Origin of the sequence: Pontibacter roseus DSM 17521 (genome assembly GCF_000373265.1) — a bacterium.
Lineage (GTDB): Bacteria > Bacteroidota > Bacteroidia > Cytophagales > Hymenobacteraceae > Pontibacter > Pontibacter roseus.
This window is the reverse complement of sequence record NZ_KB890761.1, coordinates 346,030-402,843: the sequence shown is the minus strand read 5'-3', so window position 1 is coordinate 402,843 and position 56,814 is coordinate 346,030. Positions and strand designations below refer to the sequence as shown.

General features: G+C 53.4%; 54 protein-coding genes and 1 tRNA gene (1 of these 55 only partly in view). 20 read left to right on the top strand and 35 right to left on the bottom strand.

What is annotated here, in order from left to right; translation table 11 throughout:
* Positions 1-163: 163 nt before the first annotated feature.
* Positions 164-1,264: a Glu/Leu/Phe/Val family dehydrogenase gene (locus B051_RS0101815; RefSeq protein WP_018476466.1), complete on the bottom strand. Its 1,101-nt coding sequence runs from the start codon at positions 1,262-1,264 to the stop codon at positions 164-166.
* A gap of 149 nt (positions 1,265-1,413) precedes the next feature.
* Between B051_RS0101815 and B051_RS0101810 the strand changes: the two genes are divergently transcribed.
* Both B051_RS0101810 and B051_RS0101805 read left to right on the top strand, forming a co-directional pair.
* Positions 1,414-3,198 carry an ABC transporter ATP-binding protein gene (locus B051_RS0101810; protein WP_026236129.1) on the top strand — a complete coding sequence of 595 codons (1,785 nt, stop codon included), beginning with the start codon at positions 1,414-1,416 and terminating at the stop codon, positions 3,196-3,198.
* A gap of 134 nt (positions 3,199-3,332) precedes the next feature.
* Entirely contained in the window at positions 3,333-3,752 is a 420-nt protein-coding gene (locus B051_RS0101805) for a hypothetical protein (protein WP_018476464.1), read from the top strand.
* A 125-nt stretch (positions 3,753-3,877) separates the two neighbouring features.
* On the opposite strand, the gene B051_RS0101800 is transcribed toward B051_RS0101805, so the two are convergent.
* The 9 genes from B051_RS0101800 to B051_RS0101760 all read right to left on the bottom strand — a co-directional run bounded on the left by B051_RS0101800 (position 3,878) and on the right by B051_RS0101760 (position 12,278).
* On the bottom strand, positions 3,878-4,543 hold the full coding sequence (locus B051_RS0101800; protein WP_018476463.1) for a hypothetical protein: 666 nt from the start codon (positions 4,541-4,543) through the stop codon (positions 3,878-3,880).
* Positions 4,544-4,601: 58 nt separating this feature from the next.
* A complete protein-coding gene (locus tag B051_RS0101795) occupies positions 4,602-5,054 on the bottom strand; it encodes a hypothetical protein (RefSeq protein ID WP_018476462.1) in 453 nt (150 codons plus the stop codon).
* A 35-nt stretch (positions 5,055-5,089) separates the two neighbouring features.
* Positions 5,090-5,665 (bottom strand): TetR/AcrR family transcriptional regulator, encoded by a 576-nt coding sequence (locus B051_RS0101790; RefSeq protein WP_245539555.1) that lies wholly within the window; start codon positions 5,663-5,665, stop codon positions 5,090-5,092.
* A gap of 125 nt (positions 5,666-5,790) precedes the next feature.
* Positions 5,791-6,312 carry a hypothetical protein gene (locus B051_RS0101785; protein WP_018476460.1) on the bottom strand — a complete coding sequence of 174 codons (522 nt, stop codon included), beginning with the start codon at positions 6,310-6,312 and terminating at the stop codon, positions 5,791-5,793.
* Complete coding sequence (locus tag B051_RS0101780) at positions 6,309-8,078, bottom strand: ABC transporter ATP-binding protein (RefSeq protein WP_018476459.1); 1,770 nt, start codon at positions 8,076-8,078, stop codon at positions 6,309-6,311. Before B051_RS0101780 ends, B051_RS0101785 begins: the two co-directional genes overlap by 4 nt.
* A 222-nt stretch (positions 8,079-8,300) precedes the next feature.
* Positions 8,301-9,608, bottom strand: a complete 1,308-nt coding sequence (locus tag B051_RS0101775; protein ID WP_018476458.1) for a cystathionine gamma-synthase family protein — start codon at positions 9,606-9,608, stop codon at positions 8,301-8,303.
* 1 nt (position 9,609) lies between these two features.
* Positions 9,610-10,377 (bottom strand): tRNA pseudouridine(38-40) synthase TruA, encoded by a 768-nt coding sequence (gene truA, locus B051_RS0101770; RefSeq protein WP_018476457.1) that lies wholly within the window; start codon positions 10,375-10,377, stop codon positions 9,610-9,612.
* A gap of 120 nt (positions 10,378-10,497) precedes the next feature.
* Entirely contained in the window at positions 10,498-10,932 is a 435-nt protein-coding gene (locus B051_RS22660; RefSeq protein WP_026236128.1) for a hypothetical protein, read from the bottom strand.
* A 146-nt stretch (positions 10,933-11,078) separates the two neighbouring features.
* A complete protein-coding gene (locus tag B051_RS0101760) occupies positions 11,079-12,278 on the bottom strand; it encodes a thiolase family protein (protein ID WP_018476456.1) in 1,200 nt (399 codons plus the stop codon).
* 64 nt (positions 12,279-12,342) lie between these two features.
* On the opposite strand from B051_RS0101760, the gene B051_RS0101755 reads away from it, so the two are divergent.
* Positions 12,343-12,840, top strand: a complete 498-nt coding sequence (locus B051_RS0101755; protein WP_018476455.1) for a DUF4293 domain-containing protein — start codon at positions 12,343-12,345, stop codon at positions 12,838-12,840.
* Between the two features lie 125 nt (positions 12,841-12,965).
* Here the strand turns inward: B051_RS0101755 and B051_RS0101750 are convergent, their stop codons facing one another.
* The 3 genes from B051_RS0101750 to B051_RS0101740 form a co-directional block, all read right to left on the bottom strand.
* The gene (locus B051_RS0101750) at positions 12,966-14,285 is read right to left on the bottom strand and encodes a PepSY-associated TM helix domain-containing protein (RefSeq protein ID WP_018476454.1); all 1,320 of its coding nucleotides are present in this window, start codon (positions 14,283-14,285) and stop codon (positions 12,966-12,968) included.
* Positions 14,286-14,364: 79 nt separating this feature from the next.
* Positions 14,365-15,882: a SusD/RagB family nutrient-binding outer membrane lipoprotein gene (locus B051_RS0101745; protein WP_018476453.1), complete on the bottom strand. Its 1,518-nt coding sequence runs from the start codon at positions 15,880-15,882 to the stop codon at positions 14,365-14,367.
* Positions 15,883-15,907: 25 nt separating this feature from the next.
* A complete protein-coding gene (locus B051_RS0101740; protein WP_018476452.1) occupies positions 15,908-18,943 on the bottom strand; it encodes a SusC/RagA family TonB-linked outer membrane protein in 3,036 nt (1,011 codons plus the stop codon).
* Positions 18,944-19,114: 171 nt separating this feature from the next.
* Here B051_RS0101740 and B051_RS0101735 point away from each other — a divergent pair, with 171 nt between their 5' ends.
* Positions 19,115-20,098: a helix-turn-helix transcriptional regulator gene (locus tag B051_RS0101735; RefSeq protein ID WP_157578464.1), complete on the top strand. Its 984-nt coding sequence runs from the start codon at positions 19,115-19,117 to the stop codon at positions 20,096-20,098.
* A gap of 99 nt (positions 20,099-20,197) precedes the next feature.
* On the opposite strand, the gene B051_RS0101730 is transcribed toward B051_RS0101735, so the two are convergent.
* The 3 genes from B051_RS0101730 to B051_RS0101720 form a co-directional block, all read right to left on the bottom strand.
* On the bottom strand, positions 20,198-20,929 hold the full coding sequence (locus B051_RS0101730; RefSeq protein WP_018476450.1) for a DUF4476 domain-containing protein: 732 nt from the start codon (positions 20,927-20,929) through the stop codon (positions 20,198-20,200).
* A gap of 169 nt (positions 20,930-21,098) precedes the next feature.
* Positions 21,099-21,800 (bottom strand): outer membrane beta-barrel protein, encoded by a 702-nt coding sequence (locus B051_RS20720; protein WP_033316636.1) that lies wholly within the window; start codon positions 21,798-21,800, stop codon positions 21,099-21,101.
* Positions 21,801-21,964: 164 nt separating this feature from the next.
* Complete coding sequence (locus tag B051_RS0101720; RefSeq protein ID WP_026236127.1) at positions 21,965-23,134, bottom strand: AIR synthase related protein; 1,170 nt, start codon at positions 23,132-23,134, stop codon at positions 21,965-21,967.
* A gap of 208 nt (positions 23,135-23,342) precedes the next feature.
* Between B051_RS0101720 and B051_RS0101715 the strand changes: the two genes are divergently transcribed.
* Positions 23,343-23,879, top strand: a complete 537-nt coding sequence (locus tag B051_RS0101715; protein WP_018476447.1) for an outer membrane beta-barrel protein — start codon at positions 23,343-23,345, stop codon at positions 23,877-23,879.
* A 96-nt stretch (positions 23,880-23,975) separates the two neighbouring features.
* On the opposite strand, the gene B051_RS0101710 is transcribed toward B051_RS0101715, so the two are convergent.
* The 4 genes from B051_RS0101710 to B051_RS0101695 all read right to left on the bottom strand — a co-directional run bounded on the left by B051_RS0101710 (position 23,976) and on the right by B051_RS0101695 (position 28,904).
* Positions 23,976-25,922 carry an OmpA family protein gene (locus tag B051_RS0101710; RefSeq protein ID WP_018476446.1) on the bottom strand — a complete coding sequence of 649 codons (1,947 nt, stop codon included), beginning with the start codon at positions 25,920-25,922 and terminating at the stop codon, positions 23,976-23,978.
* 24 nt (positions 25,923-25,946) lie between these two features.
* Positions 25,947-26,429 carry a hypothetical protein gene (locus B051_RS0101705; RefSeq protein WP_018476445.1) on the bottom strand — a complete coding sequence of 161 codons (483 nt, stop codon included), beginning with the start codon at positions 26,427-26,429 and terminating at the stop codon, positions 25,947-25,949.
* A 176-nt stretch (positions 26,430-26,605) separates the two neighbouring features.
* Positions 26,606-27,424 carry a (Fe-S)-binding protein gene (locus B051_RS0101700; protein WP_018476444.1) on the bottom strand — a complete coding sequence of 273 codons (819 nt, stop codon included), beginning with the start codon at positions 27,422-27,424 and terminating at the stop codon, positions 26,606-26,608.
* 106 nt (positions 27,425-27,530) lie between these two features.
* Positions 27,531-28,904, bottom strand: a complete 1,374-nt coding sequence (locus tag B051_RS0101695) for a (Fe-S)-binding protein (protein WP_018476443.1) — start codon at positions 28,902-28,904, stop codon at positions 27,531-27,533.
* A gap of 168 nt (positions 28,905-29,072) precedes the next feature.
* Between B051_RS0101695 and B051_RS0101690 the strand changes: the two genes are divergently transcribed.
* A tRNA-Phe gene (locus tag B051_RS0101690) sits at positions 29,073-29,148 on the top strand.
* A gap of 238 nt (positions 29,149-29,386) precedes the next feature.
* Here the strand turns inward: B051_RS0101690 and B051_RS0101685 are convergent.
* Positions 29,387-30,484 carry a J domain-containing protein gene (locus B051_RS0101685; RefSeq protein ID WP_018476442.1) on the bottom strand — a complete coding sequence of 366 codons (1,098 nt, stop codon included), beginning with the start codon at positions 30,482-30,484 and terminating at the stop codon, positions 29,387-29,389.
* A gap of 149 nt (positions 30,485-30,633) precedes the next feature.
* Between B051_RS0101685 and B051_RS0101680 the strand changes: the two genes are divergently transcribed.
* The 3 genes from B051_RS0101680 to B051_RS0101670 are packed head-to-tail and all read left to right on the top strand — an operon-like array spanning position 30,634 to position 32,340.
* Entirely contained in the window at positions 30,634-31,014 is a 381-nt protein-coding gene (locus B051_RS0101680) for a phage holin family protein (protein ID WP_018476441.1), read from the top strand.
* Entirely contained in the window at positions 31,011-31,583 is a 573-nt protein-coding gene (locus B051_RS0101675) for a hypothetical protein (RefSeq protein ID WP_018476440.1), read from the top strand. The genes B051_RS0101680 and B051_RS0101675 overlap by 4 nt, the downstream gene beginning before the upstream one ends.
* Positions 31,573-32,340, top strand: coding sequence for a phosphoglycerol geranylgeranyltransferase (locus tag B051_RS0101670; RefSeq protein WP_018476439.1), 768 nt, complete (start codon positions 31,573-31,575; stop codon positions 32,338-32,340). The genes B051_RS0101675 and B051_RS0101670 overlap by 11 nt, the downstream gene beginning before the upstream one ends.
* On the opposite strand, the gene B051_RS0101665 is transcribed toward B051_RS0101670, so the two are convergent.
* The 7 genes from B051_RS0101665 to panC form a co-directional block, all read right to left on the bottom strand.
* Positions 32,323-33,246 (bottom strand): AraC family transcriptional regulator, encoded by a 924-nt coding sequence (locus B051_RS0101665; protein ID WP_018476438.1) that lies wholly within the window; start codon positions 33,244-33,246, stop codon positions 32,323-32,325. The two genes, B051_RS0101670 and B051_RS0101665, sit on opposite strands and share 18 nt — an antisense overlap.
* A 158-nt stretch (positions 33,247-33,404) precedes the next feature.
* Positions 33,405-34,544 carry an acyl-CoA dehydrogenase gene (locus tag B051_RS0101660; protein WP_018476437.1) on the bottom strand — a complete coding sequence of 380 codons (1,140 nt, stop codon included), beginning with the start codon at positions 34,542-34,544 and terminating at the stop codon, positions 33,405-33,407.
* Positions 34,545-34,773: 229 nt separating this feature from the next.
* Positions 34,774-35,454 carry a zinc metallopeptidase gene (locus tag B051_RS0101655; protein ID WP_018476436.1) on the bottom strand — a complete coding sequence of 227 codons (681 nt, stop codon included), beginning with the start codon at positions 35,452-35,454 and terminating at the stop codon, positions 34,774-34,776.
* Between the two features lie 14 nt (positions 35,455-35,468).
* Positions 35,469-35,957 carry a D-glycero-beta-D-manno-heptose 1-phosphate adenylyltransferase gene (rfaE2, locus tag B051_RS0101650; protein WP_018476435.1) on the bottom strand — a complete coding sequence of 163 codons (489 nt, stop codon included), beginning with the start codon at positions 35,955-35,957 and terminating at the stop codon, positions 35,469-35,471.
* On the bottom strand, positions 35,941-36,984 hold the full coding sequence (locus tag B051_RS20715; RefSeq protein ID WP_033316635.1) for a lysylphosphatidylglycerol synthase transmembrane domain-containing protein: 1,044 nt from the start codon (positions 36,982-36,984) through the stop codon (positions 35,941-35,943). Before B051_RS20715 ends, rfaE2 begins: the two co-directional genes overlap by 17 nt.
* Before the next feature lie 8 nt (positions 36,985-36,992).
* Positions 36,993-37,340, bottom strand: coding sequence for an aspartate 1-decarboxylase (gene panD, locus B051_RS0101640; protein WP_018476433.1), 348 nt, complete (start codon positions 37,338-37,340; stop codon positions 36,993-36,995).
* A gap of 99 nt (positions 37,341-37,439) precedes the next feature.
* Entirely contained in the window at positions 37,440-38,294 is an 855-nt protein-coding gene (panC, locus tag B051_RS0101635; protein ID WP_018476432.1) for a pantoate--beta-alanine ligase, read from the bottom strand.
* A 136-nt stretch (positions 38,295-38,430) separates the two neighbouring features.
* Between panC and B051_RS0101630 the strand changes: the two genes are divergently transcribed.
* The 3 genes from B051_RS0101630 to glmS all read left to right on the top strand — a co-directional run bounded on the left by B051_RS0101630 (position 38,431) and on the right by glmS (position 42,513).
* The gene (locus tag B051_RS0101630) at positions 38,431-39,246 is read left to right on the top strand and encodes a glycogen/starch synthase (protein WP_018476431.1); all 816 of its coding nucleotides are present in this window, start codon (positions 38,431-38,433) and stop codon (positions 39,244-39,246) included.
* A complete protein-coding gene (locus tag B051_RS0101625; protein ID WP_018476430.1) occupies positions 39,230-40,606 on the top strand; it encodes a DUF4270 family protein in 1,377 nt (458 codons plus the stop codon). The genes B051_RS0101630 and B051_RS0101625 overlap by 17 nt, the downstream gene beginning before the upstream one ends.
* Positions 40,607-40,677: 71 nt before the next feature.
* Complete coding sequence (gene glmS / locus B051_RS0101620) at positions 40,678-42,513, top strand: glutamine--fructose-6-phosphate transaminase (isomerizing) (RefSeq protein WP_026236125.1); 1,836 nt, start codon at positions 40,678-40,680, stop codon at positions 42,511-42,513.
* Positions 42,514-42,698: 185 nt separating this feature from the next.
* Here glmS and B051_RS0101615 read toward each other — a convergent pair whose 3' ends face one another.
* Entirely contained in the window at positions 42,699-43,382 is a 684-nt protein-coding gene (locus B051_RS0101615; RefSeq protein ID WP_018476428.1) for a 3-hydroxyacyl-CoA dehydrogenase family protein, read from the bottom strand.
* Positions 43,383-43,430: 48 nt separating this feature from the next.
* Between B051_RS0101615 and B051_RS0101610 the strand changes: the two genes are divergently transcribed.
* Positions 43,431-43,811: a RidA family protein gene (locus tag B051_RS0101610; RefSeq protein ID WP_018476427.1), complete on the top strand. Its 381-nt coding sequence runs from the start codon at positions 43,431-43,433 to the stop codon at positions 43,809-43,811.
* Between the two features lie 103 nt (positions 43,812-43,914).
* Positions 43,915-44,196, top strand: coding sequence for a hypothetical protein (locus B051_RS0101605; protein WP_018476426.1), 282 nt, complete (start codon positions 43,915-43,917; stop codon positions 44,194-44,196).
* 48 nt (positions 44,197-44,244) lie between these two features.
* On the opposite strand, the gene B051_RS0101600 is transcribed toward B051_RS0101605, so the two are convergent.
* Entirely contained in the window at positions 44,245-45,267 is a 1,023-nt protein-coding gene (locus tag B051_RS0101600; RefSeq protein WP_018476425.1) for a YihY/virulence factor BrkB family protein, read from the bottom strand.
* Between the two features lie 165 nt (positions 45,268-45,432).
* Between B051_RS0101600 and gltX the strand changes: the two genes are divergently transcribed.
* The 5 genes from gltX to B051_RS0101575 all read left to right on the top strand — a co-directional run bounded on the left by gltX (position 45,433) and on the right by B051_RS0101575 (position 49,070).
* Positions 45,433-46,974, top strand: a complete 1,542-nt coding sequence (gltX, locus tag B051_RS0101595; RefSeq protein ID WP_026236123.1) for a glutamate--tRNA ligase — start codon at positions 45,433-45,435, stop codon at positions 46,972-46,974.
* A 142-nt stretch (positions 46,975-47,116) separates the two neighbouring features.
* Positions 47,117-47,479 carry a hypothetical protein gene (locus B051_RS0101590; protein WP_033316674.1) on the top strand — a complete coding sequence of 121 codons (363 nt, stop codon included), beginning with the start codon at positions 47,117-47,119 and terminating at the stop codon, positions 47,477-47,479.
* Between the two features lie 44 nt (positions 47,480-47,523).
* A complete protein-coding gene (locus B051_RS0101585) occupies positions 47,524-48,291 on the top strand; it encodes a TIGR00266 family protein (protein WP_018476422.1) in 768 nt (255 codons plus the stop codon).
* Positions 48,292-48,350: 59 nt separating this feature from the next.
* Complete coding sequence (locus B051_RS0101580; RefSeq protein ID WP_018476421.1) at positions 48,351-48,725, top strand: hypothetical protein; 375 nt, start codon at positions 48,351-48,353, stop codon at positions 48,723-48,725.
* A gap of 138 nt (positions 48,726-48,863) precedes the next feature.
* Positions 48,864-49,070, top strand: a complete 207-nt coding sequence (locus B051_RS0101575; RefSeq protein ID WP_018476420.1) for a hypothetical protein — start codon at positions 48,864-48,866, stop codon at positions 49,068-49,070.
* Between the two features lie 123 nt (positions 49,071-49,193).
* Here the strand turns inward: B051_RS0101575 and B051_RS0101570 are convergent, their stop codons facing one another.
* Positions 49,194-50,693, bottom strand: coding sequence for a GH3 auxin-responsive promoter family protein (locus tag B051_RS0101570; protein ID WP_018476419.1), 1,500 nt, complete (start codon positions 50,691-50,693; stop codon positions 49,194-49,196).
* 77 nt (positions 50,694-50,770) lie between these two features.
* Positions 50,771-51,502, bottom strand: a complete 732-nt coding sequence (gene lptB, locus B051_RS0101565; protein WP_026236121.1) for an LPS export ABC transporter ATP-binding protein — start codon at positions 51,500-51,502, stop codon at positions 50,771-50,773.
* A 202-nt stretch (positions 51,503-51,704) separates the two neighbouring features.
* Between lptB and B051_RS0101560 the strand changes: the two genes are divergently transcribed.
* On the top strand, positions 51,705-52,541 hold the full coding sequence (locus B051_RS0101560; RefSeq protein ID WP_018476417.1) for a glycoside hydrolase family 25 protein: 837 nt from the start codon (positions 51,705-51,707) through the stop codon (positions 52,539-52,541).
* Positions 52,542-52,619: 78 nt separating this feature from the next.
* Here the strand turns inward: B051_RS0101560 and recJ are convergent, their stop codons facing one another.
* From recJ to B051_RS0101540, 3 genes are all read right to left on the bottom strand, one after another.
* Positions 52,620-54,326, bottom strand: a complete 1,707-nt coding sequence (gene recJ, locus B051_RS0101555; RefSeq protein WP_026236120.1) for a single-stranded-DNA-specific exonuclease RecJ — start codon at positions 54,324-54,326, stop codon at positions 52,620-52,622.
* 251 nt (positions 54,327-54,577) lie between these two features.
* Complete coding sequence (locus B051_RS0101545; protein ID WP_018476414.1) at positions 54,578-56,404, bottom strand: tetratricopeptide repeat protein; 1,827 nt, start codon at positions 56,402-56,404, stop codon at positions 54,578-54,580.
* A 141-nt stretch (positions 56,405-56,545) separates the two neighbouring features.
* Positions 56,546-56,814, bottom strand: the final stretch of a protein-coding gene (locus tag B051_RS0101540) for a peptidylprolyl isomerase (RefSeq protein WP_018476413.1). The gene runs 1,843 nt beyond the window's last position; 269 of the gene's 2,112 nt are visible here — the last part of the coding sequence; its start codon lies beyond the right edge, outside the window; its stop codon occupies positions 56,546-56,548.

Genomic DNA, 56,814 nt, shown 5'->3' with positions numbered 1-56,814 from the left:
GATGCCGGGGCACCGGGTGTGGCAATCGCCACTGGTTTAGCTTATACGCAGCAAGCTGGGCATGTTTGCCTATACCTGCCGGGCTTTGGTACTGGTGTAAAACAAAAGTGCCACAGGTTAATGCAGCACTTTTGTTCTCTTTTATGTCACTACTACAGGTCGATTAGTACGTGGACCTTACTTTGCCGATGCTGTTGATACGTTGCTCAGCCATCTTGGTAGCGGCCAGCTGCGTATGGATGCCTTCTTTTTCAGCCAGGTCGAAGATGTCGAGGGTATAGCCGTAGATGCGCTCAGTTTGGGCATAAGCGCTCTCGCGGTTGTAGCCCTGCAGCTCAGAGTATACGTTGATCAAACCACCTGCATTTATCAGGAAGTCTGGCGCATACAGCATGCCTTTCTTCACCAGCGCCGGTCCATGCACGGATTCCTCGCGAAGCTGGTTGTTGGCCGAGCCGGCGATGATTTGGCACTTCAGGCGGTTGATGGTGTCATCGTTCACCGTTCCACCCAATGCGCAAGGAGAATAGATGTCTACATCCAAATCGTAAATCTCGTCCATACCTACCACTTTGGCTTTGTACTTGGAGGAAATGTCGCGCAGGCGGTCTTCGTAAATATCTGTGATGAAAATCTGAGCGTTCTCCTTGGCAAGCAACTCTACCAGGTAACCACCTACGTGGCCTACGCCTTGCACAGAAATCTTCTTTCCCTCAAGTGAATCAGAACCGTAGGCTCTTTTGGCAGCTGCCTTCATACCCATGTAGGTACCGTAGGCAGTTACCGGAGATGGGTCCCCGCTGCCGCCCATTGCTTCAGGCAGACCAGCCACGTGGTCGGTTTCCATCTTAATGTACTCCATGTCCTTGGTGGTCGTTCCAACGTCCTCAGCGGTAATATAGGCACCGTTCAGGTTTTTCACGAAGCGGCCATAGCGGCGCATCAAAGCTTCGCTCTTGTCTTTTTTGGCATCGCCAATGATGACTGCCTTGCCACCGCCCAGGTTCAGACCGGAGATAGCTGCTTTGTAAGTCATACCTCTTGAAAGACGCAACACATCGTCTATCGCCTCCGCTTCAGAAGCGTACGCCCACATACGGGTACCGCCAAGGGCAGGACCTAGCACCGTGTTGTGGATGCCGATGATTGCTTTCAAGCCTGTCTCATGATCATGGCAGAAAACCACTTTTTCATGGTTGTACTCCGATATCTGACCAAAGACCGACTTGTCTTTCTTCAGTTCAACTTCTTTTAACTCGACCATTTATGATTTTGATTAAGGGTTATTCTATATTTGTGAGGCTGAGGCAGCTTATACCCCCGTTTCACGCTGCAAAATTAATTCTTTTTTTGATTTATTCAATTTGTACCTTGTAACTCTACGTAAAAGCCTCTGAGCTTCATCCCTTTGCTGTGAAATCACTCCGTTACCTTAACAAATATCTTCTCAAGTATAAATACCGACTCTTCTGGGGCGTGGTGTTTATCATCATCTCCAACTTCTTCCAGATTTTGCCGGCGCAGGTGGTGCGCCACGCCTTCAACCTCATCAAGGAGGGCATCAACCTGCACAACCTGTACGAAGGTATGGCGCAGCAGGAAACGGTGTACGATACCTTCGCCAGCAGCATACTCGTGTACGGCGTGGTGATTCTGGTGATGGCGCTGCTGCGGGGGCTGTTCCTGTTCTTTGTGCGGCAGACCATCATTGTGATGAGCCGCCTGGTAGAGAATGACCTGAAGAATGAGATTTACGAGCACTACCAGAGCCTGCCGCTCAGCTTTTACCGCAAGAACAACACCGGCGACCTGATGTCACGCATTTCCGAGGACGTGAGCCGGGTGCGTATGTACCTGGGGCCGGCCATCATGTACGGCATCAACCTGGTCATCCTGTTCCTGATGGTTATACCTTATATGCTGTCGGTGAACGTGAAGCTCACACTCTATACCTTGATTCCGCTGCCTATCCTGGCCATCAGCATCTACTACGTCAACAACATCATTGAGCGCAAGTCTGACGAGATTCAGCGCAGCCTCTCCAGCATCACCACCTTTGTGCAGGAGGCCTTCTCAGGTATAAGGGTGCTCAAATCATTCGTGCGGGAGGATGACTCGCACAACAACTTCACAAAAGCCAGCAACAACTACAAGGATAAGTCTTTGGAGCTCAACTTCGTGAATTCGCTCTTCTTTCCGCTGGTGCTGTTCCTGGTGGGTCTGAGCACCATCATCACGGTGTACATCGGCGGCCAGGAGGTCATCAACGGCAGCATCACGACGGGCAACATCGCGGAGTTCATCATCTACGTGAACATGCTTACCTGGCCAGTGACATCGCTGGGTTGGACGGCGAGCCTGGTGCAGCGGGCGGCGGCTTCGCAGGCCCGCATCAACGAGTTCCTACACACCAAGACCGATATCGTTTCCCGCAAGAACATTATACGGCCAATACAAGGCGACATCGTTTTTGAGAACGTGGACTTTGTATACCCGGACACGAACATCCATGCGCTGAAGAACATCTCGTTCCGCATCAACCACGGCGAGACGTTGGCGGTGATTGGTAACACCGGCTCGGGCAAGAGCACCATTGCCACGCTGCTGCCCCGCATGTACGATGTGACCGGCGGGCGAATCCTGATTGACGGCGTGGACGTGCGCGATTACAACCTGGAGAACCTCCGCAGTCAGATTGGTTACGTGCCTCAGGACGTGTTCCTTTTCTCCGACTCCATTCGCAATAACATCGGCTTTGGTTTGCCGAGCATCACGGAGGAGCAGATGGTGCAGTCGGCCAAGGACGCAGACGTGTACGAGAACATCATGCGCTTCCCGGAGCAGTTTGAGACCAAGTTGGGGGAGCGTGGCATCACTTTGTCTGGCGGGCAGAAGCAGCGGGTGTCCATTGCCAGGGCGCTGGTGCGGGAGCCCAGCATCTTGATTTTGGACGACTCGCTCTCGGCTGTGGACACGAAAACGGAGAACGCTATACTCAACAGCCTGCGCCGCATCATGGCAAACCGCACCTCCATCATCATCTCCCACCGGGTATCGTCGGTGAAACTGGCGGACAAGATTCTGGTGCTAGACGACGGCGCTATTGTGCAGCACGGCACGCATGAGGAGCTGATACAGCAGCAGGGTCTCTACAAGGTGCTTTACGAACGCCAGCTGCAGGCCGAAGACTCTCAATAGCCTTCTACAGAATCTTGTTTTAGCACTGAACCCAGCTATTTTTGCACCTCCTCTTATCCGCACGGGAATTTTTTGATACAGATTCTGTTATAAGTACGTATAGCACTTTTACATAACCTTATAACTATCATTCTATGGCTATTGACTTACAGCAAATCGGCAAGAGGTTTCGTTTCTACACAAACCTGAAGGAGTTGGAGATGCCACAGCTTCTGAGCATGACGGGCAGTGACGAGACGGTCCTCGAGAACATCATATGCGGGAAGAATTATCTGTTAGATGAGTTGGTGGCTATACTCAAACACTTCCACGACCTGAACCCCCAGTGGCTCATCTATGGCGAGGGCAGCATGTTCAAACCCATGGACGAGGACGGCACCTGCAAGGACCATCAGAAGGGGTGCCTCAAGAAAGACAAAGCCGCTTACCTGAAGCAGATGCAGAACATGCTCATCGAGCTGGACGCGGCAGAGGTAGCCAAAGGCCACCACGCCGATGTGAACGCGCTCAAGGCAAAGCTGGACGAATACAAAGCCAGCCATCCGCAGGGCTAAACTCCTTAACTGCCCAAGACACAGCACCCCATCCTGAGATTTGAATCCTGAACAGGCCTTTATAAAAACGCCCCGTGTAAGTGATTTGCTTGCATGGGGCATTTTGTATTTGGTGGCGCTATACCTTACTGAGCAACTTTACAATTATCCAGAAGCGCTGCAACTCCTTTTTTGAGTGCCCTTTCTGTGGCGCGCGATTCCGTGGAAAGATTAACCGTGCTACTACTCCTATACCCATCTTCGTACTTGTTGCCAGGCAGCGTTACCCCGCTCAGTTTGGTGGTTGTAGCCAAGGTATAGATTTGCTTTTTCTGGTCTGTCGAATGGAGTTCGAAGTGTACCGTAGCTTTCGAGTCATCCACCCCGACTGTGCCGTAGCCTTGCTGTATCTCCTTTTGCTCCTGCGCGCTTGTCCGTGCATAGCCCATACCTGAAGCCACATTCCCTACGGCCAGTTCCAGGTAATAGGTATAGCCCGCCTTTCGCATTTGCGCCAAAGTAGCTGAATCTGGCGCTGCATTCGGCTGTATACCTTGTCGGGCCAGGTCATACTCCTGCTCTGCCATATAGGCCGTCGCTATACCTTTTTGACCAAACGCCTGCTCCAGTTGCTGATAAAGCTGATGCGAGCGCTGTGTTGAAAGTCCTGGGATGGTGCCAACCAGTATGCGGTCATTCGCCTGAAATGCTTTGGGGTATCCGCCAGGTATAGCCGTGTGCCGGGTTGAGCCGATGCAGCCGCTCAAAATCATGAGTAGAAAGAGAGTTGCTGAGGTTTTTTGAAAGGTCATTATGTGTATTGACTTGAAAGCGGTTGTGCACGCTATACATTCTCTTTTATCACCTTGATTATTCCGCTCCCTCATAATCTACCTCGGCAAATTCGTACATAAACTCGAAGGTATTCTTTCCTTTCTCGCTCGACTGGTAATTCGCTACATCCAATATACTTCTTGGTTTACCGTCGTTCAAGGTATAGCGCTGTAGCCTTTCTAAGTCAAATATGACGTACACTGAATCGATGACGGGGTTTTGCTGGAAGAACTTGTCAAAGTCTGTAGGTTGGTGATGCTTTTCTCCTTCTGAGTTTACGTTTAAAAACTGCACTGAACCTTGAGGGGCCATCTTAAAATACTCTACCCGCCCATTAGTTCTGTAATGATAGATGACAAGGGTTCTGTCGCTGTTATTTTGGTAATAGAAACGTAGCTGAAGCTTATGGTCATCTTCTTTGCAGCTTTGCAGCGCGATGAGTGAAATGAGGCTAACTGCCAGAACCAAGGTGTATTGTAGTGCTTTCATACAGGCTCAATTGATTTGCTAGTTTGAATGCCTGGCTACCCCTTCACCCTTATACCTTCCAAAATCAGGTTCACCGTGAAGAGCACCTCGCGCTCTATCTTCTCGAAATCGATGGAGGGAAGGTTGTGGTACAGGGCGCGCTGGAACTCCTCGAACTGTATCAGGTCTTTGACCACCATGATGGAGTAGCCCACGCGCTCGGCTTCGCAGTCGATGAAGCTGCCGTTGGCTATACCTTCTTTGATGACGGAGGCGTAAAAATTCGTCTCCTTGGCCCGCGACTCCTTGAATAGTTCCTGGAACAGGCTGCGCGTATCGATGAGCACCTGGATGGAGATGGTGTGGTGGGTAACGATTTCCTGGTAGTAGCGCAACGAGGAACGGATGTAGCGCAGCAGGCGCTCGCGGGGGTCTGCTTCCTGCTCGGCTATTTTCTTGATGCGGTAGAGGCTGTCCTTCCACTCCTGCGAAAAGGCCTCGATGAAGAGCATCTCTTTGCTCTTGTAGTAATAGTACAGCGTGGGCTTCTTCAGGCCAATGGCGTGCGCGATATCGTCTAAGGTGGCCTTGCTGTAGCCCATCTTGCCGAATACCAACTTGGCTGCCTCCAATATCAGCTCTTTTTTCGCTTCTGCCTTTTTGCCCAATTACCCTTAGCGCCTAAAGTTAAAAGGGGAAGGTATGGCCCGCCCCTCTTGCCAAAGATATAGCATAAATCTATACTTCCAAGCGTAAGCTACTCCTTTATCGGCACCTCCACCACGCCTTTGCGTTCCTCTGGAAACCACTCCACGTAAAACGTCTCCAGCGCCAGTTTCTGCTCCTCGGCGTAGTCGAAAACCGCCTCGTATAGTTTGTTCGGGGCCAGCATGTAATGGGCGTCCACTTCACTACGCAAAGCACGACGGTTGCCCGGCACGCTGCGCAGTTCATAGTCGGCAGGCAGTTGGGCGGCAGTGTCCGGTATGATGACGCCGATGAAGGCGTTTATACTGTCGCTGCTCTCATCAGGGTTGTTGTAGTAGATGTTGCCCAGCACGCCCTCCAGCTCTTTTTTGTCCAGCACCTCGGCCGCCCGCCGGAAGACGCTGTTCAATTGCTCGTCTTTCACGGAGCCATTGAACGCCCGCCCGGCCACGTACAGCTGTTGCGAGTTCACCTCTGACACGGTGGCAGAACTGAAGCCACCCAAGTAGGCATATAAAGCCGCCACGATGATGGACAGCACGAACATCACCAGCACGAATTTTTTACTCATAAATCAATCATGTTTTTGTACTGCATGTGGTAGAGCTGGGCGTAGTACCCTTCGTGGCGCAGTAGTTCCTCGTGGTTGCCTATTTCCTTGATTTCGCCACGGTCCATCACAATGATTTTATCCGCCTTCTGGATAGTGGACAGCCGGTGGGCAATGACGATGGACGTGCGCCCGTGCATCAGCTGGTCGATGGCGTACTGAATCAGCTCCTCGGTTTCAGAGTCAACGCTGGAGGTGGCCTCGTCCAGGATGATAATCTCCGGGTTGTAGACCATGGCCCGCACGAAGGAAATCAGCTGCCGTTGCCCAACTGAGAGCGTAGCCCCGCGCTCCATCACCTGGTAGTGCAACCCACCCGGCAGGCGCTCGATGAACTTGCGGGCGCCTACCAGGTCGGCGGCGTGCCACATCTGCTCCTCAGTGATAGCTTTGTTGCCCAGGCTGATGTTGTCGGCGATGGTGCCCGAGAATAGGAACACGTCCTGTAACACCACGCCGATGTGGTGGCGCAGCACGCTCAAATCATACTCTTTGATGTCGTGCCCGTCAATCAGGATTTGGCCGCTGTTGATTTCGTAGAAACGGTTGAGCAGGTTGATAACCGAGGTTTTGCCGGCACCCGTGGCCCCCACAAAGGCAACCGACTCGCCGGCCTTCACATCCAATGAGATGTTGCGCAGCACCCACTCCTCGTCCTTGTAGGCGAACCATACGTCCTTAAAGCTCACGTTGCCTTTGATTCTCTCCGGCGCATAGGTGCCGTTGTCCGGAATCAGCTCCTTGCTGTCGAGCAGGCGCATGAGGCGCTCCGTGCTTACTACGCCCAACTGCAGCGTGTTGAAGCGGTCGGCAATCATGCGTATGGGGCGGAAGAACATCTGAATGTAGAGGATGAAGGCCATCAGTGTACCCAGCGACACGTCATCGTCAATTACGCCGTGTGCGCCATACCATACCAGCAGGCCAAGGCCCGCCGCGCCAATGATTTCCGCCACCGGGAAGTACACCGAGTAGTAGAGCACCGAGCGCACGTTGGCGCGGGTATGCTCCTTGTTGATTTCGCGGAACTTCTCCATCTCGCGCTTCTCATTGTTGAAAATCTGCACGATGCTCATACCCGTAATATGCTCCTGCACAAAGGAGTTGAGCCGGGCCACCGCCGTGCGCACCTCCTGGAAGGTGTCCTTGATTTTCTCCTTGAAGATGTAGGTGCTGATGAGCATGATGGGGAACGTGGAGAGGCTGACCAGCGCCAGTTCCCAGTCGATGTAGAACATGAAGCCCAGGATGAACACCAGCTGCAGAATATCGCCAATCATGGCGGCTAGGCCCTCGCTGAACACGTCGGAGAGCGTCTCCACATCGGACACGTTGCGGGTCACGAGCGTGCCGATGGGCGTGCGGTCAAAGAACTTGAGGCGCAGGTTGAGAATGTGCCGGTAGAGCTGCACCCGGATGTCGCGCACCACGTGCTGCCCCAGCCAGCCCGCAAAATAGGTATGCAGGTACTGCACAATGGCATGCCCCACCAGCAGCACGCCCAGTATGACGAACATGCGGTTGAGGCCCTCCCAGTCGTTCTGGAGAATCTCATTGTCGACGGTATACTGTATGAGGAAGGGGCGCACCGCTGCCAGTATAGCCGAGGCGAAGGTGAGGAACACGATGAAGTAGAACGTGCGCGCATAGGGCTTCACAAACGTGAAGAGCCGCCGCAGCACGTCCGCATCGAATACCTTGCCCGTATTTTGTGGTTTATCTTCCAATCAGATTAATCAGCTTTAGAGCTATGTTGCCAAAACGCTTTTCAGGCACAGTTTCTTCTGTACGGCCGTCTGTTCATAACCGGCTGTAAAGTTAATGGTTTTATGGTTAGTGAGGTGCGGGAAAGGTATAGTTTGCAGCTTTCTTGGCTGTCTGGTGGGACAAAGCCAAAACAGGAAAGGCCGGGACTCTCAGCCCGGCCTTTCGCATTGATTGCATGTATGCTATACCTCTTCTTCCACAGGAACTGCCACTTTCGCCAGGGCCTGTGCAATATCCGATATAATATCCTCTGGATGCTCCACACCTACCGAGATACGAATCATTCCTTCGCCAATGCCCATCACGGCGCGGTCAGCGGGACTGATGTCGGAGTGGGTCATAGAAGCCGGGTGCTCCGCCAGCGACTCAGTGCCACCAAGACTCACGGCCAATTTGATGATTTTCAGGTTGTTCAGGAACGTGAAGGCTTCTTTCTCGCCGCCTTTGATGTCGAATGAAATCATAGAGCCTGCCGCCTTGCACTGTTTGTCGTAAATGGCCTGCTGCTGCGGATTGTCCTGTAAATAGCCCAGGAAGTAAATCTTGTCCACTTTCGGGTGCTCTTTCAGGTAGGTGGCTACCACTTCGGCACCGCGTGCCTGACACTCCATCCGGATTTTCAATGTTTCCAAGCTGCGCATCAGCATCCAGCCTGTCCACGGACTCGCCATCGACCCCATAAACGTACGCATACCTTTTACCTGCTTCATCAGGTCGGCCGGACCGGCGCAGGCTCCTGCAATCAGGTCGGAGTGGCCGCCAATGTATTTGGTAGCAGAGTAGAGCACGAGGTCGGCGCCGTGCTTGAGCGGGTGCGAGAACACGGGCCCCAGGAACGTATTATCCACGGCTACGACTACTTTTTTGTCGACAGTCGAGTGCTTTTTGGCCATGGCGGCGCAGGCCTCAATGTCTACCAGGTGGTTGGTTGGGTTTGCTGGGGTTTCCAAGTATACCATCGCCAGTTTGTCGGCCATACCTGATTCCTCGAGCATTTGCTCTACCTCCTCAATCGGGGTATTGGCACGGAAGCCCATGCTCTTCACACCGAACTTTGGCAGGATGTTTTTGATGTAATAGTCAGAACCGCCGTAGATGGGCTCGCTATGCAAAACCAAGTCGCCTGGCTTGAGTAGAGCCAGCAGCGTGGTGCTGATAGCAGCCATCCCGCTGGCGAACACGGCTGCCTCTTCGGCACCGTCCCAGAAGCGGAGGCGGTTCTCGAGGATTTCGAGGTCGGGATTGTTGAGGCGGCTGTAAATGAGGCCAAGCTGCTCTTCAGCGTGCTTCTCACGCAGGCCATACGCTAGCTCAAAAAAAGCCTTGCCCTCTTCCGCGTTTTTGAAAACGAAGGTAGACGTCTGGTAAATCGGGGCTTTCACGGCCATCTCTGACCACTCCGGGTTATACCCGTAGCTCATCATCAAACTTTCGGGGCGCAGGTGTTTGCCGTTCAAATGGGGACCGTTCTGGTCTTCTGGTAATTGCATGCTATAAAGGGTTTGTTTTGGGTGATGTCTTGAAAATATGCTTCGGGTAGGTCACCCTGGCCAGGTATAGCCCCTCGGAAGGAGCCGCGCCGCTGGCCTTGCTGCGGTCCTGATTGGCCACAATCCGCTCAAAACCGGCTACGGTGAGTTTGCCGCGACCTACGTCCAGCAAAGTGCCTACGACCAATCGTACCATACCTCTCAGAAAACGGTTCGCTCGGATCTTGAAGACCAACTCGTCGCCTTGCTGTCGCCACACGGCTTCGTATATGTGGCAGAGGTAGTGCTTGGTGTCGCCTTTGACTTTGCTAAAGGTCGTGAAATCCTCGTAACGAAGCAAAATAGCGGCCGCCTCGTTCATCTTCTCCACATCCACGGAACGCGGCAGGTACGTGGCGTAGTATCTTTTGAATGGGTCTTTGGCTAAAGTGATGTGGTAATGGTAGGTACGCTCAAAGGCGTCGAAACGGGCATGGGCCTTGTTGGTGACCAGGTATAGATTCTTCGCCACAATATCAGCCGGCAACAGGCGGTTGAAGCGGTAGACCGCTTGCTCGGGGTCCAGCTCCTGCTCCACATCAAAATGCACGAACTGCTGACTCGCATGCACGCCTGTGTCAGTGCGACCGCTGCCTGTGGAGCTGATGGGCTGGCGCAGCACTTTGCTCAAACAATCGTCCAACACCTCCTGCACCGAGAGCGCGTTGGGCTGTACCTGCCAGCCATGAAAACGAGTGCCGTCATAGGCTATCTCTAAAAAATACCGCATGAAGCAAAGATAGCAAAAAAGGCTGCCTGTGTGCAGGCAGCCTTCTAAACTAGGGTAGTGGTCTTCTTCAATGCTGCTTAGGTGCAGCGTCTGGGCAATTCATCAGGTAAACAAGGTTCGCTAGCGTCTGTTGCCGCTTCTGTGCCTCTCTTCCAGGATGACCTTGGCCAGGTCGTGGTTCCGGTCTCTGCGGCTGCTGGGGTCGTCTCTACGCACGTCGGCTGTCCTGTCCCGGCGGTCGTAGTCCCTGTCGTTGTCCCATCTACCATCGCTTCGCCTGTCTCTGCTGTCCTTCCACCGGTCATCGTACCGGCGGTCGCGGTCGTCGTGGCGGTGGCCATAGGCTTTCCCTTTGTGACTATGCTTCTTATCGTAGCGGCTATTGCAGTGCCTGCAGTCATCGTAGGAACGGTGTTTTTTATCCACGTATACCACTTTCGTTTTCCCATGCCTTTTGTCTTTGCATTTCCCGTGGTCGTGGTCCTTAGCCAGAGCCGCCTCGCTTCCGAAAGCCACCAATATGGCCATCAGTACTACCGTCAATACCTTTTTCATAAGCTTAAGAATTTGTTTGAAGGCATCAGGACAAAATATATGCCATAAACCTATATAGCCATACCTGATATTCTTGCCGCCCAGCCTAAAAGCAAAAAAGGCCACTCTGTTTCCACAGAATGGCCTTTTCAAATAAGCAGGTGATGCTAAAGTTTCTCGTAGATGACGGCCGCGCCCTGCCCTACGCCCACGCACATGGTGGCCAAGCCATACCTGACGTTGTCGCGACGCTGCATCTCGTGCAGCAGTGTGGCTGTGATGCGGGTGCCGCTGGCGCCCAGCGGGTGACCGATGGCGATGGAGCCGCCGTTCACGTTCACAATGGCTGGGTCTATACCCAAATCGCGTACACAAGGTATAGCCTGCGCGGCGAAGGCTTCGTTAATCTCTGCCAGACCGATATCCTGGATGGTGAGGCCGGCGCGCTTGAGGGCTTTCTGCGTGGCCGGCACCGGCCCCATCCCCATGTAAGCAGGCTCTACTCCGGCTACTGCCATGGACACCACACGGGCCATAGGCTTCAGGTCCAGTCGCTTCACCATCTCCTCGCTCACCATTAGAGAAACCGCCGCGCCATCGTTTATACCGGATGCGTTACCGGCCGTCACGGAGCCCCCTTTTTTGAAAGCACCGGATAAAGTCGCCAGTTTGTCTACTGTAGATAGACGCGGATGCTCATCGGTATCAAACACTAGGGATTCACCTTTACGCTGCGGTATTGTCACAGGCACTATCTCGTCTTTGAACTTGCCGGCCTCTGCGGCTGCCTTGTACTTGAGCTGTGAACTGTGGGCGAACTCGTCCTGGGCTTCACGTGAAACACCTTCACGCTCCGCCACGTTCTCGGCTGTTTCTCCCATGGTGAAAGGGTGGTGCATCGCCGACAGCTTCTCATTGACGAAGCGCCAGCCGATGGTCGTGTCGTAGATTTCGGCGGTGCGGGCGAAAGGCGTCTCGGCTTTGGCCATCACGAACGGTGCGCGCGTCATGCTTTCCACGCCACCGGCCAGGTATACACCGCCGTCGCCACTAGTGATGGCGCGGGAGGCATCCATGATGGCCTGCAGGCCGGAGGCGCACAGCCTGTTCACGGTCACGCCGCCTATGCTGTAGGGCAGCCCTGCCAGCAGCAGCGCCATGCGGGCCACGTTGCGGTTGTCTTCACCCGCCTGGTTGGCCGCTCCCAGCACCACGTCTTCTATCAATTCGGGGTTCAGCTGCGGGTTGCGGGCCAGCAACTCCTTGAGGACGTGCGCCGCCAGGTCGTCTGGACGGACGCTGCTCAGGGTGCCGCCAAACTTGCCGACAGGAGTTCTGACAATATCAATTATATAAGCTGTGCTCATTGATTTTTGTTTTACAGGTCTTTGTCTAATTTTGCAACTCTTTGCAAGTTAAATCAACCCCTTTATGATACAAAGAATTCAAACCGTATTTCTGGCGCTCATCGTCATCGCTATGGTGTCGCTGTTGTTTTTGCCACTCTGGTCCAAGACGGATGCCACCACAGGCGACGAGGTCGTGCTCACGGCCTGGGAGCTGACATCGCAGCCAGCCAGCACACTTGGTGAAGCGGCGCAGGCCAGCAGTCATCCCAACCAAAGCGCCATCGCCATTGCCATCCTAGCCATTGTGGCGGCAGGTATAGCCATCTATGAGATTTTCCAGTACAAGAGCCGGATCACGCAGATGAAGTTCGGCCTCATCAACGCGCTGGTGCTGGTGGCGCTGTTTGGCACCTCGTTTTACTACGCCAACTATGTGGGCAATGCCATGGCTGCTGGCAACAACGGCTCGTATGAGGCTGGCTTCTATATGCCGATACTGGCGCTGCTGCTGAATGCGCTGGCCAATCGCTTCATCAAGCGCGATGAGGACCTGGTACGGTCTGTGGACAGACTCCGCTAAGGTATAGCAATACATAGCAAACAAGGCTTCTCCGGTCAGGAGAAGCCTTGTTTGCTTTTCAAGGTATAGCTCCAATGGTGTCGTTGCTATACCTGTCTAAATCATGTACCTACAGAATTGTCATCCTATACCTGCTGAGCTGTTGCTCTTCTTGGCACAGGCTTGGCTCCTTTCTTGGACTTCTTGCGGAGCTTGTTAATCCAGATGAGCGTGCCGGTCACAGGCAGGCTGGTGGCTACCAGACAGGCAATGAAGTACAGGATTTTCGAGAAGGTGCCGTATACGTTGCCTACGTGCAGCGGCTTGATGGAGGAGGTGATTTTCTCATTGAAAGCCTTGTCAGCGAAGATGTCCGCTTTGAGAACCTCACCACTGTACTGGTCCAGCTGCAGCTTGTCGGAAGCCGCCGGGGCGAAGAAGCCCGTCTTGTTCTTGTTGATGGACACGGTGGCCGCCGAGTCGGCTGGCAAGGAAATGCGGTAGTCGCCTTCGTACGGCAATACGGCATCGGCGGCTCTTACGAAATCAGCTACTGCCAGTGCAGATGCCTGTGCCGGGTCAGTTGGCAGCGTAGACACAAGTGGCTCCTCTTTTCTGTCTTTGGGCTGCTCCACACCCAACACCTTGAAGAAGCCTTCTTTGTACCACTCAAACGACCAGGTGAGGCCAGTCAGCGACATTACCAGCAGCAGGAAAGAGGAGTAGAAGCCAAATGAGTTGTGCAGGTCGTGGTTGATGCGTTTCCAGTTGCCGCTCCACTTCACCTTCAGGCCCTGGCGCCAGTTCTTCACTTTCTGCGGCACCCAAATCACAAGCCCTGATAGAATGATGAGCGTGAAGATGACCGTTGCCCAGCCCACGATTGGGCGGCCCACCTCCGTGTCGAGCAGCAGCCAGCGGTGCAGGCGGAACATGGTCATAAAGAACTCAGCCGTGGGTCCTTCTGTTGTGCCGATGACTTCAGCCGTGTAAGGGTTCACCAGGTAGTTGGTGCCTCGGTCGCCTTTGCCGCCGCCACCTTTGCCTCCCGGTCCGCCGCCTGGTCCGCCTTTGGCGGCGGCACCCTCCGGTACTTTCTTGCCTTCCGCGGCTTTCTCACGGCCACCTTTGTCTGCTTCGCCGTCTTTCTCCTCCTTCTTCACGTTCACCACATAGCTACGGCTAGCATCGGCAGGTATGGTGATAGACTGAACCTTGCCGCCTACCTGGCTGGTCACGTTGGCGATAATCGCCTCAGCTGCCAGTGGCTCTGCGCCGGGCTGCACCTGCACGTGGAACTTCTCCGGCTCCATCAGCTCTTGTATCTCAGTGTTGAAGGTATAGATGGTGCCGCTCAGGCACACCACAAACAGGATGATGCCGCTGGCTATACCCATCCACAGGTGTAGGTCGTTAAACAGCTTGCGTACCTGCTGCCAGGTCGATTGTTTTTTGTTTTGTGTCATGGTGATGCGGTGTTTTTAGCTGAAAAACTCCTCCGCTGCAGGCAACGGAGGAGGGAAAGGTATTTTGACGGTTATCTTCTTACTTGTTCCAGAATACTTTGGAGCGGAAAGGGTCTATCGCCCCTTGCCTGGCCACCTCGTCTCCGTTGGTGTATACCTCCGACTGGCGGTACGTGAGCCGTCTAGGCCGGAAGTCCGGGTCAGCCGTAGGGCTTTGCAGCGACTGCGGTAGCCTGTTCAGGAAACCCAGCCTTCTGTAGTCGTTCCAAGCCTCGATGCTGCTGATGCTGTTCAATGCCAGCCACTTCTGCTCGATGATGCGCTCTACCTTATTGGGCGCCAGTGCGAAATTAACAGATGGCTGCGAATTATAAGCATCAAAGTCGCCAGCGCCAACGCCCATGTACTTGAATGACTCTTTAATAGCTTCCTCGTACAATTGCTGTGCTCCGGGCAGCCAGCCTCTTTCCGCCGCTTCAGCCTGCAGGAACAGGCTCTCGAAGGAAGACAGGAGCACAGATGGCTGCTGTGCACTCTTCAGGAGACCGGCCGGCTGACCGTTGTTTTCGATAGGGCCAAGCAAGGCGGATGTCTTCGCCATAGCAAAGTCGGAACTGGTGGCACCCAGCGGCACACCTACATACGCTCCAGCCACGCTTCTGTAGAGCTTGGACAGGCGCGGGTCGTTACGTTCCTGGTACTGCTGCACCACATACGCCGTGGGGCGCAGGGTGTTGTAGCCCGCCGTGAGCGCGCCGACCGGGTTGCGGTAATAGGTATCCCAGAAAGGGTTCTGCAGGCCGGCCGTCACCAGGTAGCCAGGGTTCACATAGGCATTCTCACCTATACCCAGGAAGCCGCTTCCCTCCTGCTTTATCTTCTCCAGTTCAGTGTTGATGTAGCCTTCTCTCCCGATTTCAGTCTGCCGGAGCAGCGCCCTCAATTTGATTGTATTCGCGAATTTCACCCACAGGGCCAGATTGCCTTTGAACACCACATCGTCTGCGCCGGGCTTCTTGGAAAGCGCCGGTGCCTCTTTGATGTTGCGGATGCCTTCGGTAATCAGCTTCACAGCCCCGTCGTACACAGCCTGCCCCTCTTCGTACTTTGGTGTCACGTTGGCGCTGCCTTGCAGGGCATCCGAGAACGGCACGTTGTTGTATAGGTCCACGAGGCGCATGAAGTGCCAGCCCTGCATGATTTGGGCTATACCTACGTAAGCCAGGTCACCAGCTGCCGCGGCATCGGTCTCTATATCTTTGTAGTTCACGAGGGTGGTATAGCTGTCTTCCCAAATCGGATGACCATCGCGGTCAAAGGACATAGCCTCCACGCCGTAGGTTTCTTCCAGTCGGAAAAGCGTCGTGCTGCTGGGCCCATCGGTGGCCTTCGCCCAATAGCCCGTCCAAACGGCGCCGAGCTGGTTCAAAGCGCCTGTCTCCAGGTTGGCCGTCTTCACCAGGGCATTGGGCAGCCGCTGCTCCACCGGCACTTCGGTCGGCGCGTTGGGGTTCACGTTGGTATCCAGGTAGGTGTCGCAGGCGGTGAAAGTACCTGCTGCAAGCGTAAGCAAAACTGCTGTTATGATTCGTTTCATCTCGAAGGTATGCTAGATGATTATATTATAAAGTCACGTTGACGTTGAAGCCGATTACTCTGGTGGGTGGCAGGTGTCTCCAGCTCATGTAGCCTTCGCTGCTCCCGCCGGCATACACAAACTCCGGGTCGTTGTAGAAGTTGTCCTTCGCCCAGATGGAGAACAGGTTGCGACCCACCAACCCAATAGTAGCTCCCTTTACCAGGTTCTGTCCACCCAACCAGGCAGCAGGCAAGGTATAGCCCAGGCTCAGTTCGCGCAGCTTGAAGAAATCGGCGCTCACAGCGTAGTTGGACTGCACCGGCGCCACGAAGTTCGCCCAGTAGTTGCGGTCACCTTTCGTCTGAATCTCGTTGTTGGGGGTGAACACGCCCGGAGCCGTCTCAATCACAGAATTCGGGATGACGAAGGCTTCACGGCCATACTGCGTGGTGAGCGGGCTGGTGCCATCCGAAATCATGCGGGCTGCCGCCTCGGTGTACACCACCGCTCCCATTCGCCAGTCAAACTGCGCGCCCAATTGAAAGCCCTTGTACTGCAGCGAGGTGTTCAGGCCCAGCTGGTAAGGAGGCGTGCCGGTGCCGCCATAATACAGTTCCGATGTGCCTTTGGGATTGCCTGTGGCCAGGTCTACAATGATTCTGCCCTCTGGGTCGCGTCTGTAGTCGGTGAACAGGTAGCTGTTGTAAGGCTTGCCCACAATCAGGTAGTTCTGGCGGAAGTGGAACAGCTGGTCGATGCCGCCGTAGATTTCCTGCACCTCGCTCTTGATGTGGGTGAAGTTCGCGCCCACGTTCCAGACCAGGTGCCCGCTGCGGATGACGTCGCCATCCAGGTTCAGCTCTATGATTTCATTGCTCGCCTGGAAGGCATTCACCCAGGCCGACGTGAAGCCAGTACCTGCCGAGATATCGGCCAGGATGGTGCCGTCTGTGGTTCTGGCGTGCACATACGCAGCCTCTAGGTTCAGGCGGTTCTGGAAGAAGCTCAGCTGCGTGCCGGCCTCAAAGGAAGTCACAAATTCCGGTTTCAGGTTCGGGTTGGCATCGGAGGTGCCCAGGCTGAAGCCCGGCAGGTTGCCGTACGGGAAGCCGTTGCTCTGGCTGTACACGTTCTGCAGCTGGTAGGGCTCCACCACCACGTTGCCAGTCTTGTTGTAAGAGGCGTATACCTTGCCGAACGACAACAGGCTGCTGTTCTGTAGCGCAGGTATGGCATCGCTGAAAACAAAGGAGCTGCTCACGCCCGGGTAGAAATAGTCGCGGTTCTCCGGGTTCAGCACCGACACCGACTCGTGTCTACCGGTGAACGTCAGGAACAGGAAGTTGCTGTAGCCGGCCGTGAACTCGCCATAGGCGGCCACCTGCCTTCTTTGCCTGACACTGGAGGCTCCCGCCAGCTGACCAGTCCGGTTGTCCGGGTTGTACAGCCCGGGCACCACCAAGGCAGAAGCGCTCAGGTTAACGGATTTGCTGTCGTCTGTGCGTAGGTTGTTGCCCAACAGCAAACGGGTGCTGAACTTCCCGAAGTCTTTGTGCATGTTGAGGATGAGGTCGCTGTTGAGCCTCCTGAAGTCGGTGGAGGCATCGTTCACGCTTCCGGGTATGTTGGTGCGGCCTGGCGTGGTGTAGGTATACTTGCCTGTTGTCTCTCTTGCGTCAGCAGAGCGGTTGTACAGGCCTAGGCGGTAGATGACATTTACCCAGGACGCCACTTCGTAGTCGAGCTCTATGTTGCCGGTCAGGGTCTGCTGTTCGGTCACGTTGCGGCGGTTCGCGGCATTGAAGTAGGGGTTGGGTTGGTTCGTGCTGAACCAGTAGTTCGGGCTGGCATATGGGGCGTTCTCCCAATCATGAATGCCATCGTAAGGTATGCTGGCCGGCAGGCGGTATACTGTAGACCAGGGCTCGCTCGGCGTCACGTCATTTTTGTTGAACACATAGTTGAGGTTGTAGCTCGTGCTCAGCTTGCCGAACGAGCGCGAACCGTTGAAACGGGCGCCGGAGCGGCGGTTCTTGTCGCCTTCAATAATGCCTTTGGTCAGCACATCCTGCAATGAGAAGTAATAAGTGGTCTTGTCGTCTCCGCCGGAGAAGGACAGGTCGTTCTGGGTGGTGAAGCCGGTGTTGAAGAAAGCCTTTCTGCCGTCTTTGTTCGCCTCGTAAGGCAGTTGCCACTGGCCGCCATCTGGCAACACAGGACCTACTGGGCGCATGGTCCCGTCAAAGCGGGGTCCCCACGACTGGTACTGCAGCGGGTCATACACCCCATTTATACCCTGCCCGAACTCCGTCTGCTGCTCCGGCAGGCGTGACACCTGCTCAAAGGTAGTGGTATTGGAAAAATTCACGACCTGCGTTCCGGCGCGGCCTTTCTTGGTGGTAATCATCAGCACACCGTTCACACCGTCGGAGCCATACACAGCCGCTGCGTTGGCGCCTTTCAACACGTTGATGCTCTCGATGTCATTCGGGTTCAGGCGGTTGATGTCAGGTATAGGAACACCATCCACTACATACAACGGGGCATTGTTGCCGGTATGGGAGCGGATGCCTCGCAGGTTCACCTGCACGTCCGGGTCCACTTTGCTGTCGAACATGTTGATGCGCAGGCCCGCCACCTTGCTGGCGAGACCCAGGATGGGGTTCACTATTTTTCCCTGGTTCAATTCTGCGGTGTTGAGCTGCTCGCTGGACGTACCCAGTTCCCGGGCGGGCCGCTTGATGCCCAGTGCCCCAGTCACCACCACTTCCGACAGCTGTGTGCTGCCTGGCTGCAGCTGCACCTTCAGCGACCCTGCGTTTCCGTTGACAGGCACTTCCTGGGAGGCATAGCCTACATAGGAGAAAACCAACACCTGCCCCTGGTTCACTTTTATCTGGAAGGCGCCGTCTGTGTTGGTGGTGGTGCCTTGGTTGGATTCTTTCACCCGCACGGTGACGCCAGGTAGCGCCGCACCCGACTCCTGCTCCACCACCTGGCCAGACACCGCCAGGTCTTGGGCAGATACGCCAATTACTGTAAGAATGAGTATGACTGACGCCAGTAATCGTTTAAACATATCGTTTGTAGGTATAGTAAGTGGTTTGAGCGCCCACGCTGGAGCTGCTTTTATTTTTTAATGGCTATGCTATTTAGATAAAGTCTAAATAAACTTAACTTGCGCAAAAGTAGAACCTACAGCCTAGTGTTAGTAACAGGAGAGGGAATATTTTTAACAGATAAGGGAGAAATGAAGAGCCACTCACACATGTCTGCACAGGGCGAAGGGCAGCATACCGTTGCTCTGGACGAGGGCATCAGCCTGCTCCAGCCCTGTGTATGCGCTACGCAAGGGGCACTCCTGGCAACGGCTCATGCCAAAGATTATCCATCCGGGGAGATTCACTTCAGCCATACGGCCTCGTGCCTGCACAGCAAGAAAGTGGTGGGCTGCTTCAACAGCGAGGATTTTGTGCAGCTCTACTTTTCCATGCGCGGCAAGAGTGCCTTCCGGATTGGGAGCAGCCTGAGGGCCTTCGCCCATTTTGACAGCCACCAGCACAACCTGCTGTTTTTCTCAGGGGTGCAGGCACAGCAGGAAATAAAGCCCGATGCGCAGGTGGAGATGATGACGGTATACGTCCCTACCTCCTTTCTGCTGCACTACCTGCCCGATACGGGTACTGCTTTCTCAAAGCTGCGGGAAAACATACTGGCCGGAAAGGCAGCCAAACTGAGTAAAGCCAACCTCCCCATCACGCCCCATATCATGGCGGTGCTGCACAATCTGCTGAACTGCGACTACACCGGGTACCGCAAGCGCATGTTTGTGGAGGCGAAGGTGCTGGAACTGCTGATGCTGCAGTTTGAGCAGAGCGAACAGGACGGCGACTCTACTGCGACGGCCCGGTTGAAGGAGACGGATGTGGAGAAGATGCTGCACGCACGTGATTTGATTCTGCAGAACATGGAGTGCCCCTGCTCCCTGATTGACCTGGCCCACATGGTCGGCACGAACGAGTACTATCTCAAGAAGCACTTCAAGCAGGTGTTCGGCACCACGGTGTTTGGTTACCTCAACACCTACCGCATGGAGCAGGCCCGGAAGATGCTGCTGGAAGGCGATAATAAAATAGGCGACATTGCGGGTGCTTTAGGGTTCAAGTACGCCGCCCACTTCACGGCGGCTTTCAAGAAGCACTTCGGTTACCTGCCCCAGAAAATCAAATCCTAGCCTGTATCCTGCTACTTCAGGTATAGGCCCCAAAGAAAAAAGGAGCAACAGGACTGCTATACCTGTGGCTCCTTTTTTGTGCTGTGATTGCTTTCTGCCTTAACGTCTGCGGCTGGTGTACTCTTCCAATTCCCGCACATTGCTGTCGAACTGGAAGACGTCGTAGATATAGTAGAAGCGCTCTTTGTCGCAGACGTTGTCGTAGGCGAACTTGGCAAACTCCAGGCGGCTGCTCTCATACTCCAGCTGCAGCAGCACGCGGCGCAGGTTCTCTGACACGATGCTACCGTTTCGCACGGCCTCCCGCGCAATGGTGAGTTTGGTGCTCTCGAAGTCGCGGCCTTTCATGGTCTCTATCAGGCGGTCCACATCGTAGCGGTCCAGCAGGTTGCGGCAGTCGTTGGCGGGCTGCTCGTTGCGCGGAGGCACGGGCTCGTAACGATCCTCATACCTATCGGGGTAGCGCGGCGGAACTGGCGGCGGCACGACCACCACCGGCGGACCCAGCGGCACTTCACTGATGACGCGCAGGCTCACTTTGCGGCCGGAGACACGCACGGCGTAGTTCGTCTCGAAGCCGGCGCGGGCGAATACGTTTATTCCGGTCCTATACACGCCGTGCCGGCCCCGGATGCGGAACTCCACATAATGGTTGCCGGGCTTCAAATGCGAGATGCGCACGAAGTTGGAGGCGGTGCGGTTGATAAGGCGCCCGTCCAGCGCCATCTGGAAGAGTTCTCCCCGATGGGTGGTAAAGGTCACGACAGTAGGTTGTGCGAAAGCGGGCAGCGCCAGCAGCACAAACAGAAGCGGGAGTAGAAGCTTTTTCATGGCAGTATAGGTTTTAGCGTATACTTCTGCCAAGCCAATTATTGTGCCAGTTTGTGGAACTAAAGTCCTATTGAGTTTGTCTGCGGGGGATTTGTTGATTGCAGGTATAGGTATAAGAAAAACCCACAGGTGTTGGGCCTGTGGGTTTCTGTAAATTGTGATAGCGCCTTTACTTCAATCTGTAATTCAATCCTATGCCTACTGACATAGGCTTTTGATTATGCAGTGTCCCCCTACTATGGAGGTTTTTATAAAATAACATGCCATCAACAAAACCCTCGAGCCGAGAAGTCATTTTGTAATTCAGCGTTAGTCCACCTGTTGCTACCATATTGAATGCGGATGTTTCTTCATTGTAGAGTTCCAAAGAGCTTCCCTCTATACTCTCAGTAGCGCTTGCTTTGATACGACCAACAGTAGGGGCAAGCGTGGCATTTGCATAAAGCTGTAACTTCCTATGAGGATTTAAAGGGGTGAACTTCAAGGTAACTGGCACAACTACTGCCCTAAGGTTCTGTATTGCGTGCACTTCGTAAATTTCATCAGCAGAAACATACCTGGTAGTATAATGTGATGATTCGTTCGCACCATACCCTAAGCCAGCTTGTATAGTGGCTCTCTTGCTAAGGCTATACCCATAATGGATGGTTAAGAATGGTGTAACACCCGCCATATACTCATACTTTGGTTTACCAGGTAAATAATAACCAGTAGTGCTTACTCCGATGCCTATGAAAGATTTAGATTCTGGTGATTCAACTATTGAGTGCTGCCCAAGAACTGGGAGAGTCAAAGCAAAAAAGAGGGTAAATAAAGCGAGTGATTTGGTCAGAGCGCTGCTCCATCGGGGGATATAAGTTGTTGTTTTCATAAAAGGGTTTCAGGAAGAATATAATAGCCAAATATATAGATTTGTATAAACCTAGGAAACTCTCCTGCAGAACTAATAACAAAAGATAAACGGATTACAATATATCCAAAAGCAAAAAACCACAGGCGCTATACCTGTGGTTTTGCATTTATGCATTCTTGGTTTTACCCTTCATAATAAAACTTTCCTTTATCACTCTTAATCGTAAGCTCGTTGCGCTCACTGGCTTCTACACGCCCGATAATCTGCGCATCCACCCCAAAGGACTTCGAAATGTCAATCAGGCTCTGGGCGTGCTGCTCCGGCAGGTATATCTCGAGGCGGTGGCCCATGTTGAAGACCTTATACATCTCTTTCCAGTCGGTGTGGCTCTGCTCCTGTATGATGCGGAACAGTGGCGGCACCGGGAAGAGGTTGTTCTTGATGATGTGCACCTTCTCGGTGAAGTGCAGCACTTTGGTCTGGCCGCCGCCGCTGCAGTGCACCATGCCGTGCAGGTGCGGGCGGTGCTGCTCCAGTATCGCTTTCACGATGGGCGCATAGGTACGCGTCGGTGAAAGCACCAGTTTGCCTATCTCCATACCTGTCTCCTCATCCACATCCGTCAGGCGGTAGTTGCCCGAATATACCAGGTCTTTTGGCAATTCCGGGTCGTAGCTCTCCGGGTAGGAGGCTGAAAGGTACTTGTGGAAAACATCGTGGCGGGCGGAGGTGAGGCCGTTGCTGCCCATGCCGCCATTGTACTCATCCTCGTAGGTGGCTTGGCCATAGGAGGCAAACCCTACTATCACATCACCAGGTTGGATGTTGTGGTTGGAGATGACTTCGTCGCGGCGCATGCGAGCCGTCACGGTGCTGTCCACGATGATGGTGCGCACCAGGTCGCCCACGTCAGCCGTCTCGCCGCCGGTGCTGTAGATGCCGATGCCGTTATCGCGCAGCATTTGCAGCACCTCCTCGGTGCCGTTGATGATGGCGGCAATCACCTCGCCGGGTATCAGGTTCTTGTTGCGGCCGATGGTGGAAGAGAGCAGGATGTTATCGGTGGCGCCCACGCACAGCAGGTCGTCGGTGTTCATCACCACGGCGTCCTGTGCTATGCCTTTCCATACGCTCAGGTCGCCGGTCTCTTTCCAGTACATGTAGGCGAGCGCCGACTTGGTACCCGCGCCGTCTGCGTGCATGAGGACGCAGTGCTCCGGGTCACCGGTGAGGATGTCAGGGATGATTTTGCAGAATGCTTTCGGGAAAAGCCCTTTGTCTATGTTCTTGATGGCGTTGTGTACGTCTTCCTTTGAGGCGGACACGCCACGCCGGAGGTATCTGTTTTCCATAGTGCTGGTCTTACTTGCCTTACAAATGTAAGAAAAGGCCTTTGTATATACGGCAAAAGGGCTCTGTAAAAAAGACAGGAGCAAATTTTTTGAAACAAGCTGTGGCCAGGACTAGCCGGAAGAGCAACCTGAGGTATAGCCACCATTCTACCCGCTTGCAACCATTCCAGAGTATATTGACTCCTCTATATAAAACCTCCTCAAGCCTATGAAGAAGAAGCTCTTAACCTCGCTCATCAACCTGTGTTTGTTCAGTGCAGCACAGGCACAGGATTCTTTACAAGTTAAACACCATGTTTCGGCTCCCTATAAGGTAGCTGTGGGCATACGCTACTCTGCCGGAGGCCCTACAGGGGTGGACTTAGGTATAACAGGCAAATTCTTCTTCAGCCGGCAATCTGCCCTGGAGGTACATTCCACCATCAACCCGAACGCCCGTAACTACCTCGCCTCCCTCAGTTACATCTGGCAACCTAAACTTGCCACGTCGGAGCGCATCAGGCCTTATGCCGGTATAGGTATGGGCATCATACGGCCGGACAGCAAATACTATGACAACGAGACCACACAGTCCAACCTGGTGGTGATTCCCACCATAGGTATAGAGTACCAGTTCAGGAGACTCCCTATTGCGGTTTCGCTGGACTACCGCTCCACGCTCATGCGCGTTGGCGGTGGCTCCTACAACCTCAACCTGCGCAACACCAGCAACCTGGGCCTTGGCCTGAAATACACCTTCCGGTAGGTATAGGTATAGCCAAGCACAAAAGCGAAACCGGCGGCCGGAGTCTAAGAACTCCAGCCGCCGGTTTGTCTAGTTGAAGGTACAGCGCTATACCTGTTACTCCTGCACCCGCACCACTTTGAACTCGGTGCGGCGGTTGCGCTGGTGTTGTTCCTCCGTCTTGGCGTTGCGTACCACTGGGCGGCTCTCGCCATAGCCTTTGGCCGTGATGCGTGACCGGTCTATACCTTTCGAGATAATATAATTCACAGCCGACTGCGCGCGCCGCTGCGACAAATCCTGGTTGTAGATGTCGACGCCGCGGGAGTCGGTGTGTGAGCTCAACTCTATGGAGATGCGCGGGTTGTCTACGAGTATCTCCACCAGTTTGTCCAGTTCCGCGGCCGCGTCCGGGCGTATGTTGGCTTTGTCGAAGTCGTAGAAGATGTTCTCCAGCACGATTGCTTTCTCTTTCACAATCTCATTCAGCACCAGGTTGGCCGTCAGGCGCACTTCGTTCACGTCGTTCGGCAGTTGGTTCTGCGGCGGCATCTTGCCAACAGTAGTGATGCGCTGCCGGGCTGCAAAGAACCCCTCCTTCTCCGAAAGCAGGGAGTAGGCAGAGGCACTGTCGAGAGGGAAGCTGAATTTGCCTTCGGCGTCAGCCTTTGCCTCAGCTAGCTTCTGGCCCTGCTCGTTCTGCAGCACAACGGTGATGTTCGGCACCACGGTCTGCTGCTTGTCTTTGTCGCGACGCTGGTATACGGTGCCATCCACGAAGAAATTCACCAGCTTGCGGCGCGATTTGGATATGGCATAGATGTCGTCGCCGCCTTTGCCGCCTTCACGGTTGGAGGAGAGGTAGCCGGAGTAGTCATCCTGGAAGAAAATACCGAAGTCGTCGCCGCTGGAGTTGACGGGCGTACCCATGTTCACCGGCTTGCCATCCTCTATCCGGAACAAATCCATACCTCCCAGGCCGGGCAGTCCATCTGAGGCCACATACAGTGTACCATCGGGGCCCACATACACATAGCTTTCGTTTCCGGGCGTGTTGATGTCAGGCCCCAGGTTCTCGGGAGCCAAGAAACGGCCGTTATCATCTATGGCAGATTTGTAGATGTCGTTGCCGCCCAGGCCGCCTTTGCGGTCCGAGGCGAAGTAGAGCGTTTTGCCGTCCGGCGAGATGGCCGGTGAGGAATCCCAGGCGCGTGGGTCGTTTATGTTGAGCAGCTTTGGCTCGGTCCAGGCGTTGGAGCGGTAGAACGACACGTACAGGTCCACGTTCTGGCGGCCTTTCTTAGTGCCTTCATTGCCGCGGGCGAACACCATAGTATTGCCTTCGTCGGTGAAGGTGGCCATGGCATCGTGTATACCTTCCACGTTCACGCCTTCCAACTGGCGCACTGCACCGCCCATAGTAGCGGAGTCGCCAAGTGTTGTCGCGAAGATGTTCAGGAAACCTTCGCCGTTGCCCAGGTACTCTTTGCCGGGCCCGCGTGTGGAGGAGAAGATGAGTTCGTTGTTGAGCACGTAAGGCGCAAACTCGGAGCCTTCTGTGTTCAGCACCTCCAGGTTCTGCAGCGCAAAGCCGGAGTTCTTTTTGAGAATCATGCTCAGTTGGCTCAGCACCTCCACTTCTTTTTGCGCCAGGCCTTTCAGGCGTGGGTTGCTGCCGATGCGGGCATAATCCTGCATCTGGCCCAGCGCGGCCTCGTACTTGCTGTTGGCCTTCAGGGCCATGCCGTAATGGAAGTAAGCCTCCTCCTTCCGGAAGTTGTTGTCGAGGGCGGCTTTGTAGAAGGGCTCCGCCTGCGCCAGGCGGTTGGAAAGGCGGTAGGCCTCGGCTATTTTGTAGTTGACTTCCCCGGAATTCCCCTCCTTGCCCAAGGCTTGCTTGTAGAACTCGATGGCGCGCTCATACTGCTCTTCCTGAAAGCGCTTGTCGCCTTTGCCCAGGTATAGGCCAGCCCCGCACGAGCCCAGCACAAAAAGGAGCAGCAGGAATATACCTGTAGACTGAAGGCAGTGCGCCAGTGGCTTTAACGGCAGCGATGGATGCATGAGCTCGGGTTTATGTTTACAGGTTTAGAAATACCTGGAGAGCCAGCTGTTGCGCGCCGGCCGTGGCCAGGCATCCTGCAGCTCTCCATACTTGTTTACCAACGTATCAAAGTATAACGTGTTCTCTGTTATTTCGCCGGCGGCCACCTTCTCTTTCAGCTCCCCCATACCTACCAGCTTCACCTCGCCGTCCTGCAGAAACGCAAGCCGGGTGCGGTCAAAAAATGATACCCCCAGGCGCTGCTCCAGCTCCCGCACAAAGGCCACGGAGCTGTCGATGGAGCAACCGCTGGCGGCGGTTGCGTTCTCGTTATTAGCCAGCACCAGAAACTGGTTGTGCAGCAGGTCGGCAGAGGCCTGAAGGCCGGTGCCGTGGCTACTCCACTCTGTAGCAAAACGCTCCAGCAATGGTTTTATTTCGGACTGCTCTGCTTTCGTCAAAGGCCTGTCAGCCTGGTATATCCAGAGCCGGGCGTGCGGCGGCAGTTGGTCAAACGGAATGTACATGATGTAATATTGTTGGATTGTTGATTGTTAAATTGCCGACCTTCTAAATAGTCTAATCGTTGCTTCCGCAAGTGGCTGCGCTATACCTTGAACAGGATTGACAAACCTAGACTATCAGGTATACCGGAAGACACTCTGCCAGAAAACAACAATCACCAATTTAACAATGTAGCTGTTTACCTGCTCAAACCTTCGGCTTGCGCGATGAGCTCGGCTATGTCAAAAACTTTTACGGTTTCTTCCTGTTCCTTGTTCTTCACGCCGTCGCTCATCATTACCATACAGAACGGACAAGCCGTTGCAATCACACCATTTCCAGTGCCCAGCGTGGCCAAGGCCTCTTCCGTACGCTCTATGTTGATGTCTTTGCGACCCGGCTCCGGCTCCTTGAACATCTGGGCACCACCGGCACCACAGCACAGGCCATTGGCGCGGCTGCGCTTCATCTCCACTAAGTCGGCATCCAGGGCAGCGAGCACATCGCGTGGCGCCTCATAAATGTCGTTGGCGCGGCCCAGGTAGCAGGAGTCGTGGAAGGTGATGCGCTTGCCTTTGAACGCCTCGCCTCCTTGTACCGCCACCTTGCCCTCGTTGATGAGCTGCTGCAGGAACGTGGAGTGGTGAATTACCTCATAGTTGCCGCCCAGGTCCGGGTATTCGTTTTTCAAAGTATTGAAGCAGTGTGGACAAGCGGTCACAATCTTCTTTATGTTATAGGCATTGAGCACCTCTATGTTGGTGATAGCCTGCATCTGGAACAGGAACTCGTTGCCGGCTCGTTTGGCGGGCTCGCCGGTGCAGCTCTCCTCAGTGCCCAGCACGGCATACTTCACGCCCACGTGCTCCAGTATCTGCACAAAGGCACGGGTCACACGCTTGTAGCGGTCATCGAATGAGCCGGCACAGCCAACCCAGAACAGCACCTCCGGCTCCTCGCCGTTCGCAGCCATCTCCGCCATGGTTGGCACTTTCACTAATCTTTTATTCTCTTCCATCTGTTTATTTGAAAATGGCCGAAAGACTGCATGACATAAGATAAAGGACTATTTCGCAGGTCCCGTATCGCAAAGTCTTTCGTCCTTTGTCTAGATATTCTTTTGTCTAGTTTTTAGAAGGCACATACAAGTCTTCTGCCCAGTTGAAACGGTCTGACGGCGGGAAGGCCCATGGTGCACCGTTGTTCTCGATGTTGGTGAACATGGCGTTGAGCGAGGCTGGCGCGGCAGACTCTTCCAGCACCAGGTAGCGGCGCAGGTCCATGATGGTAGACAGCTGGTCGATGTTCACCGGGCAGGATTCTACACAGGCGTTGCAGGTGGTACAGGCCCAAAGCTCCTCCGGGGTGATATAGCCGCGCAGCAATGTCTTCTCATCGGTGATCTGCACACGCTCCACGCCCAGTTCTTTGTAGTGGTTCGGCGCGAAAATAGCCGGATGCTCTCCTTTCTCCTCCATGCGGTCGCGGGTATCCATCACAATCTTGCGCGGCGACAACAGCTTGCCTGTAATGTTGGCCGGGCACACCGAGGTACAACGACCGCACTCCGTGCAGGTATAGGAATCCATCAGCTGCTTCCAGGTCAGGTCCTCCACATCTTTAGCACCAAAGCGCTGCACGATTGGGTTGCCATCTACGTCCAACTCAGGAGCCGGTGGCTGGTAGCTTGGGTCCAGCATGGCTTTGATTTCGTGTGTGATGGCCGGGTTGGTCGTGAACTTACCCTTCGGCAACAGCTTAGAGAAGTACACGTTCGGGAAGGCCATGATGATGTGGAAGTGCTTAGAACTAGGCAGGTAGTTCATAAACGCTAATATACCAATGATGTGAATCCACCAGCCCACGCTCGCTATGGTCGCAAGCGTGCCGGCATCGCTGCCAAAGGCGTCCACAAAGGCACTGCTCACCGGAAAGCTGCCCGGCAAGTCATGGTTGTTAAGTGCAGCCAACTTCAGGTCCGCGATGTTGAAGGCGAAGAGAGCGAACATCAGTACGATTTCCGTAATCAGGATTACGTTAGCATCCATCTTGGGCCAGGCTCTCATCTCCACGCCCGTTGCCAGACGAGGCACCTTTGTCACGTTCCGTCTCCACAGGAAAATCACGCAGGCGATGATTACGAGGGCAGCCAGAATCTCGTTCACGGCCATGAGCCCATCATAGAACGGCCCTAGGAAGCCCAGCACCCGGTGCGTCCCGAACACGCCGTCTATCATGATTTCCAGCACCTCGATATTAATCACCAGGAAACCGACGTACACGAACAGGTGCAACACGGCCGGCAACATGCGCTTGAACATTTTCTGCTGCCCAAAGGCCACCAGCAATGTCTTGTTGATGCGCTCTGACGGGTTATCCGCCAGTTCCACGTCACGCCCTATCAGGATGTTTTTGCGGATTTTGCGAATCTGCCACACAAACAGGCCTATACCCAAACCTGCCACTATAAGGAAGATGATATTCTCGAGTTGAATCACGGCAAATTATTCGTTATACATACCAATTTATAGATAAAGATAGCAGAAAAGTGAGAACAAACGTTTACAGGGCACCTTTTTTAAAATATTTTTATCATAAAGTTTGCGCCTTCCGTTTTGGTTACTACTTTTGCATACCCTTTCGGAAGACGGGGTAACAATAGAGCTGGTGATGTAGCTCAGTTGGTAGAGCAATGGACTGAAAATCCATGTGTCGTTGGTTCGATTCCAATCATCACCACCAGCTTGGACCCTTACCCTAACCGGTAAGGGTTTTTTGTTTTTGCACTCTTTCTGCTCACTGCAGACCTATACTTTATTTCCGCCCGCCGGTTGCCACAAAGCATTCCCATCCTATTCATTTGCCCGAAATGCGAGGCTTTTCTCTTTCAAATAGATTCTTAGTCCATGAAGAGCGCTTGGTAGAGAGTCTTTTCAGCAGGTATAACCTACAGGATGCAAGAAGGGTTTTAAAGGTTTTCCTAGCGGCAGTTGGCCCTCAGTTCCAGCAGGGCGGCGGAGTAGCCTAACCGGTAAGCCTCGTTGAAATGGGCGCAAGCGGAATCAGGTTGCGCCTGCCTTAACTCGGTGCGGCCCAGCAGGTAGAACACCCGTCCGTTGTTGCCATCGGCTTGCAGCACGCGCCTGTAGTCCTGCTCCGATGCGGTATAATCCCCCGTTTTATAATATCCAAATCCTCTGAAGGTAAGCGCGTTCGCCCAGGATTCGCCACGCTGGGTATGGCTCAGGAAGTCAGAGAAGTCGGCTATGGCCTGCTGGTATTTCTTCAGGTAGAAAAGGCGTACCTCCCCCCTGTCCAACTGTGCCGTATACATGGTGCTGTCCAGCGCCAGCGCCTGCCCAAAGTCGAGTTCCGCCTGGCGGTAGTTGTTTAGCTTGGCATGGCACTTTCCGCGCATCAGGTATGCCTCCGCCGACGGCTTTTCGTGCAGCAGGATGAATTGGTTTAAATCTTCTACGGCAGACCTGAAATTCTCATTCACGTGCATCTCGAGGCTGGCACGGGTCAAATAGGCATCGGCGTGCTTGGGCCTGAAGTAAATGGCCTCGGTGAGCAGGCTGTGCGCACTGGTGTACTTGCCATGTTCGATGTAGGTGAGCGCCGTCTTATACCTGTCCTGTCCTGTGATGTAGTCCATCGTGGACTTGAGCAGCAGGCTGAAAACGAGGATGACGGCGAAAAAGCCAAGTGTGATGTACACGTCTTTCCGGCTGAAGCGGCGCTCCTCCCGGCGCGGGATGTTCTGGTAATAGCGCTCTGATACGGGGGCTGGCTCGCGGGTTTGGCGGTAGCGCGGGTTGTGGTACGCCTGGTGCTGCTGTATGGCCTGCCGCTGCTCCCGCAGGTACTGCAACCGCAGGTCATACCTGGCCCGCTTGCTCGGGTCGGACAGGGTCTGGTAAGCGGCGTTCACTATCTTGAACAGTTCCTCGGAGCGCGTGTCGCCTGGGTTGCGGTCAGGGTGGTACTTCAACGCCAGGCGCTTGTAAGCCAGTTTTATCTCCTGTGCCGAGGCGGTGTGGCTAACGCCGAGGATGGTATATAAATTGTGATCCAAGGGGGCTGCTGTAACAAAAAAGTTCTACTTAAGTTAAGTAAACACGGACAATATACCGCAAATTCCGTACTACAACTCTAACAGAATAGAATCGCAAATTTTTCAATCTACTACCGTATACAGAAAAAGCACTAAAAAAGCTGAGCACTATGGCTGACCAGGATAATTTCACAAAAGAAAAGAGCCCCAACCTCATCGAGAACCTGACGGGTTATGTAGATACCCGCATAGACATTATACGCCTGGAGATACAGGAAAAGCTGAAGGCCTCATTCGTAAGCACGTTGCATGCCGTGCTCCTGGGTTTCTTCGGGCTGATGAGCGTGCTGTTTGTGAGCATCTTCCTGGGCCTGCTGCTCAATCACCTCCTCGACAGCTCCTTCTGGGGGTTTGGCATCGTGGCGCTGTTCTATGTGGCTGTCCTGGTGATTCTTTTCATAGGGCTTGACAAAAAGGTGTTCCAGAACGTGGCCGACAAGACTTTTGACAACACAATATATAAAACAGACAAACGAGACAAAGCGATATGAGCGAGACAAAGAACCCCTTGTTTGACAGCGAACGGGAATTGCTAGAGCGCCAGAAAGAAGAGTACAAAAACGCCTTGATGGGTGATGTGAACCAAATCAAAAGCCAGGGCCAGCAGATTGGCAAGAAAGTAGCCATAGCCGGCGGCATCCTGGTGGCGGGCCTGCTCATCCGGAGCATGTTCGGCGGCAGCAAAAAAAAAAGCAAAAAGCTCAAGAGAAACGAAGAGGCCAGTCTGAAAGGTAGCTACTACACCCCGTCGGCGGGCAGGGTACAATATGATTCCCTCATACATGAGCAGGAAGATGACTATACCTTGGCTTCTGAGCGCATGAACTATACCTTGGCGGAGCGGGGGCATCCAACAGGCAGGGCGCAAGGCTTCATGAAATCAGAGATGGCGCAGATGCTCACGCAGCAACTCACCACGCTGCTGCTCCTGTACATGACCAAAAAGGTGGAAGAATACTTAAACAGTGTTTCTAAAAATAGCGATATTGCAGCAGCACCCATTGAGGTGACTGAAATAGAAACCATTGAGTATACCGTTCCACAAGAGGATGCCGTTTAACAACCTTCGCAACAGACAAAAGCAACATGAACCAGGCAGGAAGCACTTCGCGGTACTGCTCGACCCCGACAACCTTGACGAGGCTTCCTGCCTGAACCTGCTTGCCCTGAGCGAAACACACCAGGTTGACTTCTTCTTTGTGGGAGGCAGCCTCATCACCACCGATAATCAAGCCTCCATCATCCGGCTTATCAAAGAGAACAGCAGCATACCTGTTATCCTTTTCCCAAGCAACAGCCTGCACATCGACAAGCAGGCCGATGGTATTCTGCTCCTCTCCCTCATCTCGGGCCGCAACCCGGATTTTCTCATCGGGCAGCACGTGCTGTCAGCCCCCATACTCAAGACGAGCCAACTGCAGGTGTACCCTACCGGCTACATGCTGGTGGACACCGGCCGTCAGACCACTGCTTCGTACATGAGCGGCACCACGCCTATACCGTATGACAAACCCGGCATTGCCGCCTGCACCGCCATGGCTGGCGAACTGCTGGGCCTGCGCTACATCTACCTCGACGGCGGGAGCGGTGCCATGCACCCCATCAGTGCCGATATGATAAAGGCCGTGCGCGAGGTGGTGGACGTGCCGGTGATAGTGGGGGGCGGCATTAACACTGCCGATAAAGCAGCGGCCGCACTGGAGGCGGGCGCCGACGTGCTGGTCATAGGCAACCACATAGAAAAAAACCCCGGCTTTCTGGCCGAGGTTTCTCACTTGATTGCTTCTTATAATGTTGCCTTAAATGTTCATCGCTGATTCGCGACGACGCATCTTACCGGCAGGTATACCAAACATCATCTTGAAGCGGCGGCAGAAGTAAGCTGTGTCTTTGTAGCCTACGTCCTTACCGATTTCGCGGATGCTCTTCTTCGTTGTGCGAAGCAGGAACACGGCGCGCTCCATGCGCTGATACTCAATGTAGTCCTGTGGGTTGATGCCAGTCAGCATTTTGAAGTACTGGCCTACGTAATCCTCTGACACGTTCGCTACGTTAGAAAGCACCTTGTTGGACAAATCGCCACCCAGGTTCTCCTTGATGTAGTTGAACAGGTCGATGAGGCGTGGATCCTTGAAGTACGTGCTGTTCGTGGCCAGTTGCTCTACAAACATCTTGTTACGCAGGATGTGGCGCACAATCTCCACCACGATGTTCTCGGTGTAGATGCTGATGAGGCGCTCTTTGCCTGGCAGGTCCTGCATGCTCTCTTCCACCACTTTGATGACCAGGTTGGCCAGCTTGTTGTTGCCTGAAATCAGGAACGCCGGCAGGTCCAGTGATGCAAAGAAGTTAACGGAGTCAAATACCTTGGCTTCGAAGCTCACATAGCTGTGGCTCTCTTCTGCGTCGCCAATCAGGTCGAGGTCGTTGTTGCTCTTAAAGAACTTCTCTCTGTTGGTGATGAGGTCATCGTTCGAGATGGTTCTGCCCTCTCCGGAGCCGTACGTCACTTTCGTGCTACGTCCACCCGGAATAAACAGCAGTTCACCCTCCTCTACCATTTGCTCCTCTTCGCCAAAGAAAATAGTACCTTTATGAAGCAGAATCAGGTTGTTGCCAACGTCGTAGTAATTACGCACCGAAAACGGCTGCTGCAACACCAGATTTTTAGCTTTAATGAACCGCACCCCAAGCGACTCAATAATTTTATTGTAATCTTCCATGTGTGTTACCAACTAACTTTTATACTATAAACCCTTTAATTTGGCCTAAAGCTAAGGCTAATCTTCGTAAAATTCAAAATATTTTAAATATTTAATTTTAATTAGAAAAACCCTATCTTAAGCCTAATCAACACAGACACAAGCATTTAAGTGCCAAATTACTTTAACAATTCTCTTGAAATTACTATTTTCTGTATCTCAGAAGTGCCTTCGTAGATTTGTGTAATTTTGGCATCACGCATTAAACGCTCCACATGGTATTCTTTCACAAAACCGTAGCCGCCGTGTACCTGCACCGCCTCTATGGTTGTATCCATGGCTACCTTGGATGCAAATAGTTTCGCCATAGCTCCTGATTTGCCATAATCCTGGTGCATGTCCTTGTCATGGGCTGCCTGCAGGCACAGGAGGCGAGCCGCCTCAATGTTGGTTGCCATATCGGCCAGTTTGAACTGAATGGCCTGGTGCTTCGCAATCTCCACACCGAACGCCTTGCGCTCTTTGGAATACTTCACGGCCAGCTCATAGGCGCCTGATGCTATACCTAGCGCCTGCGCCGCTATACCGATGCGGCCACCCGCCAGCGTAGACATGGCGAACTTGAAGCCGAAACCATCTTCGCCAATGCGGTTCTCCTTTGGTACTTTTACGTCAGTGAACATCAAAGAATGCGTGTCGGAGCCGCGTATTCCCAGTTTGTTCTCTTTCGGGCCAATCTGGAAGCCTTCCATGCCACGCTCTACAATGAGGGCGTTGATGCCGCGGTGGCCTTTCGCCACATCCGTCTGGGCAATTACCAGGTATACTGAGGCTGTGCTGCCGTTGGTAATCCAGTTCTTGGTGCCGTTGAGCAGGTAGTAGTCACCTTTGTCCTCAGCGGTGGTACGCTGTGAAGTGGCGTCAGAACCAGCCTCCGGTTCAGAAAGGCAGAAGGCGCCTATGATTTCGCCTGTTGCCAGGCGGGTCAGGTACTTCTGCTTCTGCTCCTCATTGCCATATTTCTCCAGGCCCCAGCACACAAGCGAGTTGTTCACAGACATTACTACAGAAGCGGAAGCATCCACTTTGGAGATTTCTTCCATGGCCAATACATAGGAAATGGTATCCATGCCGCCCCCATTATACTTGGGGTCAACCATCATACCTAGGAATCCTAGCTCTCCCATCTTCTTGATTTGCTCAGCAGGGAATTTCTGATGCTCATCACGTTCTATCACGCCTGGCAACAGCTCTGTCTGTGCAAATTCACGGGCGGCAGCCTGTACTGCCAAGTGTTCTTCTGTTAATTGGAAATTCATGCTTCTATATGTAAAAGAATGTGATTAAAAGACTTTATAGTGCAAAATTAAAAATTCAATAGTATTATTCATATAACCTGCCTAACTAATATTTGTTAGGTTGGATTCCATGTTATACACTAACTCTTTATACGATGTTATTGAGTTAAGATAGTATAAAAAAATAGCGCCACCCGCTCATAAAGAGCAGGTGGCGCTATACTATAGGCAGATTTGATACAATTTTGAGTTAGTCACGACGGCCCATCAGCAGTGACACGTAGTACAACAGCGTAGCCAGAGAGCCCAGTGCGGCTACCACGTAGGTCAGGGCAGCCCATTTGAGTGCGTCCTTCGACATTACCAGCTCCTGCTGCGTCACCACGTTGTTGGAGCTAATCCAGGCAAGCGCACGCTTACTAGCGTCAAACTCTACGGGCAGTGTTACAAAGCTGAAGATAGTCGTCAGGCCAAAGAGCGCCACTCCAATCGTCAGTGGAATAGGCGTGGTCTGCAGCATGAGGATGCCTATCAGGATAATCCACTGCATGTAGCGCGAGGCAATGCTCAAGGCCGGAACCATAGCCGAACGGAACTTGAGGAAGCTATACGCCTTAGCATGCTGCACCGCGTGACCACATTCGTGCGCTGCAACGGCAGCCGCAGCGGCACTGCGCGCCTCGTATACATATTCACTCAGGTTCACGGTCTTGTCAGCCGGGTTGTAGTGGTCTGTCAGCCTACCGGCCACCGATATCACTTTCACATCGTGGATGCCATTGTCGGCCAGCATCATCTCCGCAATTTCACGGCCGGTATAGCCTGACTGCAGCGGAATCTCTGAGTACTTTTTGAACTTGCTCTTCAGGCGCCAGCTCACCCACATGCTGAGGGCCATGAAAAGGATACCTATTAAATATATTCCAGCCATAGCTTTCTTCTAACTTAGAACTTGTTTTGGTTTTCTATTTTCTTAACAATGTTGGTGGTGGAGTAGCCTTTCACAAGCGGGACGGTTCTCACCTCGCCTCCCCTTGCTGTAACGACGTCCTGCCCCACAATATTTTCGATGGAATAATCATCGCCTTTCACCAGTATGTCGGGCTGCAAAGCCTTAATCAGTTCCAGCGGCGTATCCTCATCGAACAATACTACAGCATCAACAAACAACAAGGATGCCATAACCCGCGCACGTGACATTTCGTCCTGAAGCGGGCGGTTTGGACCTTTTATACGGCTTATTGACGCATCCGTGTTAAGACCGAGCACCAGTTTATCGCCAAGTTGTCTGGATTTTTCGAGGTAATCGACGTGGCCCAGGTGCAGCAAATCAAAGCAGCCATTGGTGAAAACCACCTTCTGGCCCTGTGCGCGCCATGCCTGCAGCTGTTGCCGCAGTTGAGGAAGAGTATAGATTTTATCTTTCGTATTCATGGATGTGTGCGTTAGCTTCAGCGACTTCACCTGCAGCCACTGGGCGCTGCAGCATGATGGACATAAAGCTAATCACTCCCATCACAACAACCAAAAGTGTCTGCGAGGTATGGGCCACCAGGGCATAGGCCATGCCCGCCTCCTTGGGAACTCCATACAGTAGCAAGGTGGTCTGCACAAGCAAGTGGTATACGCCCACGCCACCTTGCACCGGCGCCGCCATACCTAAACTGCCTACCACCAGCACCGACAGCCCCGCCACAGGCGAAAGGCCGGAGGTGGCCGGCATGGCGTAGAACACCACGAGGCTCATGCCGTAATACATCCCCCACACGAAGATGGTATGGCCCCAAAAGACGAACTGGTTGTCTATTTTGGAGATGCTGAACACCCCCTGCAGCATACCTTTCACAAAGCCCACCGCTTTCATGAAGAAGGCGTTCTGTTGCAGCTTTTTGAGGTATAGCAGGCCCAGCGCCAGAAACACCAGCCCTACCGCCATCACGATGCCGCCCACTAAGTATAGCGACCCAAGGCTCTGCTCCATGCTGTCGTACTTGTCAGTGAAGAGGCCCAAGAGGAAGTTGCGCACGCGTTCGAGCTCCAGCAGGAAGGTCAGCCCCAGGAAGATGGCCAGCATGACCATGTCGATGAGGCGCTCGGCTATGACCGTGCCAAAGCCTTTGTTGACGGGCAGGCCGTCTGTACGGCGCAACATGCTGCAACGCACCACCTCTCCCATGCGCGGTAGCACCAGATTGGCCACATAGCCCACCATCATGGCATTGTAAGTATTTCTAAGCGAGGGGGAGTAGCCCGTAGGCTTTATTTGCATGTACCACCGGTAGGCCCGGCTCAAATAGGCCGCCACACCCAGCAACAGCGACAGGAGCAGCCAACCGTAGCTGATGCTCTGCAGTTCTGCCCACAGTTTCTCAAAGTCAAGCTCCTTCAGCGCATACCACATCAAGAATGCGGAGAGCCCCAAAAGCAGGCTATACTTCAGAAAGGAGAGCAGTTTTCTCATCGAGTGGCTTACACCAGGCGGTTATGCTGGTCAGGGAACACCAGCGTAGGTTTGTGCTCCTTCGCGTCCTCAAACTTGATTGAGCAGTAAGAGATGACAATCACAATATCCCCTACCTGCACTTTGCGTGCCGCAGGGCCGTTCAGGCACACCGTACCGGTTCCGCGCTCACCTTTAATCACATAGGTCTCGAAGCGCTCCCCATTGTTGATGTTCACGATTTGCACTTTCTCGTTCTCCACCACATTGGCGGCATCCATCAGGTCCTCATCAATGGTGATGCTGCCCACATAGTGGAGCTCGGCCTGCGTGACCCTGCAACGGTGGATTTTGGATTTTAAAACCTCAATATACATGGTTTGTTTTTGTAACAGGCCGCAAAGTTATGCAATATGCTGCAGATTAACTACCAACTCCTCTGCACAACCTGTGGTGCCTTTACAAGCCAAAACAACTTATATTTCGTTTAGATTCACCACGATGTTGTCGATGAGCCGCACCTCCCCCACATAAGCGGCAATGCAGAGCGCCACCTCGTCCCGCTGGCCCAGGTCCTCCACCGGCTGCAAGGTATAGGGGTCGGCAATCTCAAAGTACTCCAGCGAAAGCTCGTCCACCTGCTGCATGTAATGAGCCACCTCACTTTTTATACCTGCCAGCGGCTTCTGCTTCAAATCCTGCTTGGCCAGCTGCAGCACTTTGTAAAGCTGCGTAGCGAGCTGCCGCTGCGCCGGGTTGAGCCGCTTGTTGCGCGACGACATGGCTAGCCCATCAGCCTCGCGCACCGTCGGGTGGCACACCAGCTCCAGGTCAAAGCCCAGGCCCTGCACCAGTTGCCGCACCACCGCCACCTGCTGCAGGTCCTTCTGCCCGAAGTAGGCCTTGTGCGGCTGCACCAGGTTGAAGAGCTTGCCTACGATGGTGGCCACGCCATGGAAGTGCCCCGGCCGGTGCGTGCCCTCCATTACCGTCTCCAGCTCCCCGAAACTAAAGCGCAGCAGCGACTGTTGTGGGTATACCTCCTCCGCAGACGGAGCGAACAGGTAATCGCAGCCTACGGTCTGCAGCAGGCTGGTATCCTGTTCCAACGTGCGGGGGTATAGCTTATAGTCGGAGGCGTTGTTGAACTGAGTGGGGTTCACGAAGATGCTGCAGATGGTCACGTGGTTCTCGCGGGCCGAAGCACGCATCAGCTGCAGGTGCCCCTCGTGCAGTGCACCCATGGTAGGGATGAAGCCGATGCGCTTGCCGCTGCAGCGCAACGCCTGCACAATGGTTCTGATTGACGCGACCTGTTCTATAACTTGCATGTAAGAGGGTCTAAATTTGTGCAATTGGTGAAAGCCGACAAAAGTAGGTCACAGAAGATTAAATTGAAAATTAGAATAAAAAATGCTAATTTTGCACGTCCCATTACTCTTTGCCTTTAATTTTTAACTACATATCATGTCAAAATTGCGAATCCTTTACGCCGCCACCGAAATCCTTCCTTTCTTACAGACCACCAAAGTAGCAGAATTTCTGAACACGTTGCCACAGGGGATGCAAGAGCGAGGTATGGAAATCCGTATCTTTGTTCCAAAGTTTGGCATAATAAACGAGCGCAAGAACCGTTTGCATGAAGTTGTCCGCCTGTCAGGCATCAACATAGCTGTCGGTGATGACGAGAAACCGTTGGTGATTAAAGTGGCCTCTATTCCGAATGCGAAACTACAGGTATATTTTATAGATAACGAAGACTATTTTCACAGAAAGTCCGTTTTCGTTGACAAGAATAACAACTTTCACCAAGACAACGACGAGCGGGCCATTTTTTTCTGCAAAGGCGTGCTGGAGACAGTGAAGAAACTGGGCTGGCAGCCAGACATCGTACATTGCAACGATTGGATGACTGGCCTGATACCGATGTACATGAAGACGACCTACAAGAAAGACCCCATCTTCAAGGATGCCAAGTCTATTTTCACGGTATACAACCACGAGTACAAACACAAATTCGACGGCGACTTGCTGGAGAAAGTGAAAATGCTTGATATCGAAGACAGCATGCTGACGCACCTTCAGTCGGCTGACCTGGACAGCTTTATCAAGATAGGCATGGAGTATGCGGACTCTGTCATCAAAACGAACGAGAACTTCAGCGAGAACATCAACGAAATGTTCAATGAGTTTGTGGGGACAAACAAGCATATCAATACCATCAGTGCCGACGACAACCTGTGTGATTCATACTTCAACTTATATAATGAACTCAGCCGTTAGAAGATTATTCCTCTTCTTCTTCTCATTTGCCGCCCTTACAGCCTGCGAAGACCCTACAGACATTGGACTGGAACTACAGGACGAGAACCTGATAGGCACCGAATTCACTGACACGGTTACCATCCAGACCGGAACTGTGCTACAGAGCGATTCCATCGTATCGTACCGCGCCGCCACCGCTTTGGTGGGCCGCTACGCCGACCCTGTGCTGGGCGTGACAAGCGCCGCTACCTTTGCAGAGATAGGGCTGGGCGGGACCAACGTGACGTTTGGCAACAACGCCAAGGCCGACTCGCTGGTGCTCAACCTGGACTATAGCTTCAAGTATGCCGACACACTGCAGGACCTGCAGGTGCAGGTGCACCGTCTCACGGGCGCCTTCGATGAGAAAACATCTTACTTCACCAGCTCTGAAATAGCCTTCGAGCCGGCACCACTCGGCACCAAGGCCTTCAAACCAAGAGTAGAAGTAGTGACAGTGGACGGCACTTCCACTAAGAAAACCAAAATCCTGAGTATCAAGCTGAGCCCTGAGTTGGCGAACCAGTTTGTGGCCCAGTCAGGTCAACCGACTTTCACCAACCAAACCAGCTTCCTCAACTTTTTCAGGGGAGTGGCCATCATGTCGCCTGACGGTGCCAATGCCAGCGTGTTGGGTCTGAACCTGAACTCAAACAGCTCTAACCTCACGCTGCACTACACGGCAGGAGACGGCACAAAGAAGACGCACGTCTTCGTGATTGGCTCAGGCGGTTACTTTAGCCGCATAACCACAGACCGCTCAGGCACAGCCATTGCCAACCTGCAGACCAAGGGCAGCTTTGTGCCATCAACTGAGACTGGGGGTGACACTTACGTCCAGGCGGGCGCCCAGCTTCTGACAAAGTTGAATTTACCACATTTGGAGCAACTGAAAACCCTGCAGGGCAACCTCATCATCAACCGTGCAGAGCTGCTTATACCTGTGAAGGCCTCCTCTACCGGAAACAACCTCCCGGTGCCGCCGCAACTGGTGCTGTATGAGACAAACGGCTCCAACCGTATTCTGACAGATGCCACAGGCACACCACGCGCCGTACAGATAGATGGCGCCCCAGTAGCGCTTACAGACAACCCGGCAGCAATTGCATATAACAAGACGAAGGGCTACTACAACATCAACATAACGTCTTACCTGCAGGCACTTTTGCTTGGCCAGAAACAGAACGACGGACTATTGTTGGGCGCGGCCATCGTAACGGCTGACCAGCAGTCCCGTACGCGCCTAATCAGTGCACAGTTGAACCCATACCGCGCTATCATCACCAACACCGAGGCGCAGCCGGTGAAGCTCCTTCTCTACTACTCAAAACTTCAATAGAAATTTTATACTTTCTAGGGAAAAAGGTACCTTTACGGGTACCTTTATTTTTTTAATGTAATTTAAAACGTATGTGTGGAATTGTAGCTTACGTAGGGCATAGAGACGCTTGCCCTATCATTTTGAAAGGCTTGAAACGACTTGAGTACAGGGGCTATGACAGCGCAGGCATAGCACTGATGAACGGAGACCTGAGCGTCTACAAAAGAAAAGGCAAGGTAAGCGACCTTGAGGAATTCATTGTAGACAAGGATGTACATGGCCACATAGGCATGGGCCATACCCGTTGGGCCACACACGGGGAGCCGAACGATGTGAATGCACACCCGCATTACTCGAGCTCTAAGCGAATAGCGATTATCCATAACGGCATCATTGAAAACTACGCAGCCCTAAAAACACTTCTACTAGAGAAAGGACATACCTTCCAGTCAGAGACGGACTCGGAGGTATTCATCAACCTGATTGAAGACATCCAGCAAAACAGCAAGTGCTCCCTGCCAGAGGCGGTTCGCCTGGCATTGCATGAGGTGGTAGGCGCCTACGCCATCGTGGTGCTTTCCAAAGAAGACCAGAACACCCTGATTGCCGCCCGCAAAGGCAGCCCGCTGGTGGTAGGCATAGGCGAAGGCGAGTACTTCCTGGCCTCTGACGCCACTCCTATCATTGAATACACCAATGACGTAGTGTATGTGAACGACTTTGAACTGGTGGTTATCCGTGACGGTGAGTTGGAAATACGTACGAAGGAAGACGTGGTGCAGACGCCTTATGTGCAGCGCCTGGAAATGGCCCTCGAGTCCATCGAGAAAGGTGGTTACCCGCATTTCATGCTGAAAGAGATTTTTGAGCAGCCACGCTCCATCCTGGACAGCATGCGCGGCCGCATGATTGCCGAAAGCAACCACCTGATGATGGGCGGCATCCGCGAGTTCGAAAACAAGTTCGTGAATGCGGAGCGTATCCTCATTGTGGCCTGCGGTACTTCCTGGCATGCCGGTCTGGTAGCCGAATACCTGATTGAGGACCTGGCGCGTATACCTGTGGAGGTAGAATATGCCTCTGAGTTCCGCTATCGTAATCCCATCATCAGCGAGCGTGACATCGTGATTGCCATTTCACAGTCTGGTGAAACCGCTGACACCCTGGCAGCCCTTGAATTAGCGAAGTCCAAAGGCGCCACCATCTTCGGCATCTGCAACGTGGTGGGTTCCTCTATTGCCCGCGCCACCGATGCGGGTGCCTATACCCACGCCGGTCCGGAGATTGGCGTTGCCAGCACGAAGGCCTTCACAGCACAGGTAACGGTGCTGTCCCTGATTGCCATGATTATCGGAAGCAAGCGCGGCACCCTGGAGACGACCAAGCTGCACCAACTGATGGTGGAACTGGAGAGCATCCCGGCTAAAGTGGAGCGTGCCTTGCTGCTTGACGTGCAGATTCAGGAGATTTCGGCAACCTTCAAAGATGCGACCAACTTCCTATACCTGGGCCGTGGGTACAACTTCCCGGTTGCCCTGGAAGGCGCACTCAAGCTGAAAGAGATTTCCTATATACACGCGGAAGGCTACCCGGCTGCTGAGATGAAGCATGGCCCAATCGCTTTGATTGACGAGCATATGCCGGTGGTGGTGATTGCTACCAAGGACAGCTCATACGAGAAAATCGTGTCGAACATACAGGAGGTGAAGGCGCGCAAAGGCAGAATCATAGCCATTGTGACCGAAGGCGATACCACTATACCAGCCATGGCGGACTATGTAATTGAGATTCCGGAGACAAGCGAGCACCTGGTGCCGTTGTTGTCGGTTATTCCGTTGCAACTCCTGTCTTACCACATCGCGGTGATGCGCGGTTGCAACGTAGACCAGCCCCGCAACCTGGCGAAGTCTGTGACGGTAGAGTAAGCACAGTAATATATTCTGACAAAAGGGGGAAGCCAATCAGCTTCCCCCTTTTTGTTTCCTTCATTGTCATTTCGACCATTGGGAGAAATCAGAAATGATACCGGACCAGGAAGCTATGTTTTGTCTCTTAGCAAGCCTAGCTACCAAACGAATACTGAACAGGTTCGGGATTCAAAAAGGCAGCGCTATACCTCAAACTTCTCTCCTTTCAGGTACTTCGTCTTCAGCAGTGAGCAGATTTTGTAGCGCTCTTCTTTGGTGTCTTCATACACCGCCTCCAGCACGTTGTACACGTTTGCTATACCTATTCCATTGGCCCATTCAAAGGGTCCTTTTGGGTAGTTGGTGCCCAGCTTCATGCCCAGGTCGATGTCCCGGATGGAGGCCGTTCCTTCCTGCAAGGTATAGCAGGCCTCGTTGATAATCATACTGATGATGCGGGGCGTAGCCATACCTACGCGGTCGTCTACTACCTGGTAGTCTGTGCCCAACTGTTCGCATACGCTGCGGAGCTTTTCGGCTTCGCTTGCCCTGTAAAGGCTCACTTCCAGCAGCGGACGGTTGAACAGGGTAGGTAAGCCATTGAATCCAAAAAGGGTACAGCAGGTCTCCACCCCCGATTCGCGCACCAGCGCCGCCAGTTGCTTCGTCACGGCGTGGCAGAACACCACCTGCTCCGGGGCATAATAGCTCAGGCGCTCCGGCTGCTCGTGCAGCAGAAAGTCAAACACCACGTCAGAGGGCTTGAGTTGCTCATCAGTCAGGTTGTGGCTGTGCAGAAAGGTATAGGTGTTGCCATGGCTCCCTTCCGGAAACTTCTGCCTGAACTCAGCGGCCATTTCGGCTCCAGACAAAACAAGTATGTGCATATTTCTGTACTTTTGATGGTAAAGATACATATTAAAACCATTCAGACTATGACGCACAGCATCATCACATCCGCCAATGCACCAGCCGCTATAGGGCCCTACAGCCAGGCGACGCTTCACAACGGCACCATGTACGTGTCCGGGCAAATCCCACTGGACCCACAAAGCGGCGAACTAGTGAGCGGCAGCATTGAGGAGGAAACACACCAGGTCATGAAGAACCTGTTTGCCATACTGCAAGAGGCAGGGATGGGCTTCGAGAACGTGCTCAAGTGCACCATCTTCGTGAAAGACCTCAACAACTTCGGCAAGATAAACGAGACTTACGGCAGCTATTTCCGACAAAGCCCGCCTGCCCGCGAGACGGTGGAGGTGAGCCGCCTGCCAAAGGACGTGAACGTGGAGATTTCCTGCATCGCGGCGCTATAAGCAGGTATAGCAATCAACAGCAGCCTAAGTCCGCCTCCGGCTCTTGCCTAGGGGCGGACTCAAGGTATGGCAGGCATTGTTCAATAGTCGTGGCTGATGCAGCATGAGGAAGATAGGAATCGTTTCGGCATTGATTGGCATTACAGGACTGATTTTAGTGACCTACTATACCTATCAGTTCAATCTGAACCAGCAGGAGTTAGGAGAGCTGCAGGATACGGTAACGCCATACTTCATGGGCGCGACTAGCAGAATGGTTTTAGCTATCGGCGAAACTGCGGGAGCCGTGTTAGGCTTCGTATCCTACAGAAGGTATCGGCAGAAAATAGGTCTGTTTGGCATGGGAATCTGCATCCTGACCCTTATCTTTCTCTACCCGTTTTAGACAAAATAGACAAGGCCGCTGAAGGTCCTACTCCCACCACCCCTTAACTCAAATGTTCTCCCCGGCTGATTTGTCTCCTTCATGCTCCGCGGCTGCCTCCTTGGCCTCCTGTTCCCCATAGATGTCCTTGGTGAACTTACCCGGCTCGGCGTTCACGGCGGTATGCCCCACCTCCACCTCCTGCCGGATGAAACGCACGGCATACTCGGCCGGATAGATGTTGAAGCCATACTTGCGGGAGTAGACGAACGTGAACACGGCCCCGAAAAAGATGATTTGGGAGGTATAGAACACCCACAACAGGATGACAATCACGGAGCCCGCCGCCCCGTATATGGAGGTGATGTTGCTCGTGCCCAGGTATAGGCCAATCACCTCCCGACCAATGTTGAAGAGGATGGCCGTCACCAGCGCCCCCACCCACACATCGCGCCACTTGATTTTGGCATCGGGCAGGTACTTGTAGATGCAGGCGAACAGGAAGGTCATCATCACAAAGCCCGTTACCAGGTTACCCCCACGCAGCACGTATACCACCCATCCCGAAAAGCGGGAATCGAGAAAGTCGCCCACAGCTACCAAAATGGTGTTCGCCAGCAGCGACAAAATCAGCAGGATGGCGATGGCCAGAATCATTCCAAAAGACAGGAACCGGTCCAGAATCAGCTTCAGATAGCCCCGCTTGGGTGCAGGCCGCACATACCATACCTCGTTGAGGGAATCCTGCAGCGACACGAAAACGCCGGTGGCGGCTATGAAGAGCGTGACCAACACTATGACGGTGGCCAGGTTGAATCCTGTTATCTCGTTGATGTTCTCCACCATCCGCTGCACCTCAAAGGCACCCTCCGACCCAATGAGTTCCTTGATTTGGTAGTATACCTCCCCCGACACGGCCTTCTCCCCAAAGAAATACCCCGTGGCGTTGATGATGATGAGCAGGATAGGCGGCAGCGCAAAAATGGTGTAATAAGCCAGCGCCGCCCCTTTTTGAAAGGAGTTATTCTCGATAAACTCAAGGCCAGCCTCCTTGAGCAGGCACCATATCTTTATCAGCGTCTTGCGGGGCATGGGGAGGTAGGGATATTATCCTAAAACTGATACGCAGATGAAAGGTTATGTTTATACCTGCGCCACGTACAGGTATAGGTTACAGCACGCAACACCTTACCGAAACGAGAATTTATTTTGTACCTTTGTGCCATCATTTGCAATGCCTTTTTGATAGAACCATAAATGGAAAGAGAAGTTAGAGTACGCTTTGCCCCGAGCCCGACAGGGCCTCTCCATATCGGCGGTGTCCGCACGGCCCTTTACAATTTTTTGCTGGCCAGGAAGACCGGCGGCAAGATGATTCTGCGCATCGAGGACACAGACCAGAACCGCTTTGTGCCCGGGGCTGAGGACTACATACGCGAGTCGCTGGAGTGGTGCGGCATTGAGCTGGACGAGAGCCCATGGAACGGTGGCCCTTACGCCCCATACCGCCAGTCGGAGCGCAAGCCCATGTACATGCAGTACGCCATGCAACTCATTGAGAGCGGCCATGCCTACTACGCCTTCGATACGTCTGAGGAACTGGAGGAAATGCGCGAGCGCCTGAAGGCTGCCAAAGTAGCCACGCCGCAGTACAACGCCATCACCCGCATGACGATGAAAAACTCCCTCACCCTGCCAGAGGACGAGGTGAAGAAGCGTCTGGAGTCTGGCGAGCCATACGTCATCCGCCTGAAAGTGCCGCGAAAGGAAGAGGTTCGGTTGAAAGACCTGATTCGTGGTTGGGTAATGGTACACTCTTCTGCCATCGACGATAAAGTATTGATGAAGTCAGACGGTATGCCGACGTACCACCTGGCTAACATCGTAGACGACCACCTGATGAAAATCACGCACGTGATTCGTGGCGAAGAATGGTTGCCATCGGCGCCGCTGCACGTGTTACTATACCGCTATCTGGGCTGGGAAGACACCATGCCCGAGTTCGCGCACCTGCCGCTTTTGCTCAAGCCAGACGGAAACGGCAAGCTGAGCAAGCGCGACGGCGACAAGCTGGGCTTCCCTGTTTTCCCGCTCCGCTGGGTAGACCCGTTTACGAGTGAGGTTTCTTCTGGCTACCGCGAGGCGGGTTACATTCCGGAAGCGTTCATCAACTTCCTGGCCTTTTTGGGCTGGAACCCGGGCACGCAGCAGGAAATCTTCTCTATGGAGGAACTGGCTAACGAATTCACCATTGAGCGCATCGGCAAGTCCGGTACCCGTTTCGATATACAGAAGGCCCGTTGGTTCAACGAGCAGTACCTGCGCGCCAAGCCAGACGCCGAGTTAGCAGACTATCTGCTCAAGGCCTTGGAAGAGCACAACATCTCTTGCTCACCTGAGAAAGCTGAGAAAATTGCCGGCCTGATGAAGGAGCGCGTGAGCTTCCCGCAGGAGTTCTGGCGTGAGGCGGCCTATTTCTTCGTGGCTCCTACTGAGTATAATGAGAAGGTAGCCTCCAAAAAGTGGAACAGCCAGGCCGTGGCCGTTTTCACGGATTTCCGCAATGAGCTGTCCACCCTGGCCGACTTCAATGCCGACGCTGTGAAAGACCTGTTGGTGAGCATCCTGGAGCGCCACGGCATGAAAATCGGACAGGTGCTGCAGGCGCTGCGCCTGGCGGTGACTGGTGCCGAGGCAGGCCCTGACCTGATGCAGATTATTGAGGTGATTGGACGCGGAGAGACGGAAAGCAGAATAGACGCCGCCATCGGTGCCCTCAGCCAGTACGCTTCCGCATAAGGCAGCATACCTACGCGTGCAAAAGAGCGGCTACCTCAGCAGAGGCAGCCGCTCTTCGTTTTTACCCCCTGCTGCCATACCTGCCTGTAACCATTTGGCCGATTCGCCTTATACTTCAGGGAGAACCATGAAGACCAATCCTATGGCTAAGAATAAAAAAGAGAACAAAAGCTCTAAGAAGACGCGGGTACACAAAGACCTCGAGGGCTTCGAGATAAAGGTAAACCAACAGGGCGAAATCACCTCCAACTACTCCATCGATAAGATAAACGAGTTTTTGAACAAGAACGTGGAGGACAAGAAACTGGTGAAGCGCGACGCCGCCGAACGTGCCAAGAAAGAGGAAGAAGAGTTTCACATAGAGGAAGGCGAGGAGGTGGAAGAGACTGACGAGGACTTTGTGAAAGGCACCAGTTCGGTTTCGGATGACGAGGATGACAAAGACCTGCCAAAGGCCCGCAGAAAAAAAAGTGCTGAAGAGGAGGAGGATGCTGAAGAGGATTAGAGAAATAACTATATTGTCTCTCAGAACATCAACACTCCTAAACTATGAGAAACGCACACGAAATTGACTTCAGAATCTTCGGCAACGACATACAGGTGCTGGAGATAGAATTGGACCCCAACGAGACCGTGATTGCCGAGGCGGGCGCCATGGTATACATGGAGGAAGGCATTGATTTCCAGACCAAAATGGGTGACGGCTCCAATCCCAGCCAAGGCTTCCTGGGCAAGCTGATGTCGGCGGGCAGCCGCCTCATCACAGGTGAGTCGCTGTTCATGACACACTTCACGCACCGTGGGTATGGCAAGAGCCGGGTAGCCTTTTCGGCCCCTTACCCTGGCACCATCCTGCCCATTGACTTGATGCAGGTACGCGGCAATACGCTGATAGCACAGAAGGATGCCTTTCTGGCGGCGGCACTGGGAACCAAGCTGGCCATGCACTTCAATCAGAAGCTAGGTTCTGGTCTGTTCGGTGGCGAGGGTTTCATTCTGCAGCGGCTCACCGGCGACGGACTGGCCTTTTTGCATGCCGGCGGTACCATCGTTGAGAAGGACCTCAACAACGAGACCCTGCGCGTGGACACTGGCTGTGTGGTGGCCTTTGAGCAAGGTATAGATTTCAGCGTGCAGCAGGCAGGCGGTCTTAAGTCCATGATTTTCGGCGGCGAAGGCCTGTTCCTGGCCACGTTGCGCGGCACAGGCAAGGTATGGCTGCAGTCTATGCCGGTGAAGAAGCTGATTCAGGCGCTCATGCCGCACGGCGAGAACGCCAAGAAGGAAGGCGGCATGCTGAGCAGCTTCCTGGAGTAAACCTGAATTATTCCCTCGATTTGGTTTAAACAAAGCAGCAACCAAAACAGCTTCTAAAAATGGAGAAACAACTCAGATTTAGCGACTATAAAAGTGACGTTATACCTTATCTCTACTTTCTGGCCTTAGCAGCATTCTGGTTTTTTGGGGATTTGGTGGAGAAGCAGAACGTCAGTTTTGCAGCCTTGGCAATCATAGTCGCACTCACTGTTCAGGTTGTATGGCAGAATCGTGTAGTAGGAATCAGCTTAGGCTTATTCACTGCTCTGATTAGCTTCGTAGCCTTTTTAGCAACTCTCTCAGAGTTCAATGATTTTGAAGTTGTTACTCAGAGCGCTATACAGTTGCTAGCTGTTGGCTCAGTGCTTTCTTTATGCGGGTTGGCTCTGGGAGCTGTCTTGACAATTACGAATATGCGAAAGCTGGCTGTATAAGAGTTGAATTTGCCAGTCTGATGCATACTTAATTCTTGCCACATTGCCAGAACACATAAGAAATTCTCGATATAGGCTTTTTATACTATATTTATCCATCGGAAGTATACATTCTGGCACTATACCTAAATTTGCACGATGACCTTAGAAATCAAGAATATTTGGAACACTGTCAACAAGGTGCTGACTATCATCAACCTGTTCCTGTTTATGGTGCTGACCGCTCAGGGCTTCGATTACAAAGAAGTCAAGGGCAAGACAATACCTATTTATTTCAATGTGCTGCTCTTGTTGTTCTTAGGTCTTGCGGTATATGCTGGCATTTACAAGCTGCTGAACCCGTAGTTCATCTAGAAGATATGTGCTATACCTTGAGATATAGCCTAGAGCAAAAAAGCCCGGCAGGTATACCTGCCGGGCTTTTTTATGTTCCCTCAAATATGAGTGAGTACGACATGCGAAGAAGCACTATTTGCTCTTTACCACCATTCCACTCACCTGCATGATTTCCTCCAGGTGCTCACGGGTGTTGCTGAGGCGAGGCACCTTGTGCTGTCCTCCTAGCTTGCCTTTGTGGCTCAGCCACTTCATAAACGTACCCTGAGGCGCCGCATGCACGATGGGCTCTTGAAGTGCAATGTCGTTCTGACGCTTGGCGTCGTAATCGGAATTGACCTCACGCAGGGTCGCATCCAACACCTGCGTGAAGCGCTGCAGATTATCAGGCTCTTTTTCGAATTCTATCAGCCATTCGTGCCCGCCCCGCTTGCCGCTCTCCATATAAACAGGTGCGGCCGTGAAGTTCGAGATGATGGCTCCAGTTGCCTCACAGGCCTTCGTAATAGCCACTTCGGCATTCTCCACAATCACCTCTTCGCCGAAAGCGTTGATGAAGTGCTTCGTTCGCCCTGATATCTTGATGCGGTATGGGCTAAGATTAGTAAACCTTACGGTGTCACCAATCTTGTAGCGCCACAGGCCGGCGTTGGTGGAGATGACGATGGCGTAGTTCTTGCCCAGTTCTACCTGGTCCAGCGTCAGCGTCTTGGGGCTCTCCTCTTCCAGTTGGTCCATCGGGATGAACTCGTAATACACGCCGTAATCGAGCATGAGCAGCATCTCGTCTTCGGTGTCGCGCTGGTCCTGTATGCCGAAGAAGCCTTCGGAGGCGTTGTATACCTCCATGTAATGCATCTTTTTGCTAGGTATAATCTCTTTGAACAGCTGTCGGTAAGGCCCAAAGGCCACTGCGCCGTGCGTGAACAGTTCCAGGTTCGGCCATACCTCCGTAATGTCTTTTTTGCCGGTCACCTCCAGTATGCGCTTCAGGAGCACGTAGGTCCAGGTAGGCACGCCGCTCAGACTGGTCACGTTCTCCGGCACGGTCACCTGCACCATCTTCTCTATCTTCTCCTCCCACTTATCCATGAGCGCCACTTTGAGCGGCGGCGTGCGCATGGCCTCCGCCCAGATAGGTAGGTTTTGCATAATCACCGCCGACACGTCGCCGCAGGATGTCTTGGCATTGAACTCGTTCGGGTGGTGGCTGCCCCCAATGGAGAGCCCCTTGCCCGTGAAGAGCTTGGTGTCTGGGTAGTTGTTGACGTAGATGGAGAGCATGTCCTTGCCGCCCTTGTAGTGGCAGTCTTCCAAAGACTCGGGGCTGACAGGAATGTACTTGCTACGGGCGTTGGTGGTGCCGGAAGATTTGGCGAACCACTCGATTTTGCTGGGCCACAGGATGTTCTGCTCCCCCTTCATCACCCGCTCAATGTACGGGTATAGGTCTTCGTAAGCGGCAATGGGTACACGCTCCTGGAACGTCTTCACTGACTTCATATCGCTGAAGCCATACTTCTTCCCGAACTCCGTTCCCTTGGCCGTGCTGATGAGTCCCTGAAAGAGCTCGTTCTGCACTTCATGCGGGTACTTCCGAAACAAATCAATGTCATGAATCCGCTTCTTCATGACCCACGTCACAATCGAGTTAATTATTTCCAAGGGCTGATGGCTTAAGGGCTAAATTGATAAACGGCTATTGCAGACTAAATCTTACGCTTCAATTCAAAGTGCTTACCCAGGTATACGCGGCGCACCTGCTCGTCGGCGGCCAGTTCCTCAGCGGTACCAGACTTCAGGATTTTTCCTTCGAACAACAGATAGGCGCGGTCTGTGATGGACAGGGTCTCGTTTACGTTGTGGTCGGTAATGAGGATGCCGATGTTCTTGCTTTTGAGTTTGGCCACGATGCTCTGGATTTCCTCCACCGCGATGGGGTCCACGCCGGCAAAGGGCTCATCGAGCAGCACGAACTTGGGGTCTACGGCCAGGGCGCGGGCGATTTCGGTGCGGCGGCGCTCCCCTCCACTCAGCACAATGCCTTTGTTCTTACGCACGTGCGTCAGCGAGAATTCCTCCAGCAGCTCCTCCACTTTCTCCAATTGCTCTTTCTTAGGTCGATTGGTCATCTCCAGCGGCGCCAGGATGTTCTCCTCCACCGTGAGTTGCCTGAACACAGAAGCCTCCTGCGCCAGGTACCCTACTCCACGCTTCGCCCGCTGATACATGGGCAAATCCGTAATTTCTTCTTTATCCAGGTATATCTTCCCGCTGTTGGGCTTCACCAGCCCAACAATCATGTAGAAGGACGTGGTCTTGCCAGCTCCGTTGGGACCCAGCAGTCCTACAATCTCTCCTTGATTCACCTCTACGCTCACGTCATTCACGACCATGCGCGATTTATATTTCTTGAATAGATGTTCTGCTCGTAGTATCATCGGGCTAAAGTTACGCATTCTGCACCCGTCCTGCAATGCAGGCATTCGGCCAAGTTTTGCACCTGCCTGGGCTGTATTCCAGGAGTGACAGGCAGGGGTGAATATTCAAAAATTTATATTCGCGCCGATTTTTTTCTGTGCCCCGGCTTTGTTTATGTGCCTTCTTCTGCTTAGCTTGGATTTCCGATTAACCAGCCTTTACATGATGCTACCTTTACTCTACCTGGCAGTCCAAAAACTGGCCTACACAAACCTTATGCTTCTGGCTTGGCTTGCGGGCATTGCCATCAACAATCCTGAAGGTACAAGCAACACGCCAAGTGGCTCCAAAAGCACGGATGCCGCTGTCAAAACGACCATGATTACCTCCTCCAGCCTTAAAGGGGTGGATGTGTCGAAGTGGCAGAAAGAGGTGGACTGGGACCAACTGAAGCAGTCTGATGTCACGTTCGCTTTCGTGAAGGCAACACAGGATGACTATCGCTTAGACCCGTTTTTCGGACGGAACTGGGAGGAGACCAAGCGCGTGGGCATCAAACGCGGCGCATACCATTTCTACATACCTGCCGCACCGGTGCAGAGCCAGATTGACTTTTTCATTAACACGGTGCAACTGGAGGCCGGTGATTTGCCGCCCGTGCTGGATGTGGAGGTGATTGACAAGCATACCTCCGGAGCCGAGCTGCGTCGAGGCATGCACAAGTGGTTGGAGGCCGTTACGGAGCATTATGGCGTGAAGCCGATTATCTATACCAATCAGAACTTCTACCGCCGCTGGCTGCAGGGGCATTTCAAGGAATACCATTTTTGGATAGCCCGCTACAGCACCGTTGAGCCAGACATCGACCAGGAGGATAAATGGCTGTTTTGGCAGTATACGGACAGAGGCAGAATACCAGGTGTAAACGCGAACATCGACCTAAACTTCTTTGTCGGCGACTGGAACTCCTTGAACATGATGTGCGTGCCGCCTAAATTGCTGCCCTACTCCGAGCAACTCATCCTGGCTGAGCTAGAGCAGTTAGAGGTGGCGAAATGAGTTCTATAACATGGCCTAAACGAGCGGGGGCTCCTGTAAAACAGGAGCCCCCGCTCGTTTGTATTCTAGTACAGTTTGTTATTTCATGCGGATGTCTTTGATGCGCAGCTGCAGCGTCACGTTGCCCCGGTATTCGTTCTCCTCTATGGTATAGCACACGTCAAACGGTATGCCTTTGGAGATATACCGGAAGTAGTCGCCCAGCCCGAAGCCGATGGCGTCGATGTCGTAGTAGCCATCCTGCGTGAGGCGCAGCTTCAGGTGGCTGTCGCCAACCACACGCACCGCCCCCGTATCATACACCAACTCGGATACAAACACGGGTTTCATGTTGCCTGGGCCGAACGGCTCCATTTGCCGCACGATGTTGTAGAAGTTGCGGGTGATTTGGTTGAGGCTGATGCGCCCATCCACTTCTATTTGTGGGATTTTCTGGTCTTCGGTGATGGTGTTGGCCACCACCTCCTCGAAGCGCTGTCTGAAAGCCGGCACGTTCTCTACGGGCAGCGTCAATCCGGCTGCATACATGTGTCCACCAAACTGGTCGAGCAGGTCGGAGCAACTCTCAATGGCATCGTGCACGTTGAAGCCATGCACAGAACGGGCCGAGCCGGAGGCTTTGCCGTTGGACTGCGTCAGGATGATAGTGGGCCGATAGTACTTCTCGATGCAGCGCGATGCCACGATGCCAATCACGCCTTTGTGCCAGTTCTCTTTGTAAAGCACCGTGGAGCTCGCATTTTTCAGAAACTCATCCTCAGCAATCATCTGCAGCGCCTCCTTGGTGATGTTGGAGTCTTTATCGCGGCGTTCTTTATTGGACTCGTTGATGATGTCGGCCATCCGGAAGGCTTCTTCCTTGGTCTGGGCCAGCAGCATGCTCACCGAACGCTTGGCATCGCCCATACGACCCGCCGCGTTGATGCGGGGAGCAAAGCCGAAGACGATGCTCGTGATGTCCATCTCGGTGGTTATACCTGCCAGTTCCTGCAGCGCCGCCAGTCCCGGCCGCGTCGGTTCCGGCCCGTTGATGAGCTTGAGGCCAAAGTGTGCCAGTATGCGGTTCTCACCTGTGATGGGCACAATGTCGGCGGCTATACTTACCACCAGCAGGTCCAGCAGCTTGTAGGCCTCCTCCTGCGGTATACCTTGCTGCAGACAGAACGCCTGCACCAGTTTGAAGCCTACACCACAGCCGGAGAGTTCTTTGTAAGGGTATGGGCAGTCCACCCGCTTGGGGTCGAGCACGGCCACCGCCTGCGGCACGTCCTCGTCTGGTAAGTGGTGGTCGCAGATGATGAAGTCTATACCTAGGCTGGACGCATAAGCCACCTTGTCGGCAGATTTGATACCACAGTCGAGGCTGATGATGAGTTTAAAACCATGCTCGGCCGCATAGTCTATACCTTGCGTGGAGACGCCATACCCTTCCTTATACCTGTCCGGGATGTAGTATTCTATCTGGTGAGTGTACTGGCGCAGGAAGCTGTACATGAGGGCCACAGAGGTGGTGCCATCCACGTCGTAATCACCATACACTAGTATCTTTTCAGCGCCATGCAGGGCCTCCGCCAGCCGGTTGACGGCGCGGTCCATGTCCTTCATCAGGAAAGGGTCGTGTAGGTCGAGCAGGCTGGGGCGGAAGAAGGCCTTGGCCTCCTCGAAGGTGCAGATGGAGCGTTGGCAGAGAATGCTAGCCAGCGTAGGGCTTATCTTGAGCGAATCCGCCAGGTTGTTTACCACTCCCGGCGCTGCCTCTTTGTTGTATACCCACCTTTTCACCATATGCTGCTTCACAAATAAAACCGACTGCAAAGGTAGTCAATTATGCAGGATTTTGGGGCAGGTATAGCACAATGCCCACTCCCTTTCCCTGTTTTTTTGTACTTTTGCAGCAGCATAACACTTCAGCCCATGAAACGATTCAGAGAAACTTTTGAGAAGTATAAAAACTACTCGCTGGATTTGATAATGTATGGCTTCTTCATTGTCTTCCTGCTGATACTCTTTATCTTTTTCTCCTAACCCACGGCTCCTCAGTTAGCTGGAGGCGCATCGCCGCGCAACTTCCGGAAGCGCTTCCTTGCCTCCGCTACGTAGATGCTGCCTTTGTGCTTCACCAGAAAATCATTGTAGAGTTGTTGGGCCTTCTGCGTGTCTTTCAGGTTCTCTTCATAGATGAAGGCCATCTTGTACAAAGCGTCATCACTTAGGATATCAGGCGGGGCGTTCACCACCTGCTGCAGGTGGGCTACGGCTTTGTCGAACTCACCGGCACGCTCATGTATGGCCGCCTTCTGGAAATAGATTTCATCGGTGAGGCTGTGGCCGGGGTACGCCTGTAGCATGCCATCCAGCTTTGCCTGCGCCTCCTGCATTTTGTTCTGGAAGATGAGGAGTTCGATGGCGGCATATTCTTCCATAGCCGTGGTGGAGGTGTCCAGGCCGGTGTTGTCGGTGATGAGCAGGCTCAGGTCCATGGCATCGTTGGCTATCTCGCGGCTTGTAGCCAGCTTGAGGATATCCAAATGCGCCTGTGCCAGTTCAAAGTCGCCTTTGTAGTAGTTGAGCCGCGCATTGCGCAGCTTCGCCTCGTGCCCAATGGTGGTTTCCTTGTGTGATTTCTCTACTTGTGAGTACAGCAGCGTAGATTCCCACGGTTCCCCTTTCAGCAGGTAGATATCACCCAAGATAAGTTTGCTCTCTGCCACAAAATCAGGGTTGGCGCGCGGCATGCCGATGGCCTCCTGCAGCAGCTCGATGGCCTTGTTCTTGTCGTCCAGGTGGAAGGCATAGAGGTTCGCCATGTGCTGCAGCACCTCCACGGTCTGCACGTTTCGGCCCACCTCCGACAGCAGCGCCTCGTAATCAGTAATCAGCATCCGAATCTTTTCTAAATCGACGGGATAGGTATTCTCTACCTGCTCCTCACGGGCATTAATCAGCCGCTGCCGCGCCACCAGGTAGTACGGCCCTCCGGGATATTCCTTGATGATGTATTCGAATGCTTCAATAGCTCCCTGGTAGTCCTGGTTGTTGGCACTGATGGCACCTAGCTCCATCACACGCGTGCCGCCGCTGCGCGTGCGCTTGTCCACAGAGCGTGCCTGCAACAAGGCGCTATAAAAGTCCCTGCGCTGGATGTATAGCCATATCAGCAGCTCATTATAGGCGAGCAGGTCGGGGTTCTGCTGCACCCGCATAATCAGTTCCTTTTCCAGTGCATCCTGCGTCTCTTCTTCCTGCAGGCTGTTCTGCAGCATGTTCTGCACGTATACCAGCTCCTGCTCATTCTCCTGCAGCAGGTTCAACGCCTCTTTTATCAAATCCTCATGCTTCCGCCTGTAGGTATAGAGGGCAATCAGCGAGCGGTTGTGTTCGTATGGGTTTTTGCTCAATTCACGTCCCCGCAGGTATGCTTTCTCGGCGTAATCGTACAACTCGTGCTGGATGAAGGCGCTGGAGGCCACTATCACGTCCTCTGCCGCCAGCTGCGAGATGAGTTTGTCATAGTGCTTCTCTGCCGCTGCTTTGTCGCCTGCCGCCTGGTAAACTATACCCAGGTCCACGGAATAGTTGATTTGTCCCGGCTGCCGTTTTATGGTTTTCTTGACCAGTTTCTCCGCCTCCTTGAAGTTGTTCTGTGCCAGTAGCGTCTTGAGGTAGTCCGGGTAGACCGCGTTGAACAGACGTGGGTCATCTATCAATTTGCCATAAATGGCCTCGGCCTTCTGGTACTCTCCTTTGCTGAAGTACTCGCGCGCCAATGCCAGCTCCTGGTTCTGCGCCATGGCAGCGGGAACGGCCAGCAGAAGAACCAGCATCAGAAACAGCGTGTGTAGGAATTTGGCAGGTATGTGCATCACCTATAACAACGTGATTAGAACCAATTTGATTTTAGGGTTTCTCCTGAAAATGAAGATAGCCAATATTTTTTTATGACCCACCAAAGAAAAAGGCTGCCTGTGGTGGGGCAGCCTTTCCTGTGATGTTGCAGAGCGGTCTTAGAAGAACCTTACGCGATTGTCCTTGATGTCTGCTTTCTCTTTTATCGCTTCAAAAGCGTTTGTCTCGATACGGGATGCACGGGTATTTACCAGTTGCGCCTTTACGCCAGACAGGTCTTGTGCCTCAGGAGCTGGGGTTTTCTGCACCAGTTCCACCATCACCACACCGCCTTGGCCTTCGAAAGGAGCGGTACGGCCACCTTGTTTCAGACCGAACGCCTTGCCAATAGCTACTGGCTCCAAGCCCAAGCCAGGTATAGCACCCG

What these genes read in the sequence shown, in the direction of transcription:
- panD (WP_018476433.1), bottom strand. Translation starts at nt 37,340, where the DNA reads ATGTATATTGAGGTTTTAAAATCCAAAATCCACCGTTGCAGGGTCACG.
- B051_RS0101655 (WP_018476436.1), bottom strand. Translation starts at nt 35,454, where the DNA reads ATGGCTGGAATATATTTAATAGGTATCCTTTTCATGGCCCTCAGCATG.
- B051_RS0101745 (WP_018476453.1), bottom strand. Translation starts at nt 15,882, where the DNA reads ATGAAACGAATCATAACAGCAGTTTTGCTTACGCTTGCAGCAGGTACT.
- B051_RS0101715 (WP_018476447.1), top strand. Translation starts at nt 23,343, where the DNA reads ATGAAGAAGAAGCTCTTAACCTCGCTCATCAACCTGTGTTTGTTCAGT.
- B051_RS0101545 (WP_018476414.1), bottom strand. Translation starts at nt 56,404, where the DNA reads ATGCACATACCTGCCAAATTCCTACACACGCTGTTTCTGATGCTGGTT.
- B051_RS0101575 (WP_018476420.1), top strand. Translation starts at nt 48,864, where the DNA reads ATGACCTTAGAAATCAAGAATATTTGGAACACTGTCAACAAGGTGCTG.
- B051_RS0101735 (WP_157578464.1), top strand. Translation starts at nt 19,115, where the DNA reads ATGAAGAGCCACTCACACATGTCTGCACAGGGCGAAGGGCAGCATACC.
- glmS (WP_026236125.1), top strand. Translation starts at nt 40,678, where the DNA reads ATGTGTGGAATTGTAGCTTACGTAGGGCATAGAGACGCTTGCCCTATC.
- B051_RS0101605 (WP_018476426.1), top strand. Translation starts at nt 43,915, where the DNA reads ATGAGGAAGATAGGAATCGTTTCGGCATTGATTGGCATTACAGGACTG.
- B051_RS20715 (WP_033316635.1), bottom strand. Translation starts at nt 36,984, where the DNA reads ATGAGAAAACTGCTCTCCTTTCTGAAGTATAGCCTGCTTTTGGGGCTC.
- B051_RS0101800 (WP_018476463.1), bottom strand. Translation starts at nt 4,543, where the DNA reads ATGACCTTTCAAAAAACCTCAGCAACTCTCTTTCTACTCATGATTTTG.
- B051_RS0101785 (WP_018476460.1), bottom strand. Translation starts at nt 6,312, where the DNA reads ATGAGTAAAAAATTCGTGCTGGTGATGTTCGTGCTGTCCATCATCGTG.
- panC (WP_018476432.1), bottom strand. Translation starts at nt 38,294, where the DNA reads ATGCAAGTTATAGAACAGGTCGCGTCAATCAGAACCATTGTGCAGGCG.
- B051_RS0101795 (WP_018476462.1), bottom strand. Translation starts at nt 5,054, where the DNA reads ATGAAAGCACTACAATACACCTTGGTTCTGGCAGTTAGCCTCATTTCA.
- B051_RS0101675 (WP_018476440.1), top strand. Translation starts at nt 31,011, where the DNA reads ATGAGCGAGACAAAGAACCCCTTGTTTGACAGCGAACGGGAATTGCTA.
- B051_RS0101585 (WP_018476422.1), top strand. Translation starts at nt 47,524, where the DNA reads ATGAGAAACGCACACGAAATTGACTTCAGAATCTTCGGCAACGACATA.
- truA (WP_018476457.1), bottom strand. Translation starts at nt 10,377, where the DNA reads ATGCGGTATTTTTTAGAGATAGCCTATGACGGCACTCGTTTTCATGGC.
- B051_RS0101705 (WP_018476445.1), bottom strand. Translation starts at nt 26,429, where the DNA reads ATGTACATTCCGTTTGACCAACTGCCGCCGCACGCCCGGCTCTGGATA.
- B051_RS0101660 (WP_018476437.1), bottom strand. Translation starts at nt 34,544, where the DNA reads ATGAATTTCCAATTAACAGAAGAACACTTGGCAGTACAGGCTGCCGCC.
- B051_RS0101720 (WP_026236127.1), bottom strand. Translation starts at nt 23,134, where the DNA reads ATGGAAAACAGATACCTCCGGCGTGGCGTGTCCGCCTCAAAGGAAGAC.
- gltX (WP_026236123.1), top strand. Translation starts at nt 45,433, where the DNA reads ATGGAAAGAGAAGTTAGAGTACGCTTTGCCCCGAGCCCGACAGGGCCT.
- B051_RS0101805 (WP_018476464.1), top strand. Translation starts at nt 3,333, where the DNA reads ATGGCTATTGACTTACAGCAAATCGGCAAGAGGTTTCGTTTCTACACA.
- B051_RS0101630 (WP_018476431.1), top strand. Translation starts at nt 38,431, where the DNA reads ATGTCAAAATTGCGAATCCTTTACGCCGCCACCGAAATCCTTCCTTTC.
- B051_RS0101560 (WP_018476417.1), top strand. Translation starts at nt 51,705, where the DNA reads ATGATGCTACCTTTACTCTACCTGGCAGTCCAAAAACTGGCCTACACA.
- B051_RS0101760 (WP_018476456.1), bottom strand. Translation starts at nt 12,278, where the DNA reads ATGAGCACAGCTTATATAATTGATATTGTCAGAACTCCTGTCGGCAAG.
- B051_RS0101755 (WP_018476455.1), top strand. Translation starts at nt 12,343, where the DNA reads ATGATACAAAGAATTCAAACCGTATTTCTGGCGCTCATCGTCATCGCT.
- B051_RS0101750 (WP_018476454.1), bottom strand. Translation starts at nt 14,285, where the DNA reads ATGACACAAAACAAAAAACAATCGACCTGGCAGCAGGTACGCAAGCTG.
- B051_RS0101680 (WP_018476441.1), top strand. Translation starts at nt 30,634, where the DNA reads ATGGCTGACCAGGATAATTTCACAAAAGAAAAGAGCCCCAACCTCATC.
- B051_RS0101670 (WP_018476439.1), top strand. Translation starts at nt 31,573, where the DNA reads ATGCCGTTTAACAACCTTCGCAACAGACAAAAGCAACATGAACCAGGC.
- B051_RS0101775 (WP_018476458.1), bottom strand. Translation starts at nt 9,608, where the DNA reads ATGCAATTACCAGAAGACCAGAACGGTCCCCATTTGAACGGCAAACAC.
- B051_RS0101740 (WP_018476452.1), bottom strand. Translation starts at nt 18,943, where the DNA reads ATGTTTAAACGATTACTGGCGTCAGTCATACTCATTCTTACAGTAATT.
- B051_RS0101610 (WP_018476427.1), top strand. Translation starts at nt 43,431, where the DNA reads ATGACGCACAGCATCATCACATCCGCCAATGCACCAGCCGCTATAGGG.
- B051_RS0101665 (WP_018476438.1), bottom strand. Translation starts at nt 33,246, where the DNA reads ATGGAAGATTACAATAAAATTATTGAGTCGCTTGGGGTGCGGTTCATT.
- B051_RS20720 (WP_033316636.1), bottom strand. Translation starts at nt 21,800, where the DNA reads ATGAAAACAACAACTTATATCCCCCGATGGAGCAGCGCTCTGACCAAA.
- B051_RS22660 (WP_026236128.1), bottom strand. Translation starts at nt 10,932, where the DNA reads ATGAAAAAGGTATTGACGGTAGTACTGATGGCCATATTGGTGGCTTTC.
- rfaE2 (WP_018476435.1), bottom strand. Translation starts at nt 35,957, where the DNA reads ATGAATACGAAAGATAAAATCTATACTCTTCCTCAACTGCGGCAACAG.
- B051_RS0101615 (WP_018476428.1), bottom strand. Translation starts at nt 43,382, where the DNA reads ATGCACATACTTGTTTTGTCTGGAGCCGAAATGGCCGCTGAGTTCAGG.
- B051_RS0101590 (WP_033316674.1), top strand. Translation starts at nt 47,117, where the DNA reads ATGGCTAAGAATAAAAAAGAGAACAAAAGCTCTAAGAAGACGCGGGTA.
- B051_RS0101570 (WP_018476419.1), bottom strand. Translation starts at nt 50,693, where the DNA reads ATGAAGAAGCGGATTCATGACATTGATTTGTTTCGGAAGTACCCGCAT.
- B051_RS0101625 (WP_018476430.1), top strand. Translation starts at nt 39,230, where the DNA reads ATGAACTCAGCCGTTAGAAGATTATTCCTCTTCTTCTTCTCATTTGCC.
- lptB (WP_026236121.1), bottom strand. Translation starts at nt 51,502, where the DNA reads ATGATACTACGAGCAGAACATCTATTCAAGAAATATAAATCGCGCATG.
- B051_RS0101815 (WP_018476466.1), bottom strand. Translation starts at nt 1,264, where the DNA reads ATGGTCGAGTTAAAAGAAGTTGAACTGAAGAAAGACAAGTCGGTCTTT.
- B051_RS0101580 (WP_018476421.1), top strand. Translation starts at nt 48,351, where the DNA reads ATGGAGAAACAACTCAGATTTAGCGACTATAAAAGTGACGTTATACCT.
- recJ (WP_026236120.1), bottom strand. Translation starts at nt 54,326, where the DNA reads ATGGTGAAAAGGTGGGTATACAACAAAGAGGCAGCGCCGGGAGTGGTA.
- B051_RS0101730 (WP_018476450.1), bottom strand. Translation starts at nt 20,929, where the DNA reads ATGAAAAAGCTTCTACTCCCGCTTCTGTTTGTGCTGCTGGCGCTGCCC.
- B051_RS0101600 (WP_018476425.1), bottom strand. Translation starts at nt 45,267, where the DNA reads ATGCCCCGCAAGACGCTGATAAAGATATGGTGCCTGCTCAAGGAGGCT.
- B051_RS0101700 (WP_018476444.1), bottom strand. Translation starts at nt 27,424, where the DNA reads ATGGAAGAGAATAAAAGATTAGTGAAAGTGCCAACCATGGCGGAGATG.
- B051_RS0101710 (WP_018476446.1), bottom strand. Translation starts at nt 25,922, where the DNA reads ATGCATCCATCGCTGCCGTTAAAGCCACTGGCGCACTGCCTTCAGTCT.